This window comes from Psychrobacter immobilis (assembly GCF_904846225.1).
GTDB classification, from domain to species: Bacteria; Pseudomonadota; Gammaproteobacteria; order Pseudomonadales; family Moraxellaceae; genus Psychrobacter; species Psychrobacter immobilis_F.
This window is the reverse complement of the sequence record NZ_CAJGZJ010000009.1, coordinates 57,672-110,730: the sequence shown is the minus strand read 5'-3', so window position 1 is coordinate 110,730 and position 53,059 is coordinate 57,672. Positions and strand designations below refer to the sequence as shown.

43 protein-coding genes, 1 other RNA gene and 1 pseudogene (1 of these 45 running past the window's edge) are annotated in these 53,059 nt (G+C 42.4%); 18 read left to right on the top strand and 27 right to left on the bottom strand.

All coding sequences use genetic code 11. The features are described from left to right. Window positions 1-184 precede the first annotated feature (184 nt). Together JMX48_RS08195 and msrB are read right to left on the bottom strand one after the other, a co-directional pair. On the bottom strand, window positions 185-670 hold the full coding sequence (locus JMX48_RS08195) for a glutathione peroxidase (protein WP_201536504.1): 486 nt from the start codon (window positions 668-670) through the stop codon (window positions 185-187). Window positions 671-878: 208 nt separating this feature from the next. Then, complete coding sequence (msrB, locus tag JMX48_RS08190) at window positions 879-1,304, bottom strand: peptide-methionine (R)-S-oxide reductase MsrB (protein ID WP_201536502.1); 426 nt, start codon at window positions 1,302-1,304, stop codon at window positions 879-881. A gap of 480 nt (window positions 1,305-1,784) precedes the next feature. Here msrB and JMX48_RS08185 point away from each other — a divergent pair, with 480 nt between their 5' ends. Beyond that, window positions 1,785-3,437 (top strand): aminotransferase class I/II-fold pyridoxal phosphate-dependent enzyme, encoded by a 1,653-nt coding sequence (locus JMX48_RS08185; RefSeq protein WP_201536500.1) that lies wholly within the window; start codon window positions 1,785-1,787, stop codon window positions 3,435-3,437. 90 nt (window positions 3,438-3,527) lie between these two features. Here JMX48_RS08185 and JMX48_RS08180 read toward each other — a convergent pair whose 3' ends face one another. Continuing rightward, complete coding sequence (locus JMX48_RS08180) at window positions 3,528-5,135, bottom strand: inorganic phosphate transporter (protein WP_201536498.1); 1,608 nt, start codon at window positions 5,133-5,135, stop codon at window positions 3,528-3,530. A gap of 644 nt (window positions 5,136-5,779) precedes the next feature. Further along, window positions 5,780-7,468, bottom strand: coding sequence for an ATPase (locus tag JMX48_RS08175; protein WP_201536496.1), 1,689 nt, complete (start codon window positions 7,466-7,468; stop codon window positions 5,780-5,782). A gap of 238 nt (window positions 7,469-7,706) precedes the next feature. On the opposite strand from JMX48_RS08175, the gene JMX48_RS08170 reads away from it, so the two are divergent. From JMX48_RS08170 to JMX48_RS08150, 5 genes are all read left to right on the top strand, one after another. Beyond that, window positions 7,707-8,420: an FFLEELY motif protein gene (locus JMX48_RS08170; protein ID WP_201536493.1), complete on the top strand. Its 714-nt coding sequence runs from the start codon at window positions 7,707-7,709 to the stop codon at window positions 8,418-8,420. A gap of 105 nt (window positions 8,421-8,525) precedes the next feature. Continuing rightward, window positions 8,526-9,647, top strand: coding sequence for a bifunctional demethylmenaquinone methyltransferase/2-methoxy-6-polyprenyl-1,4-benzoquinol methylase UbiE (gene ubiE / locus JMX48_RS08165; protein WP_201536490.1), 1,122 nt, complete (start codon window positions 8,526-8,528; stop codon window positions 9,645-9,647). Between the two features lie 237 nt (window positions 9,648-9,884). Next, window positions 9,885-10,589 carry an SCP2 domain-containing protein gene (locus JMX48_RS08160; protein ID WP_201536487.1) on the top strand — a complete coding sequence of 235 codons (705 nt, stop codon included), beginning with the start codon at window positions 9,885-9,887 and terminating at the stop codon, window positions 10,587-10,589. Window positions 10,590-10,691: 102 nt separating this feature from the next. Then, window positions 10,692-12,350: an ABC1 kinase family protein gene (locus tag JMX48_RS08155; protein WP_201536484.1), complete on the top strand. Its 1,659-nt coding sequence runs from the start codon at window positions 10,692-10,694 to the stop codon at window positions 12,348-12,350. Window positions 12,351-12,502: 152 nt separating this feature from the next. Further along, the gene (locus tag JMX48_RS08150; protein WP_201536482.1) at window positions 12,503-13,930 is read left to right on the top strand and encodes an FAD-binding oxidoreductase; all 1,428 of its coding nucleotides are present in this window, start codon (window positions 12,503-12,505) and stop codon (window positions 13,928-13,930) included. A 218-nt stretch (window positions 13,931-14,148) separates the two neighbouring features. Here JMX48_RS08150 and ruvB read toward each other — a convergent pair whose 3' ends face one another. The 5 genes from ruvB to JMX48_RS08125 all read right to left on the bottom strand — a co-directional run bounded on the left by ruvB (window position 14,149) and on the right by JMX48_RS08125 (window position 19,685). Next, the gene (gene ruvB / locus JMX48_RS08145) at window positions 14,149-15,129 is read right to left on the bottom strand and encodes a Holliday junction branch migration DNA helicase RuvB (protein ID WP_201536510.1); all 981 of its coding nucleotides are present in this window, start codon (window positions 15,127-15,129) and stop codon (window positions 14,149-14,151) included. A 278-nt stretch (window positions 15,130-15,407) separates the two neighbouring features. Continuing rightward, window positions 15,408-16,031: a Holliday junction branch migration protein RuvA gene (ruvA, locus tag JMX48_RS08140; protein WP_201536479.1), complete on the bottom strand. Its 624-nt coding sequence runs from the start codon at window positions 16,029-16,031 to the stop codon at window positions 15,408-15,410. A gap of 110 nt (window positions 16,032-16,141) precedes the next feature. After that, window positions 16,142-17,179, bottom strand: coding sequence for a class II fructose-bisphosphate aldolase (gene fba / locus JMX48_RS08135; RefSeq protein ID WP_201536477.1), 1,038 nt, complete (start codon window positions 17,177-17,179; stop codon window positions 16,142-16,144). 634 nt (window positions 17,180-17,813) lie between these two features. Then, a complete protein-coding gene (locus JMX48_RS08130; protein ID WP_201536474.1) occupies window positions 17,814-18,200 on the bottom strand; it encodes a hypothetical protein in 387 nt (128 codons plus the stop codon). Between the two features lie 270 nt (window positions 18,201-18,470). Then, window positions 18,471-19,685 carry a phosphoglycerate kinase gene (locus tag JMX48_RS08125; protein ID WP_201536471.1) on the bottom strand — a complete coding sequence of 405 codons (1,215 nt, stop codon included), beginning with the start codon at window positions 19,683-19,685 and terminating at the stop codon, window positions 18,471-18,473. A gap of 632 nt (window positions 19,686-20,317) precedes the next feature. Between JMX48_RS08125 and JMX48_RS08120 the strand changes: the two genes are divergently transcribed. After that, window positions 20,318-20,647, top strand: coding sequence for a TraR/DksA family transcriptional regulator (locus tag JMX48_RS08120; protein ID WP_201536468.1), 330 nt, complete (start codon window positions 20,318-20,320; stop codon window positions 20,645-20,647). Window positions 20,648-20,671: 24 nt separating this feature from the next. Here JMX48_RS08120 and JMX48_RS08115 read toward each other — a convergent pair whose 3' ends face one another. Together JMX48_RS08115 and JMX48_RS08110 are read right to left on the bottom strand one after the other, a co-directional pair. Then, a complete protein-coding gene (locus JMX48_RS08115) occupies window positions 20,672-21,340 on the bottom strand; it encodes a thiamine phosphate synthase (protein ID WP_201536465.1) in 669 nt (222 codons plus the stop codon). Window positions 21,341-21,436: 96 nt separating this feature from the next. After that, window positions 21,437-22,555 carry a serine hydrolase gene (locus JMX48_RS08110; RefSeq protein WP_201536462.1) on the bottom strand — a complete coding sequence of 373 codons (1,119 nt, stop codon included), beginning with the start codon at window positions 22,553-22,555 and terminating at the stop codon, window positions 21,437-21,439. Window positions 22,556-22,957: 402 nt separating this feature from the next. Between JMX48_RS08110 and JMX48_RS08105 the strand changes: the two genes are divergently transcribed. The 3 genes from JMX48_RS08105 (at window position 22,958) to JMX48_RS08095 (ending at window position 27,233) form a co-directional block, all read left to right on the top strand. Further along, the gene (locus tag JMX48_RS08105) at window positions 22,958-23,593 is read left to right on the top strand and encodes a response regulator (protein WP_201536458.1); all 636 of its coding nucleotides are present in this window, start codon (window positions 22,958-22,960) and stop codon (window positions 23,591-23,593) included. Between the two features lie 36 nt (window positions 23,594-23,629). After that, on the top strand, window positions 23,630-25,393 hold the full coding sequence (locus tag JMX48_RS08100; protein ID WP_201536455.1) for a sensor histidine kinase: 1,764 nt from the start codon (window positions 23,630-23,632) through the stop codon (window positions 25,391-25,393). 121 nt (window positions 25,394-25,514) lie between these two features. After that, on the top strand, window positions 25,515-27,233 hold the full coding sequence (locus JMX48_RS08095) for a sigma 54-interacting transcriptional regulator (RefSeq protein ID WP_201536452.1): 1,719 nt from the start codon (window positions 25,515-25,517) through the stop codon (window positions 27,231-27,233). Window positions 27,234-27,254: 21 nt separating this feature from the next. Here JMX48_RS08095 and JMX48_RS08090 read toward each other — a convergent pair whose 3' ends face one another. After that, the gene (locus tag JMX48_RS08090) at window positions 27,255-28,805 is read right to left on the bottom strand and encodes a S41 family peptidase (protein ID WP_201536449.1); all 1,551 of its coding nucleotides are present in this window, start codon (window positions 28,803-28,805) and stop codon (window positions 27,255-27,257) included. Window positions 28,806-29,336: 531 nt separating this feature from the next. Beyond that, window positions 29,337-30,995 carry a 2,3-bisphosphoglycerate-independent phosphoglycerate mutase gene (gene gpmI, locus JMX48_RS08085; protein ID WP_201536446.1) on the bottom strand — a complete coding sequence of 553 codons (1,659 nt, stop codon included), beginning with the start codon at window positions 30,993-30,995 and terminating at the stop codon, window positions 29,337-29,339. A gap of 260 nt (window positions 30,996-31,255) precedes the next feature. Between gpmI and ssrS the strand changes: the two genes are divergently transcribed. Beyond that, a non-coding RNA gene (ssrS, locus tag JMX48_RS08080) (6S RNA) lies at window positions 31,256-31,451 on the top strand. Window positions 31,452-31,602: 151 nt separating this feature from the next. Here the strand turns inward: ssrS and JMX48_RS08075 are convergent. Next, window positions 31,603-32,235 carry an FxsA family protein gene (locus tag JMX48_RS08075; protein ID WP_201536443.1) on the bottom strand — a complete coding sequence of 211 codons (633 nt, stop codon included), beginning with the start codon at window positions 32,233-32,235 and terminating at the stop codon, window positions 31,603-31,605. A 153-nt stretch (window positions 32,236-32,388) separates the two neighbouring features. Here JMX48_RS08075 and ruvC point away from each other — a divergent pair, with 153 nt between their 5' ends. Then, the gene (ruvC, locus tag JMX48_RS08070) at window positions 32,389-32,973 is read left to right on the top strand and encodes a crossover junction endodeoxyribonuclease RuvC (RefSeq protein WP_201536440.1); all 585 of its coding nucleotides are present in this window, start codon (window positions 32,389-32,391) and stop codon (window positions 32,971-32,973) included. 232 nt (window positions 32,974-33,205) lie between these two features. On the opposite strand, the gene JMX48_RS08065 is transcribed toward ruvC, so the two are convergent. The 6 genes and pseudogenes from JMX48_RS08065 to JMX48_RS08040 form a co-directional block, all read right to left on the bottom strand. Beyond that, complete coding sequence (locus JMX48_RS08065; RefSeq protein ID WP_201536437.1) at window positions 33,206-34,153, bottom strand: META domain-containing protein; 948 nt, start codon at window positions 34,151-34,153, stop codon at window positions 33,206-33,208. Between the two features lie 464 nt (window positions 34,154-34,617). Next, window positions 34,618-35,280, bottom strand: coding sequence for a glutathione S-transferase family protein (locus JMX48_RS08060; RefSeq protein ID WP_201536434.1), 663 nt, complete (start codon window positions 35,278-35,280; stop codon window positions 34,618-34,620). Window positions 35,281-35,534: 254 nt separating this feature from the next. After that, window positions 35,535-36,173: a peroxiredoxin gene (locus JMX48_RS08055; protein WP_201536431.1), complete on the bottom strand. Its 639-nt coding sequence runs from the start codon at window positions 36,171-36,173 to the stop codon at window positions 35,535-35,537. 446 nt (window positions 36,174-36,619) lie between these two features. Next, on the bottom strand, window positions 36,620-37,864 hold the full coding sequence (locus JMX48_RS08050) for a TerD family protein (RefSeq protein ID WP_201536428.1): 1,245 nt from the start codon (window positions 37,862-37,864) through the stop codon (window positions 36,620-36,622). Window positions 37,865-38,138: 274 nt separating this feature from the next. Beyond that, a pseudogene (locus JMX48_RS08045) lies at window positions 38,139-38,884 on the bottom strand (phospholipase D family protein). A gap of 132 nt (window positions 38,885-39,016) precedes the next feature. Continuing rightward, window positions 39,017-40,756, bottom strand: coding sequence for a glutamine--tRNA ligase/YqeY domain fusion protein (locus tag JMX48_RS08040; protein ID WP_201536425.1), 1,740 nt, complete (start codon window positions 40,754-40,756; stop codon window positions 39,017-39,019). 638 nt (window positions 40,757-41,394) lie between these two features. Here JMX48_RS08040 and JMX48_RS08035 point away from each other — a divergent pair. Continuing rightward, on the top strand, window positions 41,395-41,910 hold the full coding sequence (locus JMX48_RS08035) for a peptidylprolyl isomerase (RefSeq protein WP_201536422.1): 516 nt from the start codon (window positions 41,395-41,397) through the stop codon (window positions 41,908-41,910). Window positions 41,911-42,013: 103 nt separating this feature from the next. Next, on the top strand, window positions 42,014-42,859 hold the full coding sequence (locus JMX48_RS08030; RefSeq protein ID WP_201536420.1) for a UDP-2,3-diacylglucosamine diphosphatase: 846 nt from the start codon (window positions 42,014-42,016) through the stop codon (window positions 42,857-42,859). Between the two features lie 239 nt (window positions 42,860-43,098). Here the strand turns inward: JMX48_RS08030 and orn are convergent, their stop codons facing one another. After that, complete coding sequence (gene orn, locus JMX48_RS08025) at window positions 43,099-43,686, bottom strand: oligoribonuclease (protein WP_201536418.1); 588 nt, start codon at window positions 43,684-43,686, stop codon at window positions 43,099-43,101. Window positions 43,687-43,914: 228 nt separating this feature from the next. Between orn and rsgA the strand changes: the two genes are divergently transcribed. From rsgA to secB, 4 genes are all read left to right on the top strand, one after another. Further along, entirely contained in the window at window positions 43,915-45,018 is a 1,104-nt protein-coding gene (gene rsgA, locus JMX48_RS08020) for a ribosome small subunit-dependent GTPase A (RefSeq protein WP_201536416.1), read from the top strand. A 142-nt stretch (window positions 45,019-45,160) separates the two neighbouring features. Continuing rightward, the gene (locus tag JMX48_RS08015; protein WP_201536414.1) at window positions 45,161-45,616 is read left to right on the top strand and encodes a rhodanese-like domain-containing protein; all 456 of its coding nucleotides are present in this window, start codon (window positions 45,161-45,163) and stop codon (window positions 45,614-45,616) included. A 291-nt stretch (window positions 45,617-45,907) separates the two neighbouring features. After that, window positions 45,908-46,171, top strand: a complete 264-nt coding sequence (gene grxC / locus JMX48_RS08010) for a glutaredoxin 3 (RefSeq protein WP_201536412.1) — start codon at window positions 45,908-45,910, stop codon at window positions 46,169-46,171. A 162-nt stretch (window positions 46,172-46,333) separates the two neighbouring features. Then, the gene (secB, locus tag JMX48_RS08005; protein WP_201536411.1) at window positions 46,334-46,786 is read left to right on the top strand and encodes a protein-export chaperone SecB; all 453 of its coding nucleotides are present in this window, start codon (window positions 46,334-46,336) and stop codon (window positions 46,784-46,786) included. Between the two features lie 264 nt (window positions 46,787-47,050). Here the strand turns inward: secB and adk are convergent, their stop codons facing one another. From adk to JMX48_RS07975, 6 genes are all read right to left on the bottom strand, one after another. After that, window positions 47,051-47,707, bottom strand: a complete 657-nt coding sequence (gene adk / locus JMX48_RS08000; protein ID WP_201536409.1) for an adenylate kinase — start codon at window positions 47,705-47,707, stop codon at window positions 47,051-47,053. 253 nt (window positions 47,708-47,960) lie between these two features. After that, window positions 47,961-49,241 (bottom strand): c-type cytochrome biogenesis protein CcmI, encoded by a 1,281-nt coding sequence (ccmI, locus tag JMX48_RS07995; RefSeq protein WP_201536407.1) that lies wholly within the window; start codon window positions 49,239-49,241, stop codon window positions 47,961-47,963. Then, on the bottom strand, window positions 49,238-49,801 hold the full coding sequence (locus JMX48_RS07990) for a cytochrome c-type biogenesis protein (protein WP_201536405.1): 564 nt from the start codon (window positions 49,799-49,801) through the stop codon (window positions 49,238-49,240). Before JMX48_RS07990 ends, ccmI begins: the two co-directional genes overlap by 4 nt. Next, window positions 49,798-50,457 carry a DsbE family thiol:disulfide interchange protein gene (locus JMX48_RS07985; RefSeq protein ID WP_201536404.1) on the bottom strand — a complete coding sequence of 220 codons (660 nt, stop codon included), beginning with the start codon at window positions 50,455-50,457 and terminating at the stop codon, window positions 49,798-49,800. Before JMX48_RS07985 ends, JMX48_RS07990 begins: the two co-directional genes overlap by 4 nt. A gap of 1 nt (window position 50,458) precedes the next feature. After that, a complete protein-coding gene (locus JMX48_RS07980) occupies window positions 50,459-52,483 on the bottom strand; it encodes a heme lyase CcmF/NrfE family subunit (protein ID WP_201536403.1) in 2,025 nt (674 codons plus the stop codon). A gap of 242 nt (window positions 52,484-52,725) precedes the next feature. Next, on the bottom strand, window positions 52,726-53,059 hold the end of the coding sequence (locus tag JMX48_RS07975; protein WP_201536402.1) for a hypothetical protein. 1,001 nt of this gene lie beyond the right edge of the window; 334 of the gene's 1,335 nt are visible here — the last part of the coding sequence; its start codon lies off the right edge, out of view; its stop codon occupies window positions 52,726-52,728.

Sequence of the window (53,059 nt, the reverse complement as noted above, 5' to 3'; positions counted from 1 at the left end):
CAACACAGAACTTAATTAAGTCCCCTTGCTGTGGGTGTGTATTATATAGATTTACACATGGCTGTCAAATAGTATTTGCCCTTTTTTTACATATTTTAGATGTTTTTATTGCTCATGGTGACAAGCATATGTTTTTATTGGTTTTATATTTTTATACAAAACCAATAATTTGCGACTTAAACGATTACTTACTGGCTAACGCTTGTTCGATATCAGATCTAATTGCTTCTGGCTTGGTGGTGGGCGCATAACGATCAATGACCTGCCCCTTACTATCAACTAAGAATTTCGTAAAATTCCACTTAATACCGTCTGTCAGTAAGCCGCCCTTTTGATCTTTAAGCCATTTATAGATTGGATGAGCCTCTGCGCCATTTACATCAACTTTTGCCATCATTGGGAAACTGACGCCATAGTTCTTTTGACAAAACGCACCAATCTCGTCATTGCTGCCTGGGTCTTGGCTGCCAAACTGATTACAAGGGAAACCGACGACGACCAAACCTTGTTCTTCATATTGCTTATACAGTGCTTCTAATCCCTCAAACTGCGGCGTAAAGCCACATTTGCTCGCGGTATTGACGATCAGCACTACCTTATCTTTATAGTCAGAAAAAGCTTGCGGACTGCCATCCATGCGCTCAGCGGTAAAATCATAAACAGTGCTCATCATTTATCCTTAAATTGATTGGTTATTTTTAATATTTTTAATATCTTTGGGTGCTTTTAAACAATAGTGCTTTTGAATAATACTACTTTTCAATCTACGTGATAATTTTCAATCTGCGTAGTAGATAGTGCTAATCATTAAAAAGGAAGCCTCACGTGCTTCCTTTATATACTTTTTGAGTAATGTAATCTACTAGTTATATTCGAAACTACTTTTCAGATTTGTCTAGATCGATAGACACTGAGTTGATGCAATAGCGCATACCCGTGGTCTCTTGCGGTCCGTCTGGGAAAACATGGCCCAAATGTGCACCGCAGTTGCTGCAGGTGACTTCTGTTCGAGTCATGCCCAGTGAATTATCGACGTGCTCTTCGATCGCACTGTTATCGATTCCTTGATCAAAACTTGGCCAACCACAGCTGGCATTAAACTTGCTGGTTGAGTCAAATAAGCTAGCACCACAGCCTTTGCAGCGATAGATACCATCATCAGTAGCATCGTTGTAAACGCCTGTGAATGGTCGCTCTGTACCCTTCTCACGCATTACATGATACTCGTCAGCACTTAAGCGCTCTTTCCAATCTGCTTCGGTCAATTGGGTAATTTCTTCTTTGCTAAGTTGATTGTCTTGCATAACTTATCCTTATTGAGGTATTTATTATCTACTCTGCTGCGTTTAATCTACTATTAAAGCTTCATCGCTATATTTTTATAAAAACGATGTGTTTTATCTTTTGGTTATCTACTCAATATTCAAGTCTTATCTCAAAAAATGACATTCGGATTGGAACGCGGGGCTTTGAAAGCATACAGATGAGTAAAATATAACAAATTATCTTAGAGTATCAATGAGTAAAAAGGTAACGCCATCATAATTTTAGTAAAATTACTTGTGTAAAGTATCAAAAATAAGAGAAGAGCAGTATTCTTCCTTATAAATGCAAGATATTCTTACATTCGTAATTGATTTTAAAATAACTTATATACAAGCTTGTATTGAAAGGATATATGCAATAATATCTTGCATTAGTCCTAGATTAACGCTAGATAATTTTTATATTTTGTCTCTCGTATTTTAGCTATTACAAATCTATTGATTAAGAACATTGAGATAATGATGGTCGATGCCAAAGATAAAGACACACAAGCTGAACGGCTAGTAAAGTTGCGCCGTGACAAAGGTCTTACTGCTGAGCAATTGGCGCAAGCAATGACAGCCGCAGGTGCAAAGGTTAGCCGCGGCGCAATCTCTAATTGGGAGCGAGGCACCAATGGCATTGTCTCATCCAAGTTACCAACGCTGGCGCGCCTTTTAGGCTGTAGCGAAGGCTATCTATTGCGTGGTGAGCTTCAAAATGAAGCTCATGATAATACAAATTCAATAAACGGTATTTCACAAGAGAGTAAAAATCCGAATGGCGCTATGGGCGCACATGTACAGCCTGAGGATAAAAATAATACTCAAATAAATACATCAATCCCATCCTCTGATACTCGCAAGCATTCACAAAACAACCCGATGAGTGGTCACTCTATGAACACGATTAAAAAATCTGATAAACTACAAAACGTTTGCTACGATATTCGCGGCCCCCTATTACAGACTGCCAATAAAATGGAGGCAGAGGGCAAACGTATATTAAAGCTAAATGTGGGCAACCCTGCCCCCTTTGGCTTAGAAGCTCCTCATGAGATTTTGCGTGATGTGGCGATGAATTTATCTGAGGCAACCGGTTACTCGGATTCGCAAGGGATTTTTTCAGCACGTAAGGCGGTATTGCAGTATTACCAATCAAAAGGATTGTTATCAGCAGTCGATGTTCGTGATGTTTATCTCGGTAATGGGGTCTCTGAGCTGATTGTGATGACCATGCAAGCGTTGATGAACGACGGTGATGAGGTCTTGATTCCGATGCCAGACTACCCGCTTTGGACGGCAGCGGCCAATCTATCTGGTGGTACAGCCGTACATTATCGCTGTAATGAAGAGGATAACTGGCACCCTGATATTGAGGACATAAAGTCTAAAATCACCTCTAAAACAAAGGGTATTGTGGTGATTAATCCCAATAATCCGACAGGCGCACTATATAGCGATGAATTATTGCGACAAATTATTGCAATCGCTAAAGCGCATGACTTAATCATTATGGCCGATGAGATTTACGATCGTATTCTTTATGACGATACAGTACATACGCCGATGAGCACCTTGACTGACGATGTGCTTGTCCTCTCCTACAATGGCTTGTCAAAATCGCACCGTATTGCTGGTTTTCGAGCTGGTTGGATGATGGTATCGGGTAAGAAGCATCACGCGACAGACTTTATCGAAGGCCTAGATATGCTGGCCTCTATGCGCTTGTGCTCAAATGTCCAAGGACAGTATGCGATCCAAACCGCGATGGGCGGTCATCAAAGCATGAAGGATTTGACCTCACAAAAAGGTCGTCTATACAAGCAACGTGAAATGGCGGTGTCGCGGCTCAATGCCATCAAAGGGATTTCTTGCACTATGCCACAAGGCGCGTTTTATTGCTTCCCAAAAATTGATCCCAAGATTTATCCTATCGAAGACGATATGGCATTTATGATGGATCTGCTGATTGAGGAGAACGTCTTAATGGTGCAAGGCACAGGGTTTAATTGGGACAAGCCCGATCATTTTCGCTTGGTATTTTTGCCAAACTTGAATGACTTAGAAGATGCGATGGATCGCTTAGATCGCTTCTTTGCTAAAAAACGTCAGCAATTTGGAACGGACTAGACGTTGAATTAATATAAAAAACGCTTATCGGCATCATGCCGATAAGCGTTTTTTATTATATTTACTGAATTAATAAATTTTAGATCGATATTAAAAGATGTTGCTTAATATAACATAACTGAGTGCTGACATCGCCGCCGCCGCAGGAAGGGTTATAATCCATGCCAAGCCAATCGGTTTCATTAACGCCCAGTTAGTGTCTTTATTAACCATACCGATGCCAAGTACCGCACCAACTAATGTATGTGTACTCGATACGGGCAGACCCATCGTAGATGCACCCATAACCACAGCAGCAGCAGCCAGTTCAGCCGAGAAGCCAGAAGCAGGATGCATTTTTGCCAAATTGGTACCGACTGTTTGAATGACTTCTTTACCAATGAACCAAAGACCCACGATAAGTGCCACACCAAAAGTCAGCATGACAGCAGGTGGTACAGCGGCTTCTGTCGCAACGCTATTGGTACGAATAACGTCCATAATCGCTGCAAAAGGACCAACCGCGTTGGCGATATCATTTGAGCCGTGACTAAAAGCAAAGGCCGATGCGGTAAAGACTTGCATCCAGCTAAACATAATAAATGTCGCTTTGGTCAAATCTTCTTTGTGTTTCCCGCGAATACTTTTGGTATAAATAAAGGTCGCAAGCCACACAAGCGCCGCTATCATGCCCATGATTAAAAAGCCTTGTAGCGTCGTCAAACCACTATTGACGTTTTGAAGACCCTTAAATACAACCAAGGAAGTCATAACCGCACCACCTGCAGCAGCAATAATAGGAACCCATTGCTTAAGTGCTTTTAAGGTATCAAGATTACCGCGCTCGTTCTCAATTTCATAAAGCTTTTTGTAGTAGTCAGTTTCTAAATCTTCAACGACACAATCATCATCTTTATAGATCTCTTGATCACGTAACATCGCTGACGTATAAGCCAGCTGCTCTGACTCCGTCAAACCATCTAAAAACTCTTTATGGTTATGCTTTAGCGTTTTTTTATTGCCCTTCAGAACCGCAATGTGCGCCTCTGTTTTATCATTATATTCAATGATGTTTTTCTTAATCTGGCCATATAAAAGGTAAGAAAAGACCCCGCCTAGCAGTGGTGATATAACCCAAGAAATTGCAATCGTTCCAATCGTGCCCCAATTCACAGTAGATAGTGCCATTTCGGTACCGCCTAATGTGATACCTAACACAATGGAGCTACCAACAACGCCGCCGATAATGGCGTGAGTGGTCGAAACGGGCAAACCTTTTTTGGTCGCGAACAACAGCCAAAATGCGGCTGCGATGAGTGCTGAGAGCATGACATAAATAAACTGGTTGGGCGTCACTGATAGACCATCTAAATCGACAATGCCACTTCGAATCGTATCTGTCACTTCACCGCCTGCCAGCACGGCTCCCGACACTTCAAATATCGCTGCGATACCCAACGCTTGCGGAATCGTTAAAGTCCCCGCCCCTACTGACGTACCAAAAGAGTTGGCGACATCGTTACCACCGATATTGAATGCCATAAACACACCAAAAGCAGTCGCTACAATAAATAGCGTCGTCTGCTGATGCATAGTGTAATCTAGACCCCACCACAAAAAGTAAGTGGTCATCGCAATCAGTAAAATGGCAAAAAATAGATTGATTCTCATAGAACCGACTGCTTTGGTTGGTTCTGTAGAACTGTTGCTAATACCCATACGTTAATACGTCCTGCGTAAGCTGATTGAAATTATATGTGATTGATGACATTGCATAGATAAAGTGAACAATGTGCTTTTTAAATGACGAACTTTGTTACGACTGTTTTGATAAACCATGCTAGCGTTTTCACTGAATTTTTTATGTTTAATCTTACTTAAATCAATTCATTAAGGTAAAAACACATCGCTCAATACGTCACAAAGCCGCAAGTAATATTGCTCAATCGTCTGATTACAGCATCTTGCGGCTTAGATATTTCATAGTGACATTATTGAATTAATATTTTAACTTTCGTAATGGTGCTTTTGATCTTAATACTTTTAATATCGGTGACTGGTACTGTAACGATCTTTGTTGGCATTATTAACGTACTTATATCAATAACATAACTCATGTCAACAATAAAGCCACTCTGTTTAATAAAGTAGTTTAATGCATAACAGGTGCAATTACGCGCCTATTATATTAAATATAATCACATAATGCATGATGATATTACAAGATTTGTAACTATCAGTGTGAGACTCAAATAACACTGTCATTTGAGTCTCAATGATGTGCTCTTTACATAGACGATCTGAGGTGTAAATACCTGTTTATGAAGCCTTATAAATAGGCATATTTTATTATAAAAAAAGCATTATCTTACGTCTGCTTCTGATAGCTGCTTGATTGCATGATCTAACACATCTAACCGTGCTTGGCGCTTCTCATTGGTTGCTATCACACACCATGGCGCGTCTGCTGTGTCAGTACGTGCGAGCATGTCAGCGGCAGATTGCACATATTCTGACCATTTATCACGGTTACGCCAATCATCATCTGTTAATTTAAATTGCTTATGCGGTGTCTCTTTACGATCCTCAAAACGTTTAAGCTGTTCCTTTTTGTCGATAGCCAACCAGTATTTTATGACGATTGTCCCTGCTTCGATCAAATCCGACTCAAACCGATTAATTTCATCATAAGCACGCTGCCACTCGTCATCACTTGCAAATCCTTCAATCCGCTCAACCAACACGCGCCCATACCAAGTGCGATCAAAAATGGCGATACGACTGATGCGTTCTGTTTGCTCGTTTGGTAGCCTTGTCCAAAACCGCCATAGATAAGGATGCTGTGCTTCGTATAACATTGGCGCACTGATATTATAAATTTGATACTCACGTGGGTCGAGTGGCGCCACCAATCTTTTGATTGCACCGCCCTTGCCAGCAGCATCCATCCCCTCAAAAGCAAAAACGATATGACGACCGTCGCGCGCGCGTAGCAGCTCAGCGAGACGAGCTTGCTTTGCAGCAAGCGCATCATGATAGTCAGACTTATCTATCCTTGAGCCCTCGATATCTTTTAAGTATTTTGGTATTTTTACAGGTTCGAATGTTTTTGGCTGACGTTTTTGTTTAGAACTTTTATCGGCGTTTGATTTATGAGAGGTCTTTTTATTAAACGGTTTATTAGACAGTGACTTATTGGGTTTACTACTCAATAGCGCAGTTTGCATGGCATGCAACACCTCATGACAGAAATGATTGGCGGCTTGAGATTTATCGTCACCATCTATAATAATCCAATCATCCTGCTGTCGTAACAAAATCGCTGCTACTTCATTGAATGTTTCGATCACTTTTTTATCATTCCAGTCAATCTGATACAAAAATTGTGGATCTGCTTCGTCATCATTTAGCCGTGTTTGTAATGTTCCGATGTCAACATGAAACCAGCACTTCAATAGTTTGGTTTGATTGGCGGCAAGGTCTTTTTCGAATGTTTGTAATTCAATCAATTGCTGCTGTAGATATGCTTGCCATTTCGCAATAGGAAGCGGGCTTTCATCATTTTTATTTTTTGACGGTTTATCATCGCTTTTACTGTCTGACATTGCCATACGCATGACGTTATAGAGAAGGTCAGCATACCAGTTGCCAAAATAAACCATCACATCACCATAACGCGGCATCGTCTTGGTATGCGCTTGCCAAATCGGTTGATGCACTAATGGACAGTAACCAATGGTAGCCTCAACCTTAAGCAGCCTCGGGTCTACCCACTCCCTCAGCTGCTTAACGGCGGTACCTTTGCCTGCCTGCTCCATGCCATTAACTAATACCAACAGCCCTGTTGGTTTATTAATGGTGGTTGGCTCTGCTTGCCGCGTTGCTCGCAAGGCATATTGAGCCGTGACCAGTGCCAATCTAAGCGAATCTTCATCCATAGAAAACGGATTTAACGGGTTGGGAGTTAAATATTGCTTGATAACCTGCGGGCTAAATTGTGCACTGACTGCTTGTGCTGCTGGTTCAGTCTTATTATTTTTATTTTTGCTCATAACGGTCATCATCCTATGATTGAAAGTGCATCAGCTTAATAATAGCACTCGACTCATTCAGTAAATAACACTGCTATGTAACAGTTTGACATTTGTATTCTGCTTTATTTTCTTTTAAGGTGAACAAAATCTTGAGAGCGTGTTTTAATAGCGACTCATAAGCATAAAAACTCAAAACCATTACGACCTATTTATAACCAATTTGATTAATATTTCTACTTTTATGGGATTACCTGCCATGTCTGCTTTAACCGATCTACAACAGCACTTAAGCCGTTTTTGGGCGCTGCCACATCATAACAATGCCGCATTAAATATCAAACTCAATGAGGTGCAATCGTGGCAACAAGCGCGCCTTAAGCATACGCATAGCGCGTTATTTGAACAACCAAAAAATAAACCAATGGCAGATTATTTCTTAACACAGTTATACGGTGGCGATGAATTCAAAATATTGGCAGAGCAATTAGAACGTATCCTTCCTAAAGCCAAAAAACTTGAACGCCTTGCCAAAGAGTCTTCTTTAGAAGCTGGCAGCATGGGTATTCAAGCGGCTATCTTAGCTATTGAGCTTGATTTACATTTAGCGCAGTGGTTGCTTGCTCAAGATTTAGCGGTTAATGAAGAAAACATGATTGCCGCCTATCGTGCTGTCGATGAAGCAAATGAGCGCCGCATGCAGATTAACAGTCTAAAAGAGGTCTGCTATCGTACCGATAAACATCTCAATTCATTTATGTTAAAAAAAGCCTTTGCCTTAGCCAAAGGCACGGCTTATCGCCATAACTTCCAACCACTTTATGACTTTATTGATGCAGGCTTTAAAGCCATGAAACCACTCAGTAGTGTGAGTAGCTTTATTGAACCATTTTGTGAGCGCGAGCTTGAGATTATTGACCAAGTTCATGATACGGATAATGGCGGTAAGCCAGTGTCGTTTGGTGTATCATAGGATTTATAATTCGCTTAGCCAATAGCTACTTTACATCTCTTCAAAAAATAATGACGAAAAGATAGCCAAAAAAACAGTCACAGAAATGAACAATAGGATAATGTTATGACCGATAATGCAAATAATAACAACGCTGACCTCGACCAAAACGCTACAAGCAACGGCCACTTACAAGATAAATTGGTCAGAGACAGTATCACCCACAATCAAAGTATTACTGCCCAAGTACAAGCGCGTCAAAGCCCTGTCCCTAATGCGACGCTTAATACTAGTGTAGACAGCAGTAAAAATAATAGTTTTACGCAAGTCCAAGACCTACCAATGGGAACGCCACAAGGCCAACAAACCACTATGCCAAATAATAATAGCAGCAACAACGTCAATAACAATACGGACCATTCATCTGCCCAAGCACAGACAGCCAAACAAACCCTTTTTAACCAACGTGATGACATCAATAACCCACATACTTCTGATACTGATGGTAATGAAGAAACGCATTTTGGCTATAAAACTGTCAATAAAGCTGAAAAACAGGCGCGCGTGGCCGATGTTTTCACCTCAGTTGCCAAAAAATACGACATCATGAATGACTTGATGTCATTTGGTATTCATCGTCTATGGAAGCGTTATGCGATTAGCTTATCGGGCGTTCGTGCAGGTCAGCATGTGCTTGATATCGCTGGCGGTACGGGTGATTTGGCCAAAGTATTTAGTCGTGAAGTCGGTCGCAACGGTAAAGTAGTACTCTCGGATATCAACGCTGCGATGCTAGAGGTGGGCCGTGAGCGCTTGATTAACGCTGGCTGCAATAACGTTGATTTCGTCTTGGCTAATGCTGAAACACTCGCACCATTCGATGACAATAGCTTTGATTTGTTAACCATTAGTTTTGGCTTACGTAATGTCACAGACAAAGATGCGGCTTTAAAATCCATGTATCGTGTGTTAAAGCCGGGCGGTCGTTTATTGATTTTGGAATTCTCAAAACCTGTATTTGAGCCATTGTCTAAAGCGTATGATTTATACTCATTTACTGCTTTGCCAATTATGGGTAAGTTGATTGCCAATGATTCTGAAAGTTATCAATACTTGGCTGAATCGATTCGTATGCATCCTGACCAACAAACGCTAAAACAAATGATGCAACAAGCTGGTTTTGAAAATTGTGATTATCACAACCTAACGGCTGGTATCGTCGCCGTGCATCGTGGTTTTAAAGCGTAAGAGTAATCGTTTATAGTTTAAAAACTGTCACAGCGCTACTGGGATGAATTTTCGAAGCCTCTGGCGTGCGAAGCGCACAGCAAGCGAGGAAAATTTATACCAGTAGTGCATGACTATTCGTTTATCAATTCTGCTTCTCTATCAATATATCGTAGCGATAATATATCTTAGTAATAATGGACACTGATAAACCCTGCGCCTGCCTCAAAGGCGCTTAATTGAATATGCGAGAGCCTTATGCTGACTGTCTTACTTTTGGCTGGTGCCGAAAAGCTGATTAATTTTGCTATTGCTAGTGATGAAATTACCAAAGCTGGGCTTGCACCACTTGCAGGCAAAGTATTGCGACTGAATATGGCTATGCCTGAAATTAGTTTGGATATTTTATTCACCCATGAGCGTTTGCGTTTTGAGCCAGTAACGATGGATAGCGTGTTTGAACCAAGTGGCCACATGGATGAGCGGCAAAAAGCTAATATGGAACGCGCACGTATCGGGCATAGTCGTCCAGACTGTACCATTACCGTCGACAATCCAGCCCAGCTGCTGAATCTGATGCGCGGTACCGAGGGCAACTTGCCTATCGCTGGTGATTACAAAGTGCTGATCCAGCTTAAACAGCTGGTAGCAGGTTTTGATCCCGATGTCGCAGGTCAGCTTGAACCATTTATTGGTAGAGCGATGGCCAGCCAGTTACATCTGCTCATATCACAGCTCAAAGGCGGCTGGCGTCATAATGCCAAACGTGCTTTTGATGATGTGAGTGACTGGGCCAATGATGTGGCAGGCAATAGTCCCGCGGATCCAGTAGAGCTGGCAGAAGTAAATAACCTTAAGCAACAACTATTAAAGCTGCGTTCTGATGTCGAGCGTGAAGAAGCCAAACTTGCCGCCCTCAAAGATGAGCAGGCACGTTTTCTTAATAACTCGTTTCATCAATAGCTTATGCCGTCGATGATAGCTAAATCTTATTATTGACAGTATTATCTGTAGATAAGTACAGCGTCCACCCTATTTTTGACTTTTTTTAGAGTAATTTTGCCCATGCTATTATCTCATCGCGCCCGTTTACTTGAGCTTTGGCGTATCGCCGCAACTTATCGCATTGATACTCATTTTTCTATCGAGGACGCGCCACAGCTGCAACCTTTAGCGCGCTTAATTCGGCTGCATCCAGCTGCTTGGGGTAAAAAACACCAACCAAACGCGATTAAGTATGCACTTGAGGACATGGGCACGCTGTTTTTGAAACTCGGCCAACTGCTGTCAACGCGCCGTGATTTAGTGCCACCTGAGATTATTGAGCAATTGGTTCAGCTACAAGACAAAGTCAAACCTTTTGCTTCTGAGATCGCCATTGACCAAATTCAAGACCCCAAACACGGTCTTGGTCAGTCGATTGGTACTTTATTTGCCCGGTTTGATGTCAAACCGCTAGCGGCGGCTTCTATTGCCCAAGTGCATACTGCTGCGCTGCATGATGGGCGTGAAGTGGTAATAAAGGTAGTGCGTCCCGATATTCGTACGACTATCATCGCTGACTTTGAGCTACTACGCGAGCTATCCAATTGGGCATCCGCTCGTATTGAGGCCGCGCGTGCGATACATATTATCGATATTGTCGAAGATTATCGCCAAGTGATGTTAAATGAGCTGGATTTAACGTTAGAGGCAGACAATACTACGCAAATGCGCAATAATTTTTTGGGTTCAGCTTTAATGTATGTGCCTGAGGTCTATGACGCGTCCAAAAACGTGATGGTGATGGAGCGCATTCAAGGCGTTCCCATCTCACAAGTAGAGGTATTTGATCAGCTTGGTTATGACCGAGCAGCACTAGCAAAAAAAGGCTTAACGATATTTTTTACTCAAGTCTTTCGCGATAACTTCTTTCATGCCGATATGCATCCGGGCAATGTATTCGTAGAAACACCGCCTGTTAAAGCACTAAACGCTGGTGTAACAACTGCTGAATTGGGTCATGAGCCACGCTACATCGGCCTTGATTGTGCCATTATGGGTACTTTATCGAAAGATGATCAGCTTATCGTCGCACGTATGCTATTGGCAGTGATGAATAATAACTTCACCGCGATGGTAGATATTGTCAGCCGTGCTGGCTGGATACCACCCAATACCGACAAACATGCATTGATGCGTGATATGAAACGCACGGTCGGTCCGATGCTGAATAAATCCATTAACGATATCGATTTTGCTGGTGTATTAATGCAGATTTTAGACATTGCTCGCCGCCATCATATGAGTATTCCGCCGCAACTCATGCTACTGCTAAAAACCTTGGTACACGTCGAAGGGCTCGGTCGCGATTTGTATCCTGACCTTGATATTTGGTCACTTGCCAAGCCCATCTTAAGCAGTTGGATCAAAGAGCAGCTAGACCCAATGCGTAACTTACAACAATTACGCCAGCAGCTACCAGAGATTTTACTATCAACCACTGACATTCCCAAACTTTTAGATCAAGGGTTACAAAGCCTTGCCTCACAAGGCTCTCGTCAAGACAGTCAACTGCGCGAGATACAGCAGATTCGAGCAGATATGCTCAATGACCGTCGCCGTGATTGGCTAGCACTTGCCGGATTTGTCATCAGTATCGCAATTGCAATGCAGATCGGATGGTTTGCTCCTATCTTTTATTTGTTAGCAATTTTGGTGGTCATTTGGCGTATTTTGGCTTAATCCTTTGGGGCGGGCGTATTCAATGCGCCCTAATGAGCGCTCACTAACTTTGATTATCTTTTGAATATCCTCTACAGTAAGTCAGTGCTTAGCTTGGTTACATATACCATTTTCTTACCGTTAGAAATTTAATTTTTAAGTAGGAGTTACTCATGTCATCTCTACCCGCCTCTTCCTTTAATAGCAATTTGATACCAGATCATAGTGTCGCTATTGCCGCCCTCAAAACCCATTTTGGTAAACAGCTAAGTACCAATATAACGGTGCGCGAGCAGCATGGGCATACCATGACTTGGCTTACTAACCAGCCACCTGATGCCGTACTATCCGTACACGATAAGCACGAGGTTGCTGCCGCGGTTGAGATTTGCAATCAGTATCAAATGCCAGTGATTGCTTTCGGTATTGGCTCTTCTTTGGAAGGTCAATTAAACGCTCCCTATGGCGGATTGTGTATTGATATGCATGCCATGGATGCGATTTTGCAGGTTCATAATGAAGATCTGACGGTGACCGTACAACCTGGGGTAACACGTGAGCAGCTGAATCATTATTTGCGCGACACAGGGTTGTTTTTTCCGATAGATCCGGGGGCCAATGCCAGTATCGGAGGGATGGTGGCAACACGCGCCTCAGGTACCAATGCGGTACGTTATGGCACGATGAAAGATGTGGTACTCGCGCTTGAAGTAGTCACTGCAAGTGGAGAGATTGTTCGAACGGGAACACGCGCCAAAAAATCTGCGGCGGGTTATGACTTAACAAGATTAATGATCGGCTCAGAGGGCACACTTGGTATCGTCACTGAAGTCACGCTTAAACTATTTGGTATCAGCGAGTGTATTGGGAGTGGCATTTGCCATTTCCCAACGATCGAAGATGCTTGTCAGGCAGTGATGCTGACTATTCAAATGTGCTTGCCGATTGCTCGGATCGAGTTACTCGATGCAATGCAAATCAAAGCTTGTAATCTATATGACAATCTTGACTTGACCGAGACGCCAACGTTATTTGTAGAGTTCCATGGCACAGAAGCCAGCGTCGCTGAACAAGCGCAAATATTTACTGATATCATCGAAGAATTTGGCGGTACAGATTTTGCTTGGGATACCAACGAAGCGGAGCGTAAACGTCTGTGGAAAGCGAGGCATAACGCTTATCATGCCAGCTCTGCGCTGCGACCTGAAGCCAGTGCATTATCGACCGATGCCTGCGTGCCCATTTCACGCTTGGCAGAGTGCGTCAGTGAAACGGCAAAAGACATTGAAGCGTCTGGCATGATTGGGCCTATCGTCGGTCACGTAGGTGATGGCAACTTTCATGTGCTATTACTAGTCGATACCGATAATCCTGAAGAAGTCGCTAACGCTGACGGCATTATCAGCCGCCTAGCCACCCGTGCTATCGAGATGGATGGTACTTGTACAGGCGAGCACGGTATCGGACAAGGTAAGCAAAAATATATGCAGCAAGAGCATGGCAATGCCTTAGTACTTATGCAAGCGATCAAATCAGCACTTGACCCCAACAATATCTTAAATCCCGGTAAAATATGGCCTGAGGCTTTACCCACTGCTTGAAAGTTATACAGCAATTGAATAATATAATTAAAATTGAAGTAAAAAATGCACCTGCCTTTAATTGAAAGATTAAAAGTAGGCGCATTTTTTTGTTTAATAGTTTAAGTTTAATATTATATAGTTGATTGAATGTGAAAGCGGTACAAGGCAACCGAGCGTAGATGTATATATCATACTTCAAGCGAGGTTAACGCTGTCACTCTTTTATAGTGGATTAACTATAACATTTGATCAATGGCCATTTGGGTCAATACGCGTCCTCGTGCCGTACGCAGAACATAACCTTGTTGAATAAGATAAGGCTCAATCACATCCTCAAGCGTACCGCGATCCTCAGCCATTGCTGCGGCGACCGCTTCAACTCCAGCAGGACCACCATCAAAACGCTCTTGCAAAATCTCAATATAGCGTCTGTCCAAATGATCAAGACCACGTCTATCAACGGCCAGCATATCAAGCGCACTACCAGCAATCGCGCCATTGATACTACCGTCGCCTCTCACTTCAGCATAATCGCGCACACGGCGTAATAGTCGATTGGCAATCCTTGGCGTACCACGGGCACGGCGGGCAATCTCAACCGCGCCGTCTTCGCTCATCGGTACGCGCATCAAACGTGCGGCACGGCTAACAATCGTGGTCAGATCAGCAATATTATAAAACTCTAGCCGCTGAACGATACCAAAACGATCACGCAGTGGCGACGTTAATAACCCTGCTCTAGTGGTTGCCGCGACCAAAGTAAATGGCGGCAAATCAAGCTTAATTGACCTTGCAGCAGGCCCTTCCCCAATCATAATATCGAGCTGAAAATCTTCCATGGCTGGATAAAGAATTTCTTCAATGACAGAACTCAAGCGGTGGATTTCATCGATAAAGAGTACATCGCCCTCTTCTAAGTTGGTCAACATGGCGGCCAAATCGCCTGGACGCTCAAGCACAGGCCCTGAGGTTGAACGCAGATTGCCGCCCATTTCACGCGCAATAATATTGGCAAGTGTTGTTTTACCTAAGCCTGGCGGACCAAAAATAAGCGTATGATCCAACGGCTCATTACGACCTCGTGCAGCGCCAATAAATACTTCCATCTGCTCACGCACCACTGGCTGACCGATATATTCTGCCAGTAATGCTGGTCGAATATTGGCATCGGGAGCATCGCTTGCCCCTTCGAGTGGATTAATCAAACGATCTTGCATCATAGGTTTTATCATTATATTAAAAAATTAGGTAATCATACCATTTCCAAAAATTTGAGTAGCAAGGGTAATCAGTGCAAGTACTACATTTAGTAGACTAAGCCAGTTTGACACAGCGAATCATATTTCTTGGGATTGGTATAAATAGCATAACCAAACATTACGCATAAGTCATGCAAAACATCATTAAGCACAAGCTAAAACGAAAATAAGCGACATCTAATGTCGCTTATTTTTCAAACTCAGGACACGCCTTAGTTTGTACATAAAAAATAGTATTATTTAAAACTTTGAAACTGTTGCAGCGTGGCCTTTAATAAGCTTTGTGTATCTGTAAATATCTCGCCATCACTTTTCGCCGCTTTAATCGCTTGCTGAGCTTCTCTTTCTTTATAACCCAAGCTAATCAACGCGCCTTCTACCTCAGCAATGATACTGCCCTCATGTGATACTGGCACAGGTTGAAGCGCAAATTCTAAATGACTATTATCGACTTCGATATTTTTGAGCTTATCTTTTAGCTCAATCAATAAACGTTGTGCTGTTTTTTTGCCAATGCCTGGTATACGAGTCAATGCAGTTTCTGACTCTTGCTCAACATGCATCTTCAGCTCAGCAGCTGACATCGCAGACAACATTGCTAATGCCATTTTTGCGCCAACGCCATTAATTTTAATGAGCTGGCGAAAGACATCACGCTCTTTACGATCAATAAAGCCATAAAGCAGCTGCGCATCTTCACGAACATGAAAATGCGTCCAAATGCTCGCTTGCTCATTGAGATGCAATTGGCAAAATGATGGTAACGGTAGCTCAATATCATAACCCACACCAGAGGTTGTCATGATGCAGGCCGTTGGCGCCATTAAGTATTGCACCTGTCCGGTAATCAATCCAATCATCACTTACTACCTCTTATAAGGGTTACTATGAAAATACAATTAGCTGTCATCGCAGGATTACTGATCGTTAAGTAACAACTTTTACCAGCACTGCTTATATAAACACAGTCTTACTGATAAAAATCAACCATACCTTCAAGGCTAAGTGGGCGAATCTTATGCGCCTGACCAGCAGAACCAAACGCTTCAAAACGATTGGTACAGATATCTGACATCGCTACCATAGACGCTTTAAAGTATTTACGTGGATCAAATTCACTTGGATTTTTTACCAAAAACTCACGGATAGCCCCTGTTGAGGCTAGACGCAAATCGGTATCGATATTGACTTTACGGACGCCATGCTTAATCGCTTCAACGATTTGCTCAACGGGTACACCATAAGTTTCACCAATATTACCGCCATTTTCATTGATGACTTTTAGCCATTTTTGCGGTACTGATGAAGAACCATGCATGACCAGATGCGTGTTCGGAATACGCGCATGAATCTCTTTTACCCGCTCAATAGATAAGATATCGCCTGTCGGTGGACGCGTGAACTTATAAGCGCCATGGCTGGTGCCGATAGCGATGGCAAGCGCATCAACATTAGTGTCTTTTACGAACTGCTCGGCTTCATCAGCACTGGTTAGTAACTGCTCATGATCTAGTACGCCTTCTGCACCAGAGCCGTCTTCTTCGCCTGCCATACCAGTCTCAAGGCTACCCAAGCAACCAATTTCACCTTCGACAGAAACACCGCAAGCGTGCGCCATCTTAACCACTTCTCGCGTGACGCTGGCATTATAATCATAATCCATTGGCGTTTTTCCGTCTTCACCAAGCGAGCCATCCATCATCACTGATGAGAAACCAAGTTGGATTGAACGCTGGCAAATAGCGGGTGACATACCATGATCTTGATGCATGACCACTGGAATATGTGGCCATTCTTCGATAGCCGCAATAATCAAATGACGTAAAAATGACGATCCTGCATAACTACGCGCGCCAGCACTGGCTTGAACAATAACAGGTGAATCACAGGCATCCGCCGCCATCATGATTGCACGCATCTGCTCTAAGTTATTGACGTTAAAGGCAGGAACACCGTAGCTGTGTTCAGCGGCGTGATCTAGAAGTTGACGTAAGGATATTAAGGCCATAAGACGCTCTCTGATTAGGTTTTGAATAGTATTTTAAAAATAACTTTTGGAACAACCGCTTTTGAGGTAAAACTTTAGAATAATCATCCCAAAAATTTGCTGGATTATAGCTAAAACACTATAAGACAGCCTCTTGCTTCAGATTTTTGAAATAATTAATACGCGGTGATTATCAATAGGCGATGATTATAGCAAAAATTGCTCTGTCTTCGTAGCCGTTGCCTGACTATTTATTTATCTTTTTATCTGTCCGTTTACCGTGATATATAATCCAAAAGCAGTAAAAGCGCTATAGTACTGCTGGAACGAATTTTTCGAAGCCGCTATCTGCAATGGCACAGTAAGCGAGGAAAATTTATACCCGTAGTATCTGATTATTAATGTATCGATTGAAATTTTCACCGACTATATCTGTTTATCATTTTAGAAAAACGCTTGATCTGATCTTTGCAGACTATCTAACAAATCAATCTTTTCAGACCATCTAAAAAAATAGTAGAAAACGCAAAAAGCCTTGGCGATTACCAAGGCTTTTCTAGTATTTCGAGGGCTTATAACGCAATGAGCACTTTCGACGACCAGTCTAATAAATTATCTATCGACAAACGATCAATAAATTGCTCAGTTAAATCACTTAGTACTGTTGCTCTGCGTCAACAGCGACATTGTCTGCGCCATCAGCAACAGCAGCAGCGCCGTCAGCAACGGCTGAAGCAGTACCTGCAACGGCTTTATTAGTACCTTCAGTGATTGCTTCACCAGTGTTTTCTAACGCATCTGTTGCAGCAGCACCAGCAGTGTCAGCGCCTTCAGCAACTTCAGTGCCAGCGTTTTGTGCAGCAACTTCAGCTTCAGCAGCAGTGGCTTGTGTTTCAGCAGCAGCAGTGTCAGTATTGGCAGCAGCATCATCGCCTGCAGACTCAACAGCAGCTTCAGCATTATCTTCAGTTTGTTGGCTACATGCAGTAACTGCAAAAGTACCAGCAAGTACGCTAGCAAGTAACAAATGACGTTTTAACATAATAAACCTCTCGTAAATAAGACATGTCAAAATACATGGTGGCGCTATTTTATAGAGCGCAAATAGGACATGCAATAACAATTTTGATTATAGAAACAAATAATTACTACTCAATGATAATTAACGACTATTCATCTTTATTGCTCTAATAAAGTACTGTTATAGAAATAAAAGGATAAATAGTCGCCACATTATTTTTATAGCCTAACTTAGATACTTATTATTTATTGTACATCTAATGTTAATAAACTATTGAGTATCGTTAAATTATTAACCAGCAATTTGTAGTGCCGCGACAGCGGGAAGTACCTTGCCTTCTACGAACTCTAGGAATGCGCCACCCCCTGTTGACATATAACTAACGCCATCAGCCACTTGATATTTATCAATTGCCGCTAGCGTGTCACCACCACCAGCGATTGAAAAAGCCGCGCTGTCTTTTACGGCAGAGGCCAATATTTGTGTGCCATTGCCAAACGCATCTACTTCGAAAACACCGACTGGGCCATTCCATAAGATAGTTTTCGAATTGGTGATAGCATCAGCAAGCTGCTTTGCACTTTCTGGCGCGATGTCCAAGATCATGTCATTTTCGCCAATGGCATCGACCGACTTGATAGTGGCAGTCGCTTGTTGTAATGAGCCAATGAAATCATCAAAATTGACCTCGTTTTTGTCTGCTACGACGACATACTCAGGCAATAAAATCTCAGTTTTGCTCATAATCTCACGAGCGGTATCAACCAAATCTGCTTCATATAACGAAGCACCAATGCCATGACCTTGGGCAGCCAAGAAAGTATTGGCAATACCGCCACCAACAATGATTTGGCTGCATACTTCCGCCAAACTGTGTAGCACTTCTAGCTTCGTCGATACTTTCGATCCGCCTACGATAGCTAACATGGGCTGAGCGGGGGTTTCAAGCGCTAGGCTAAGCGCATCAAGCTCAGCGGCTAACAATGGTCCTGCACACACGGTCTTATCTACTCGACGCATGGCTTGAGTGACGCCTTCAGTTGACGCTTGCGCACGGTGTGCAGTGCCAAAAGCATCCATGACGAACACATCACACAAATCTGCATATTTTTTTGCTAAAGTGGCATCGTTCTTCTTTTCACCTTCGTTGAAGCGCACGTTTTCTAGCAGTACGACTTCACCGGCTTTGATAGCGACACCTTGCGTCAAATAATCACGATTGAGACTGACTGGTGTGGATATTTGTGATCCGAGCTTACCAGTCAAATAATCTGCAACAGGTGCCAATGAGTATATTGCCTCAGGATTACCTTCAATTGGACGTCCTAAGTGTGAGCAAACAATAACAGCAGCGCCCTTTTCTAGTGCCAGTTTGATGGTAGGCAGACTTGCTTGCAGGCGGGCATCACTCGTGACCTTACCGTTTTTGATAGGTACGTTTAAATCTTCTCGAATCAATACGATCTTATCTTGTAAATCCAGCTCACTCATACGCAAAAAATTCATTACCTGCTCCTATGCATCTGTCTGTCTATTAATCTATAGTTTTCTAAGGCGTGTCTTCATTTCAAAAATGGTCATAAAAATGAGATAAATTGCCGTCAAACAAGGGAAATAGCGCAAACAATATCGGGATATTAATGAGCTATTTGACGATGTTTGGCAAAATTTAGCCATTTTTAGCTCATTTAGTTCAACTCATTTAGTTCAATTCATTTAGATAGTATCGTTTGAATTGAAGACACGCCTTAGCGTTTATACAATATTTTTTGAAAAAAGGTTATTGTTTCTGTTTTATAGTGGATCAACTCTATTTTTTATAATCGTTTCTCTTCTATCAGTTGGGTTTGTACATGCCAATTGATAGCATTTGTCTACCAACCCTCAAAGGCGATGTATTCTAGCAGTTTTCTAACGACAGCTCATAAAGAACTGCGATAAATTTTGGCGACTGTAGCGACATAAAAATTAATATGATGCCTATCTTGACTGAATACTGAGACAAATATATCGCTTACTTTATGGTTTAGTTGTTTTTTAAGCGCTTTAGATGTCAGTAACATTTTGTGGTGGTACTCACCAGTTACCCTCTTTATGATAGGTCAGTAAACAATAAAAAACTTTATTAGGAGCATACAATGAGTATCGATTTAAACAGTGCAAAACAGAACTTATTAAATCTAAAAGAAGAATATGAAACTCGCATTGATAAAATCGAAAATCATATTCAGAATCCACAGGATGATCTCAATGAGCATTGGGAAGACCAGGCGATTTCTTATCGTCAAAATGACATGCGTAAAAACCTGATGGGTGAAGCACGTCAAAACTTAATTTATGTCGAAAATGCCTTAAGCCGTATTGAAAACGGTACTTATGGTGAATGCGAAGTATGTGGCAAAAAAATTGAGGAGCAACGATTAGAAGCGTTACCTTACGCCACTTTATGTATGGATCATGCAGTATAATTATTCATATTCTAAAAACATCCGTTATAAGGCGGATGTTTTCCAGTTAGCAAATGCCTGTTGCCATTGTTCACAACGCTGAGCAATTTGTGCTACTGGCAAACCCATAATATCGCCTACTACCGCCACATAAGCAATAGGTAGACTTGTTAGCTCCGAGACATTCTCTGCTGTTAGACCACCTATCACGCATATCTTGATGTCTTGCTGACACCCTTCTATAAGCTGCTGGCGAGAAATAATATCCGCGTTTGGTTTGGTCGTAGAAGCAAAGACAGCACCCATTGCTGCGTAATTTGCGCCATCTTCTTGCGCTTCTTTGACCAAATTTACATCTCCATGACAGGTGCGACCAATAATCTGATTCGGCGCTAATTGCTGTTTGGCATCACTAATATTGCCATCTTCTTGACCAAGATGTACACCAACGCCAAGCTGCGCTGCCAAATCGATATCATCATTGATGACGACTGCCACGTTGTGACTTTTGGCCAAATCCACTATTTTTAACGCTTCTTCATAGAGCTTTGATTTGCCATTCGGCAGTGCCAATGTTCGTTTACGCCGAATTTGTAATAGCGCGATTAATCCTGTTGCCAGTGCGGCCTCTAGCTTTTGATAAAGAAGCGCAAACTCATCATCATTGGTGAGCAAGTACAGCTGCGGCATAGAAGAGATTGATGATTGAATCATATGATATATCCTTAATTTCAACCCAATAAAAAGGCTGTTATTTAGCATAACAGCCTTTTTATCAATGCATTTTTTATAAATACTTAGACAGTAAGCTTACACCGTACGGCGAGTTGCTAGGCTGTTTAAGATATTTTTGGCATCACCCCAGCGCGTGGCTGAGCTGTTAGCGCCCAAAATAACAATGATTGCTGGACGATTATTCACGCGAGTTTCCATGACAACGCAACGGCCAGCCTCATTAATAAAACCTGTTTTTGAAATACCAATTGGATAGTCGCCTGAACGCACTAAAGAGCTGGTATTATTGGCCTTATAAGTACGGTTACCACTTGAGTAATTTGACACAAAAAAGTCATAGCTTTTGGTCGTAGAGAAACGACGAATCACATCGTAATTACCAGCAGCACGTACCATTTTGACAAGGTCATTTGATGAGGCAACATTACGCTTATCCAGACCCGTTGGATCACCAAAGAAAGCCGTGGTCATACCTAAATCTTTAGCTTTGCGGTTCATCGCACGTATAAATGCGGTGTCACCCCCTGGATAGTGACGTGACAGGGTTTTTGCTGCTGGATTTTCTGATTTCATTAGTGCCATTAGCAAGATCTCAGCGCGATTCATACGATCGCCCGACTTGAGGTTAGTGCTTGCTCGTTTAGGGCCGATGAAATCTTCAGGCTCAAAGGTAATTTCTTCACGCATATCGAGACCCGCATCTAATACCACCATAGCAGTCATTAATTTGCTAATACTAGCTATAGGACGTGCAATATCAGCATCTTTTTCATAAATAGATTCGCCCGTTTCCGCATCAATTACCGCCACGCTACGGGAGTCAGTACTGATCGGGATCATGTTACTACTACCGAAGGCACCTCGGTAAGTTGTATTGTAGCGATTACTAGTATTGTTGCTGTTATTGTAACTATTGTTGCTACTACCAAAGCTATTGGCGGTAGTGGTGGTCGTAGTATTCGTGATATTGGTTGTACCAAAACCACTGTCGACTTTCTTGATAGCAGCGCCGCTAGGTTTGTACATAATGTTGCGGGCTTCTGACAAACTATCCGCCCCGCCCCAACTCATGCGAGCACTAGAACTATTGTCAGTGCTACCATTAATCGTAAGTGCGGCTTGTGCAACACTGCCCAAACCCAATGAAATCATAGCAGCGATTAATTGCTGTTTGGTTAATGGTAGTCGTTTCATTATGTCTCCTGCTTCCGTTACCATGTCAGTTACAAAATGTCTGACGGCACGAACGTACGTAGCGTTTATGGATGTGTTTGTAAGTACTCGTATAGAGTTCTTGTATTTTTAGTGTATCATGGTTTGAATTCAAATCTAATTTATCCCGCCAATTTAATAGGTTATTTTGACCTTATTCAAATTTTGCTACAACCACTTTATATTACAGAAACATTGACTCACATTTCAGCAATATAAATTAACTTTTGCGGTGTTAATTATCCGTCTTTTGCTATATTAGGCAGCAATATTTATATAAGATACTTGCCTCATTTTACTTTTTCAAAAATTAAAAACGGCTCAAACAACTTGGATTTTGCTGTAGTAAAACCTTCATTGTGACAAATAACAAAGAGTATAGTTATGATTAAAGTATTGGTAGTAGATGATCATGATTTAGTAAGAATGGGTATCAGTCGCATGTTGTCAGATAGTGTCGACATCGAAGTGGTGGGCGAAGCAGACAGCGGCGACATGGCCATTAAGCTTGCCAAGCAATTGCATCCTGATGTGATTTTACTGGATGTCAACATGCCTAATATTGGTGGACTTGAGGCAACCAAACGCTTAGTCCAGCTCAACATAGGCAGCAAGATATTAGCCGTCAGCAGTATATCGGCACAGCCTTATCCTTCAATGCTTATCAAAGCTGGCGTCAATGGTTATATTACGAAAGGCACGCCACTTGATGAGATGATAAGAGCCGTTAAAAAGGTCTATCAAGGTGGGCGTTACTTTAGTCAAGATGTCGCTGAACAGTTGGCTGATGTTCTACTATCAGATAATGCAAATTCACCTTTTGATTTATTAAGTGATCGCGAAAAACAAGTAGCCATGATGGTTGTCAATTGTCAAAGCCCGCAGCAAATCGCTGATCAATTATTTGTCAGTGTCAAAACCATCAACACTTATCGCTATCGTATTTATGAAAAAGTTGGTGTGGATAGTGATGTGAAATTGACTCATCTAGCGATTCGCCATGGTCTGATTCAACCGTAAATCTTTTAGCGATTACCTCTATATTACGGTCAATTTATGAAGCTTGCTACTAACATCGTTTCTACTCTTACGCACTATCTGCATCGCGATGATACGTTACCTTTACCGCAGTTGCGCAGATTGGGGCTTATCTATAGCAGTTATCGCTTCATTGTCAGTTTGTTTTTTATGCTGATGGTGTATGTTAATGCCCACTCTGCCAACAGTACATTGTTACCAAGCTTTTTGCAGCAAACCGTCCTTAGTTTTTATGTATTGCTGAGCTTGATCTTACTCGGATTGTTTTACGTCGTTCTCAAGAATATGCGACGGCAGCTGGCTTTTGGTTTAGCATTAGATGTAATCATCTTAAGCTTGCTTTTGTATACCGCGGGCGCTCCTGATTTGCAGTTGACCATGCTGTATATGGTCGTAGTGGCAGCGAGCTTTATGCTTTTGCAGAGCTCACAGGCATTAATCATTACCTTATTGGCTATTATTTTTGTTATTTACCAGCAGTTTTTTTATGCTATTGCCAATAGCATGAGTTTGTCCAATTTAGGCGATGCTTTACTGATGTCAGCCAGCTTTTTAGCCGTAGGTGGTTTGAGCTGGTCTATCTCACAGCGTTTAGTGCAACTTGAAAAAGTTGCCGCGAGTCATGTCAAAGAAGTAGAGCGACTGAATGTCATCAATCAAGAAGTCATCACGCAAATGGTCAATGGTGTCATTGTTATTGATAAACAACGCATTGTCTTAGCGAACCTAGCCGCTCATCAATTACTTAGCGTGTCCTATAACCCAGCAGTATCGCTGCAACACACCTCTACTGATATAAAAGAGGCGCAGAATCTCAAGCGCAGTGAGCTCTTATTTGACTTTCAGCAACAAATTAGCACACAGCATACGCAGTTATTTAAAGCCTGTTTATCGATAGCGGAAGGCAAATCACGTACCTTTACTTATGCTCTGCCTGCCGTAGCAAATGCTTCTGTATTCGAAAAGTTACGCGTACAAATCATTCCGTTAAAAGGTGACAGCAAGTTAGTCATTTTAGAAGATTTACGCCGTGAACAAGCCAGTGCTCAACAATTAAAACTGGCCTCTTTAGGACAATTAACTGCCAGTATCGCCCATGAAATCAGAAATCCTTTGGCCGCAATATCACAAGCCAGCCAGCTATTGATAGAAGATGCCATAGAAATTGAGGCAAAAAACGCAGCCGATGCCGATGGTAATATAGTGACTGGCGCATCTCATGGCGATATTGCTGGCAATCATGAGCTTTATAAAATGATATTTTCGCAAACCAAACGTGTGAATCGTATTATTGAAGACGTGCTAAAACTGTCCCGCCAGCAGCCAGCAAATCAACAACCAATCATACTAGCTAAATGGATGCCCTTATTTTTGGAAAATTACTTTCAAGGACATGATGTTTTTCTACGAGTAAAAACTCAGCATACCATCTCATTTGACACTCACCAATTAGAACAAGTTTTAATTAACTTGATCAATAATGGCTTGCGTTATAGTAGCTATGCTCATCCGCACGCTTATGTAGAAGTCGAGATTTATTGTATAGATAACGATGTTATAATTGATATCTTAGATGGTGGCACTGGCATTAATGATGAGAATTTAAGCCATTTGTTCAATCCATTTTTTACCACAGATCAAGCAGGAACAGGTTTGGGTTTGTATTTGTCACAAGCATTTTGTGAAGCCAATCAAGCTCGTCTGCTTTATGTCCCTGAGCACGAAAAAACCTGCTTTCGCTTAATAGCACCTGCTATAAACGCTGGTACTAACGCGCAATGATTGTATGTAACATTGACAGAAGTGTTGTATAACTAAAAATGCCAATTATATCGAACCTATTGCCATCAACGCCTGTTGGTTTTTTACTCTTTTATAGCTATTGAATACGATGAGATAATGTATGACAACTACCGTGCTAGTCGTTGATGATGAAGTGGATTTGTGCCGATTAATGCAAATTACTTTAACTAAAATGGGCATCAAAAGTGATGTGGCTTATACGTTGTCGCAAGCAAGATCGTATTGGCAAGAGAATACTTATGACTTTTGCCTGACGGATTTAAAGCTGCCTGATGGATCAGGACTGGAGTTGGTGAAAGAAATTAGCAATAGCTCTAACACTCCAATAGCCGTTATCACGGCTTATGGGAGTATGGATCTCGCCATTGAAGCGCTAAAACTTGGTGCTTTTGACTTTGTTAATAAACCGCTTGAGCTGCCACGTCTACGTCAGTTGGTAGAAAGTGCGCTAAAAGTCATTCATCAAGATAACGCGGCAAAAGCCACACCTGAGTGCTCGCCTGAGCAAAAAATGTTAGACAGTCGGCTGATCGGTGACTCTGCTGTGATGCATCCTCTAAAAAATACTATTTTAAAATTGGCACGCTCTCAAGCGCCCGTGTTTTTGTCTGGTGCATCAGGTACTGGTAAAGAGGTGGTTGCTAGATTGATCCACGATTTAAGCCCACGCAGAGATGGCAGTTTTGTGCCAGTGAACTGCGGTGCAATACCGTCTGAGCTAATGGAGTCAGAGTTTTTTGGTCACAAAAAAGGCAGCTTTACGGGTGCTGTCGCTGACAAACAAGGACTGTTCCAACAGGCCAATGGTGGGACATTATTTTTAGATGAAGTGGCAGACTTGCCATTGGCAATGCAGGTTAAATTATTGCGCGCTATTCAAGAAAAAACCGTGAGAGCCATTGGTGATACAAAAGAGATGCCAGTCGATATTCGTATCTTATCTGCCACCCATAAGAACTTGAGTCAATTGGTACAAGATGGCGCGTTTCGGCAAGATTTGTATTATCGTATCAATGTGATTGAATTAAAGCTGCCGACGCTCAATGAGCGCCGTGATGATATACCCGTTTTAGCCGAGCATTTTTTGGCCATGATTGCTCACGAATGGCAATTAGAGACGCCGCCTTCATTAACCATAGAGGCCTATGAGCGTTTGCAAAATCATAACTTTGCTGGGAACGTCCGTGAACTACGTAATGTACTGGAACGTGCAGTAACCCTATCTGAAACAACACTGATTGATGTCAGCCACCTAGGTTTGCCAGATATCGAAGATGATATTACTAATACAGTTGCCACTTCCCAAGCGCGTAGCAACGATAGTGATGTTAATAATACCGAACGATCTAACGATAAAACGAACGCAGAAGATCACATTGCAACTCACTCAATAGGAAATCAACAAGACACTATTACCCAATCTGCGGATAGAGTTACCGCGCCAAAGTCTGAACAAGTGACAACAAACTTGCACCCATATCGTACGAATACTCAGCATTATCCTTCGATGGTACAGCGCCCAGCAAATAATCAGGCAGAAGCGTCGAACCATGCAGCCCATCATAGCGATACAAAAGCGGACTTTAATACTCAAGAAGTAAGCGAAAAGGTTAACCTAAATAAGTTAATCGACGGTGAATTGCCACTGCAAGGGTTAGAACATTACCTACAAGAGCAAGAAAAACAGCTCATTATTACCGCACTGAAACAAGCTGGTTGGAATAAAACTCAAGCCGCCAAATTGCTAGGAACGACTTTTCGCTCTTTACGCTATCGCATGAAAAAGCTAGAAATCGATGAAGATGAGTCAGAAGAATAACGTTAAAAAACCATGATGCCGTTATGATTTATCGTTAAGAGGCGACTGCTTAATCACGTTTCCTACTGCTGCCTTAGCTTTTATTTTATTGTCTTCTTCGGCAGGCTTTCGGATAAAACGAATGCCTGAAGCAAGCGCCCGCTTTTTGAGTAAGTCCATTGCCTGCTCATCCCATGTACTCTCACTACCTGATAATGTCACATCCGGCTTTACACCGATTCCATCAATTTTTTTGCCTGATGCCGTCACATAATTGGCGACAGTTAGCTTGACTGCCTGCTCATCATTAAGTGGGATGACTGATTGTACTGAGCCTTTACCATAGCTGACTTCACCAACGATAATAGCGCGCTTTTGCGCTTGTAAACTGCTGGCCAATACCTCTGCTGCGGATGCCGAATAGCGGTTTTGTAGCACAACCATCGGTAAATCTTTGAGTATCGCGTCACCTTGGGTTTTTAATACACTCGATTCATTTTGACGCGCTTGCACTTGTACCACATCGGTGTCGCTCATGAACAAACTGGCGAGGCTCACCGCTGAGGTTAATACACCGCCTGGATTGTCACGCATGTCTAATAGAATGCCTGAAATGGGTGCGTCTAGATTAATTAAGCTTTCTAACAACTTCTCGCGGCTGTTGTTTTGAAATGCAGGTAATTTCACAAAGGCAATGCCATTCACAAGCTTTGCCTCAATCATTTGAGGATGACTATTATTACGCTGTAAAGTAGTGGTGTGTTTGCGGCGACCCGCTTTAGAGGTGACGATGTCTATTTGTGTACCAGCAATCCCAGTCAAAAGTTGCTCAACATCGTTATTTTCTTTATCTTCATCAAGTTTGGAATCGCCAACTTGATGGAGATAATCACCAATCGCGATACCCTTTTTATCAGCTGGCGAATCATTGATAACCTCTGTGATGACCCAATAGCCGACTTCTGGCTGATAAGCGACCTTGATACCAATATCGCCCACATCGCCTTCCGTAAAAGCACGTAGATTTTCGTAAGCTTCAGCATCTAAAAACTCAGCATGGCTATCGAGTTTAGTCAGCATCCCACTCATCGCATTGTTAAATAACTCTTCATCATTAACGGCATCCACATATTCACGGCGGACCAAATCTACTACGGCGACAAATGTTTTGAGCGTCTCTGGAGAAATGGCATTTAAGGATACTTGAGCAACCTCAGGCGGAATACTGGTATCGATATCGTTGGCATCGTCCGTTAAGGCGGTCTCATCTGCAACATTATCTATCGAGTCATCATAGTCATCATAGTCATCAGCAGCGTCTAACATGTCAGCGATATCTGATAGATTATCCACGTTATTTTTAGCGGCTATTTCATCATCATTTAGGCTGATAAGTTGTAGGCTGGCAGTGGGACTATTGTTGGCACCAGAAGCAGCTATGGTTGCAGCTTGCGTGGACATACTGGCAGCACTTAATCCAAATAAACCAATAATGAATGTAAGCTTAAAAACAGTAGGGCCTGTAGATGCCCTCATAGCTTGTTTACCCAATCGCTTAGACACCGATGAGCGAATAAAATAGATAGGATGCATAAGAGGACTCATTTAAATAGTAGAATGTGCAAAATTATTGTTATAGATATAATTATCAATATTAACTTATAAGGTAGCATTAAAGGTGTATTTAAGACTAGAACAGTCTTGCAAGTAATATCAATTACCAAAATGCTGATGCGCTGAGTCAAAATTATTTAGGTTATAAGATAGTTAACCCTAAAGAAAATAAGGTCAAATATTATCACGCACTACTGGGGTAAATTTTACTTGCTTGCTGTGCCTGCGCAGACAGAGGCGACGCAAAACTTATCCCAGTAGCACTGCGTTTTTTTATAGTGGATCGACTGTGCATAGTGAGTTAACCCATTTATCTTGATGCTCACCTTTTTTAAAAATTCATCAGTTAAGCAATAAATCAAGCAAAACGTATCGAAAAAAGGGAGCGATAATAAATACCCTCCCTTTTTCTAAGTGCCTTTTAAGCTTTTTACAACGTTCATTGCTAGCAACGTTCATGCTCAGTTACATTAACACATTGTCATAGCAAAAAATATTGGCCTGACTGACTTAAGAGGCTGAAACCAATAAACTCTCACCTGTCATTTCAGTTGGTGCTTCAATGTTCATCAATGACAAAATAGTCGGCGCGACATCACTAAGCCTACCGCCACTGCGTACTTGTAGATTTTTTTCGCCAACATAAATCAGTGGTACGTGTTCAGTGGTATGCTGAGTATGTACTTGCCCACTTTCATAGTCTTGCATCTGCTCACAATTACCATGATCGGCTGTAATGAGCATATCACCACCGGCTGCTTGTACTGCTGCCTCTATGCGCCCAACGCAAACGTCTAACGCCTCTACCGCTTGTACGGCAGCGTCAAATATACCTGTATGTCCGACCATGTCACCATTGGCATAGTTAACGATCAGTACATCATATTTGCCGGATTCAATAGCAGCGACCAATTTATCAGTCACTTCAGGTGCACTCATTTCAGGCTGTAAATCATAAGTAGCGACATCTGGAGATGGCACTAGAATGCGCGTCTCACCTTTATACTCTTCTTCACGTCCTCCACTAAAGAAAAATGTCACATGGGCATATTTCTCAGTTTCAGCGATACGCAGTTGCGTTTTTCCTTTCTCCTGCAAATATTCGCCAAGTGTATTGGTCAAAGAAGTGGGATAATACGCAATACTGGTTTTGGGGTTGTTGGCCAAAACATCAGAATATTTAGTTAGCATAACGAAAGCGGCAAGTTTGGGCTGCTTACGACGGGCAAAGCCAGAAAATTCATGATCGGGTAACACGAAGGCTTGTGCAAGCTCACGCGCACGATCCGCACGAAAGTTCATAAAAATTAGCGCGTCATTATCATCAACCGTATAGGGCACCTCATCACGTCCAATGACCGTCGTAGGATTAATAAATTCATCCGTTTCGCGTGCTTTGTAAGCGGCCTGCACCGCACCATCAGCACGGGTTGATAAACGATCAGCCTTGCCTTCAGTGAGAAGCTCATATGCTTTTTGTACCCGATCCCAGCGATTGTCACGATCCATTGCATAATAGCGCCCGATAATGCTAGCAATCTGTACTCGGCCACCTTCATAATGTGCATTCAGCTTACCAATATATGTGCGTAGACGATTGACATATTTATCAGCAGACTTTGGCGGTGTGTCTCGTCCATCTAGAAAGCAATGGACAAAGACGTTTTTGGCACCGTGTACCAATGCTGAATGACACATGGCTTCAATATGGTCTTGATGCGAATGCACGCCGCCATCCGATAGCAAGCCCATAATATGCACGTTGCCACCAAGCTCGTTAGCCGCTTTTACCGCATTAACCAACGCGTCGTTTTTATAGAAATCACGATTGGCCAATTCACTAGATATACGGGTTGAATCTTGATAAAGGACGCGACCCGCACCCAAGTTCATGTGTCCAACTTCGGAATTACCAAATTGACCATCTGGCAATCCAACGTCTTCTCCTGAAGCAGAGATCAATCCATGCGGATATTGTTGATAAATCTTATCCAAATTCGGCATATTGGCCGCAGCAATGGCGTTATCCTTGTCTTCTTCACGATGACCAAAGCCGTCCAAAATCATTAAGACATGCGGTGTTTTTTTATTCTGTGCGCTATTTTGCTCGGTATTAAGCTGCGCTTGATTATCATCAATAGATTCAGATTGTTGCTGGTTACTGGTCATGGATTACCGCTCCTCAAGTGAATGAACGCCTATAATGCTATATTAGGATGTTTAAAGGCCCTTATCTTAACACACATCTCAAAATAGCTGAAAAATCGACCTTCAAGCCATTAAATTAAGTCACTAAATACTCGTTTTTTGTATACCTACACTTTACTGAAAATGTAGTAAAAGATTAGTGCCAATCATACTCATTATTGAAGTCACGTATCAATCTGTAAATCATACTTGCAATCATTCAATCCATTGGTTAAGATAATTATATTCTGAAGTGTTGGCTAGTAGATGTTTATTCCCTGAGCCGATAATGCTTTACCAGGATGTGGTACCTATTACCTCATTGTGTATGCCTGCACCGCTTGCGGTGTATCAGGAAACCTGCCGAGGTAGTGACGCATCCGCCCTGAACTTCACGGTTCATGGGTCACCATCTTACGGCGGCACTTCGGTTGTTATATTCGGTTAGTAATTGCTTTATTTATATTCACTAGGTTTATTTATAACCAATAATTTATAAAAATTCATTACGACCACCAAAAAGCCCCTTTCGTCATAGACGTAAGGGGCTTTTTTTATGCCTGATTTTAACTAATCAACTCTCTGATAATTACTCATCATTAGCAGATTTGGTAATTTTTTTGACATCTTTGGGAATGTTTTTGGCGGTACCATCAACGGTTGTATGCTGTTTAAAAACATCACCAAACGGGTTTTGTTGTTGCTGACCGAAAGGGTTTTGGCTATTCATGCCGCCTGCCCCGCCAAATGGGTTTTGACCACCCATACCACCAGCACCGCCAAATGGGTTTTGACCGCCGCCCATTTTTCCACCCATTTGCTTCGCCATCATCTCCATCATTTTTTGCTGGTTATTCATGACGTAATTATTAGCCACATCTTTTAGTTTCTTTTGTACAGGTGGCAACACAACCAATAAGGCAAGCAAGTCGCTCAGCACACCAGGAATGAGCAGCAAAATACCAGCTGCCGCCATCGCCACACTTTTCATCATGGTCGATTCTGGTGGACGCATGGCAGGATTCATCATGCCACCCGCTTTCATTTGCTGCGCCATTGGATTGAGAGAGGCCATACCTTTACGAATGAGTGAGATACCGATAACAGCGGCGATAATAAACCAAATAAATACCCACCAGCCGCTTATAAACTGAGCAAGTAAATACCACAGCAGCATCTCGATAATAAACCAAACGATGGCAATACCAACTATCTGACCCATAAAGTGTCGTCCTATAAAGTAAAAGCTAAAAAGTGAAGCGCCATACAAATTAAAATGGCTAACATATGATGTATATGGGGATTGATTGCTATACTATCAAACTTACGGCTCATTTTTAAGCCATAAAACAAAATGAAAGCAAGACGGAACACTATGGCAATTATTATCGGGATTGATCCAGGCTCACGTATGACGGGTTATGGTATCGTTCGACAAACGGGCGATAAACTGACTTATATTGATGCAGGTACCATTCGTACGGATACCAAAGAGATGCCTGAACGCCTTAAACGGATTTTCAATGGCTTGACGCGCATCACTCAGCATCATCTAAAATATGCCGATGAGCCCATTTATACGGCGATTGAGCAAGTATTTATGGCAGAAAACCCTGACTCTGCACTTAAGCTTGGGCAAGCACGAGGCGCGGCTATTGCAGCCTTGGTGGCATTGGATTTGGAAGTATCAGAATATACGGCGCGCCAGATTAAACAGGCGGTTTGCGGTTATGGCGCAGCGGCAAAAGAGCAAGTGCAAGAAATGGTGTGTCGGATATTGTCACTAGATTTTGTACCACAACAAGATGCTGCCGATGGTCTTGCCTGCGCCATTTGTCATGCGCACTCAAGTCATTCTATGAATAAGCTACTGCTAAATAGTGCCATGCGTGGACGCGGTGCTTCTAAGAAAAAAGGCCGTTGGCGTTTGACTGAGGAAGATCTTGGTAATTTGCGTTAAAGGAACAGTCTCATAAAAAAACGCACATAATAGTGCGTTTTTGAGTAATATATAGTCGGTGAAAAGTTAAATCGATACATCACGCACTGCTACTATCAATTTTTCTTGCTTGCTGTGCCTGCGCAGACAGAGGCTGTAAAAAATTGATATCAGCAGTATCGTAGCGTTTTTAGAATGTTTTGACTATAGATGTATATTTGATACGTCAAGCGAGGTTAACGCTGTGGTTCTTTTATAGTGGATTGACTATAGAGCTTTCAATCACGGCGTCTAATACATAAGCATAGGATTCATCTGATGTACTTGGCGCTTTGTCATCTGCCTTTTCGCTAGTATCTAACTGATAACGCTGTAAACGCAATATTTCGTCATTTTTGCCATCATGTTGATAGCCATCAATGTCACCTGCAAATGGCGTCCATTTACCTTCGCTATTTTTAATACCTTGATCATCATAAGTAATCGGTTTAACTTGTAGACACAGCTGGGAGCTGTTGTCTTCGCAAGGTATCATTTGAGCATTTACCGCCCAAAATACGGTTTCACCTTTACTATTATACTTAGCTTGCGCCGTGAGCCTACCTTCCCAAACTAAAGTAGTGGCTTCGCTCGTTACTTGCGTTACTATCGGCTGATCATCTTTAGAATCGTCATCTCTATTTAATACTAACTGGCTATTACCTTGCATCAGTTTGATCAAATTATTTTCAACCATATTAAGATCACCACATGACATTTTAGTACTCATGCTATCTCCAATGGTTAAAACTGAACCTTGCAATTGATAGGCAGCGCTTACCGTGTTACAGCCAACACTATAGTTTAAGGTATTTTTTCCTTGGTACTGACCAAAGGACAATCTCACCTTGTCTTTAATGTCCATCAGCTTACTTAGGGACTGAGCATTATTGTCTGCCGCTGACATTAGTGTCCAACGATAATTCGCAAGATTGACAATCATTTTTTGTTCAGCGCTCACCTTGTCTGGCGTAAAATCGTCTATTATCGGATCTACATTAGAGGCTGTATCTGATTTATTATTAATAGTGTTAGCGCCTTTCTTTGACTCTTGCTCATGTGACGAAAAGGATTCTTGACACGCGCTTAACGCCAAACTTGCTGACACCATAATTGATAGCACACCCAATTTAAAGGACAACGATTTAAAAGATAGTGTCATAATAGTTATGCCTCGTTGTTGCTCTTTTCGCAAAAAAGCTTTTTTACAGCGCAGAAAATAGTTATGTGTATAGTTATCAAAACCAATAACTTAATTACTATAGCGCTGCTGTCTATCGTATCCGTAACAAAATGTTTTATTTTACATGTCTATAGTAACTGTATTCAAAACTCTTTAAAAACGCTACGGTACTGCGGATGTATTGATTTAACTTTTCACCGACTATGTAGTCTTTTCTCAATCCAACAACATAAAAAAACTGCCTTAGTTATTTGAAAATCATACCAAATAATTAAGACAGCACATTATAGATAATTTTGAGATATGGAAAAGTAACTAGAGCGTGTCATCATTTAGATTGTGAGGCTTAAAATGAGATAAATTGCAGGCAAACATTGTCAAAATTTAGCCATTTTAAGACCACTAAATGATTAAGTGTGCTAATTGATGACATGCCCTAACTTTTAATTACTTTCATTGGCAGTTTTAGCTTTTGCCATTTTTTTAATGCTAAACCGTTCATGCATTCTTTCATAAAACTGCGCAAGATTCGAACCGTGGGCAGTAGGATCTACTTTTAACGCTTTACCAAAATCCAATCCCAAGTACAGCACGATGTCAGCAAAGCTCAGCTGATTGCCAACCAAATACTCATGACCTTCTAAATTTGTTTCGAAATATGCCAAAGCTTTGATAGCACGGGCAATGGATGGCGCTACAAATTCTGGTACTTGTTCAACACGTTGCGCTTTTGACGGATGGCTGTGTTGAAAAGCCAACATCAAGTTATATAACACTTCAAACTCGGCAATACGGCGCATTGAACAAACCTGCGCACGCTGAACCACATCATTGCCCATCACCGAACGTTCACCATAAACGCGGTCAAGATATTCACACACTGCCTGCGAATCATTGAGCACCGTGCCATCATCTAGGGTTAATACTGGCACTGTCTGCATGGGATTAATCTTAGTAAATTCTTCTGAAAACTGCTCTCTGGCAGCAAAATCAATATCTATCACATCGAGATCATCCATATCATCGACATCGATACCTTTTGAGGCAAGCAAAATGAGGACTTTGCGAGGATTGGGCGCGGTACGAGTTATATATAATTTTTTCATAGTAAATTCCTTTTAATGGGGTCTCAAAGCGATTCAACACTGATTGGCTTTATTATGGTTATTGCATAATAACGTATGGATAATACGTTATATAACAGTTATAGCCTACTCTGCTCATCATAGCAAAACCTTATCGAGCTTACGGCTCTAATAAAAGCTGACTAATAAAAGTTGGATAGTAAAAACCCCACAACAGTAAGTCATAGGGCTTTTTATTTTAAGCAATTAAACACATGCTTCCTTTATTTATTTATTTATTTGTTAGGTGCAGGTGTGGTGCGCAAATAAGGCTTAATTTCTGTATGGCCTTTAGGATAATTGGCGGCGATGTCTTCATTTTTTACACTTGGCGGAATAATAACGTCATCGCCGTCTTTCCAATCCACTGGCGTAGCGATATTGTATTTATCAGACAACTGCATCGCGTCGATGACTCGTACAATCTCGTCAAAATTACGGCCACAGCTGGCTGGATACGTTAAAGTCAGGCGTACTTTTTTGTTCGGATCAATGATAAAGACACTTCTGACCGTCGCTGTATTATCCGCATTAGGATGAATCATGTCATAAAGATTGGCCACGGTGCGCTCAGAATCAGCAATAATAGGAAAGTTGACCGCAGTCCCTTGAGTTTCTTCAATATCGCTAACCCAGCCTTTATGATCTTCTAATCCATCAACTGATAAAGCGATTGGCTTCACATTGCGCTTTTGGAACTCGCCGCCTAATGCCGCAGTACGACCAAGCTCAGTGGTACAAACTGGCGTATAGTCGGCAGGATGAGAAAAGAAAACCACCCAACTGTCGCCTGCCCAATCATAAAAGTTGATATCGCCTTCTGTGGTAGTGGCGTCAAAATTTGGTGCGCTATCGCCTAAACGTAAATGTGCCATGCTTAATTCCTTAGCTATTGTTAGTGATGAGCGCTAGCATCTAAAGTCTAATATTTAAAATATATATAAGGATTAACATTTCAAGGTTAATACCCAAAGATCTAAAGAAAGTCGTGCGCTCTATTATTATCATTGACGTGTACTGCTATCATAAGCAACTTAGTACCCGTCAGGAAAAACCTATTTCATCTTAACAAACTGGTTATAAATGTCTTGTGACGGATTGTAATGCAGTTATTCCGTTTGCAAATAAGATCACAATGGATGATGACGACTCATTAGCCTATAGTCAGCTCTAAATAAAATAAGTACAAACCTGATCATGCGCTACTGGTATAAATTTCCCTTGCTTGCTGTGCCTGCGCAGACAGAGGCGGCGAAAAAATTATCCCAGTAGCACTGTGTTTGTTTTATAGTGGATCGACTATATCAGCGTATACTCAACGCTAGCCAGATTTAAACATAGGTGCACCATCAATTTTTAACTCAATCTTATCGCCCTTCCATGCCAACTGCGGCGTTGCCTCACTCATACGCTTACTGGTCTCCCCTGAATGTTGCAAGGTAATACCCTGCTCATCAATAATGGCGATGCCGATGACGTAGGTATATACGAGATTGCTTTTGGCTTTAGGTGACGCTTTTATGTTAAAGACACATTCTATGATTTGATCTTTATATTGCATCCGCATTTTGGGCTGCAAGGAGGCGATGGAGACTGCGCCATTGGATACAGCGGAATAGACTGAAAATACCAGCGCGACTTTACCACCATAATGTTTAGCAATGTCTGAGCTGACCAAAACGGTTTCTTTTCCCGGCTCATTGGCACTAGCAACCTTAATATCGCCTTGATGCTCAATATAAGGCATACGGCTCAAACTACCGCTTTGCTCTGGTGCATGGACATAGCTCATCGCTTTACCATTCTGTGCCAATATGCCAACGCGCAAATCCAAGTCATCATTATTGGCGCTGGCATCACCATTATCTATCCATATCGCTTCTACTATTAAATGATCACTACTTCCTTTGGTAAGATTAATTCGATGCTCACTACCAGGTTTGTCTAATGTGACTTTCTTTAAATTAAAGGGTTTTGACTGACTGTCGGGAATATCAGTAGACGGCGTTCTTTCTGAATTAGGGTGTGTCGAGCTACTATTATCATCCGCCACTTCACCACCGAAATGAGTGACTAACGCACTCAAACCACCACTAAAACCTTGGCCAATCGCGTTAATGCGCCAAACCTCATTTTTGCGATAGACTTGTAGTAGCATGATGGCGCGTTCACTATCAAAGCCGCTGCCATCGAAATTGTAAGTGGCTAACGTTTGCCCTGCTTGCTCTAATGTTACTTTACTAGCACCAAGCTCTCGCATGGTGGCTTGCCCATCAATGGTCGCAGTCAATACTAGATAATCTATCGTATTAGGCAGTTTATTGAGATCGATATCGAAGCGCTGCTGCTGATTTGTCGCTTGCCAACTGACTGCCCCACATGGCGTCTTTGGCTGATTATAAAAAGTCATATAATCATCACTTGCCAGCTTTTGCTGACCATCCAGCCCAAAGCACGCTACGTCTATAACCGCGCTATTGGTCATCAATTCCACCACCAAAGTAAACTGCTGCGCGATACCTGCATCAGTAAACTTAGCTTTTTGACCCGTAATGAGATTTAGCATTATATTCATCCTAAAAATGAGGGTAAGCCCGTTTTGATATCTAGAGCGTGTCCTCAATTCAAGCGACTGTATCTAAATGGGCTAAAAATGGCTAAATTTTGCCAAACATCGTCAAATAGCTGATTAATATCCCGATATTATTTGCGCTATTTTCCTTGTTTGACGGCAATTTATCTCATTTTTGTGACCATTTTTAAAATGAGGACACGCCCTACTCTTAGCTAATTAATATTACGCCATTGAATCGACTGATTTGTACTAATTTTTTAAAGATTTAAACCACCATTCCAGAATCCCACAAACAAAAATCACCGAATTTACCTTTTTTATTTATGCCGCCCGCCGCACTACCCGCATCGGTCAAGACTAACTCGCCTTCTTGCTCCACTAAATATCCTGCGGCAAGAAGCTTATCGTTTAACTCCTGCGTCTTAAAACCCAACTCTTTGGCAAGTTTAGCCGTTGTTAGCTTAGAGTAATTGGGCGTTGCTGCTTCTGTAGCAGGAGTAACCGCCGTATTCGAATTACTGTTAGCGGTGCTATTATTGAAAGTGGCTTTATTATCAGTTTCGGTGACTTTTTCAAGGGACATTCTCACCTCATCACTAATTCGGATGATACGCTGCGCTTCTTCATAAGTATCAGCATACAATTTGGCGTCTTCATTACGGTAAATCAGTACGCCCATCTCATTATTATTCACCTGACTAAACTCATAAAGGTTCAAACTGGTAATGATGCATTCATTTTCATTCAGGTAGCATTTGGCATGCAAGTTTTTGCAAAAGCTGGTACGGATAAAGGTCAGGTTTTTAGCCAATTAATCTCTTCTGGATGTAAGTCGTTTTTGCCATAAACAATACGAATGTCAATTTTGAGACGATTACGGTCTTCTAGCAGCTCTTTAATGCGCTCATTGAGCTTGAGATATGGACTAATGATAATCAATCTATCAGACGCATTTTTAATCAATTCCTCTAGATGATAAGTCGTACCACTACTGTTCAAAAACTTTGCCATTCGTTTAACCCTCAACCTATATTGTTAAAATTTATACTTATTCACAAAAAAGCCCATCCCTAGCGTACTAGAAATGGGCGGGCTTGCAAACTACTATTGTCAGGTAATAGCCCAACATTATTAATTTATAGATTAAGCAGGTTTATAGCTATCACGCAAGCTCACAATTTGGTTAAATACTGGCTTGTCGCTGGTATGCTCTACTGCGTCAGAGATGAAATAACCTTCACGCTCAAACTGGAAGCGCGTGCCAGCATCTGCATTGACTAAAGAGGGCTCAACCACTGCCGCAACCTCAGTCAATGAGTTTGGATTTAGCACTTGATGCACGTCACTTGCGCTACTTGGGTCTTCAACACTAAATAGCTGCTCATACATACGTACCGTCGCAGGCACACCTTGGCTCGCCGATACCCAATGAATCACTCCTTTGACCTTGCGACCTTCAGGGTTTTGACCCAATGTCGTCGGATCAATGGTCGCTTTTAGCTCAACGACATTGCCTGCGTCATCTAGGACATGCTCAGTCACTGCCAATATATAGGTATTACGCAAGCGAATCTCTGGTTTTTCGGGTGAAAGACGCTTATAGCCAGCTGGCGGCTCAATCTCATAATCCCCTTGATCGATATACAAAGTCTCGGTGAAAGGAATTTCACGTTCGCCCATATCGACATTAGGATGGTTCGGCTGAGTCAGCCATAAGGTTTGCGACGCCTCATCAAAGCGGGCATTGACGCTCTCCGCTTTTAGCACTTCCCACTGACTGACCGCTTCTGCAAAGTTCGTAATCGTCACTTTTAGTGGTTTGAGCACTGCCATGCCACGCGCAGTCGTCGTCTCTAATGACTGACGAATACTAAATTCTAATAGACGAAAATCAACGACACTGTCTACTTTGGTCACGCCGACACGCTCACAAAAGTCACGCAGGCCCTCTGCTGTATAACCACGGCGACGCATACCAGCGATAGTTGGCATACGCGGATCATCCCAACCACTGACGATATTTTCATCGACCAATTGCTTGAGCTTGCGCTTACTGGTCAACGTATGGTCAACATTTAAGCGGCTAAACTCATACTGATGCGGCGGTACTTCAAAGCCGATTTTTTCAATAATCCAATCATAAAATGGACGATGATCTTCAAACTCTAACGTACACAATGAATGGGTGATACCTTCAATGGCATCAGAGAGCGGATGAGCAAAATCATACATGGGATAGATACACCATTTATCACCCGTTTGATGATGCGTTTGATGCATGACACGGTAGATAACAGGATCGCGCAGGTTCATGTTAGGGCTTGCCATATCGATTTTGGCACGCAGAACCGCTTTACCCTCAGCATACTTGCCTGCTTTCATCTCATTAAAAAGTGCTAGATTGTCATCAACGCTAGCATCACGTTGCGGCGAGGCCGTTCCTGCCTCATTAAACGAGCCACGATTGTCTTTCATCTGTTCAGGTGACTGCAAGTCTACATAAGCATTGCCTTGCTCAATCAACTGCACGGCCCAAGCATACAGCTGATCGAAGTAGCCTGAGGCATGATGCGCGTCTCCTGCCCACTCAAAGCCCAACCATTTCACATCGCTTTCTATATTATCGATAAAGTCTTGCTTTTCTGCGGTTGGGTTGGTGTCATCAAAACGCAGATTGCAAACACCACCAAACTCTTTGGCAACCCCAAAGTTTAGACAAATAGATTTTACGTGACCAAGATGCAAGTAGCCATTTGGCTCAGGTGGAAACCGTGTCACAATTTGCTGGTATTTTTGCGCATTGACATCGTCACGAATAATATTGCGAATAAAGTCATTTTTTTGTTCATCTTTCTGTGCATTGTTGCTTGAGTGCTCACTCATTGGGCATTGCTCCTAACGCAAATTATCAGTTCATGGTGCGTGCCATCACGCATCATGGAAAATACAGACTAAACTATAGTCATTCATAAATAAAATAAGGTCAAATATGACCATGCGCTACAGGAATAAATTTTCCTTGCTTGCTGTGCCATTGCAGACAGAGGCGGCGCAAAACTTATCCCAGTAGTACTGTGCTCTTTTATAGTGGATCGACTATATTAAAATAAAACGGGGTTATAAAATGTGGGTCATAAAAACAGTGGATTAAGTAAACCAAGCTGCTAGGGCGTATCATCTATTTAGATTGTGAGGCTTAAAATGAGATAAATTGCAGTCAAACAAGGAAAGTAACGCAGATAATATCGAGATATTAACCAGCTATTTGACGATGTTTGGCAAAATTTAGACATTTTAGGACCACTAAATGATTAAGTGTGCTAATTGATGACATGCCCTAGACCCTTATTATCAAAAGTGCTTAAAAGCGTGTAAAGTTGCGTCATTCTATCAGTTTTTGCAAACGCATTAACAGCCTGATACATGACACAGGCTAAAAAAGCCGTTAGACTACTCATGACTTTTTATCAACCACTCTCGACAGTGCCATTAAAGGTGCTGCAATTAAAAAGGAATATCCCATGGTAGACATGCCACCAGTAGTAGAACTTGAAACCAGTATGGGTGCGATCGTTATCGAACTCAATGAAGAAAAAGCACCAAAAACAGTAGAAAACTTTTTAAACTATGTAAAATCAGGTCATTATGACGGTACGATTTTTCATCGCATCATTGATGGCTTTATGATTCAAGGCGGCGGAATGGACGCTGAGATGAATGAAAAACCAACCAATGCCCCTGTCGAAAACGAAGCAGACAACGGTCTAAAAAACGACAAAGGTACGATTGCGATGGCGCGTACGCAAGATCCGCATTCAGCCACCAGCCAGTTTTTTGTTAACGTAAAAGACAATGATTTCTTAAATCATTCTGGCAAAAACATGCAAGGTTGGGGTTATACCGTATTTGGTAAAGTCACAAGCGGTATGGACGTCATCGAAAAAATGCGCGGCGTACCAACAGGTCGTTTTGGCATGCATGCTGATGTACCAAAAGAGCCAGTAGTCATCAAATCTGCGACTATTATTACTCAGTAATTAATCATTAATAATTAGCAATCACTAAGTCACTGTGGATTGGTAAGCATTGTTCAATAGAATTCGTTGGGTAATGCTCACCATACGATAAGGATAAAGATAAATGCAGAGTTTTAATCACCTAATTACGACCCGCCCTCATCAAGTGCGGCAAGTATTGATTAGCGATTTGCATTTATCGTTAGATGAGCCTGCCTTAGTGCAGGCTTTTTTGACGCTGCTTGATGACTGCCTTGCTCTGCCCGCTCTCAAACGCTTGTTTATCTTAGGTGATTGGTTTGATGTGTGGTTGGGTGATGACGTTTACTTATCGCTATCAGAAGACGCGCGCACCCTGCATTGGCTAACACCGATTATCGTTAAATTAAAAAAGCTACGCATCAATGGTTGCGAGATATTGGTCATGCATGGCAACCGCGATTTTTTGTTGGGTCAACTTTTTTGTAATCTGTTCGGTGGTGAGCTGATTTTTGAGCCTTATACCTTAGCGGTCGGACAGCAGAAATATCGTTTAGAGCATGGCGACGCTTTATGCACCGATGATAAAAAGTATCAGTTTTTTCGCAGAGTCATGCGCAATCGTTTGACACAATGGTATCTGCTGCATAAGCCATTAGCGAAGCGTTTGGCGATTGCGAATAAAATGCGCCAAAAAAGCCAAAAAAACAATGCCAATAAAGCGGCTTACATCATGGATGTAAACGATGAGGCGGTAATAGAAGCAATGACCGATAGCGATGCCTTGCTACATGGGCACACCCATCGTCCAGACATCCATCAAACCACCAATGATAAAACGCGCTATGTGCTTGGTGATTGGCGATTATTGGATAAAGAAAAACGTCAGGCAAAGGTTGTCGCGGTGATCGGCGCAGTAACAGTAGATGACAGCGCAAATCATCATGATGATGAATTTGGACTGGTTGAATTTACAGCACGCGTTTCATAAAATCCATGTGAGCACGTTTCACATAAAATCAAAAAGGGTCTGTTGTATCATCAACAGACCCTTTTTTTATAGAAATTTTTAAATGAAATCGATACGTTAATAGCCACGTGCGACTGGTATGAGTTTTTCTTGCTGGCTGCTAATACAGAGGCAACGAAAAATTCACTCCAATCGCCCTGTACCGTCTTTGAAGTAAATAGACTATATGGCCTTTAAAGTAAATAGACTTTAAGGCAGCTTTAAGGCATCAATTGAAAGAAATGCTGGCGATAGTGCTTTAGCTCACGGATAGAATCACGAATATCATCCAATGCTAAATGGCTGCCACCTTTTTCAAAATTTCTCAAGATATCAGGACGCCAGCGGAAGCAAAGCTCCTTGATCGATGACACATCAAGATTGCGATAATGAAAGAATCTTTCTAATTCAGGCATTTGCCGCGCCATAAAACGGCGATCTTGACAGATTGAGTTGCCGCACATTGGCGACTTGCCACTATCTACCCATTTGTTTAAAAACTTAATCGTCTCAGCTTCTGCTTCTGCTAGCGTCACGGTACTACGGCGCACACGGTCTACCAATCCTGACTGTCCATGCTGTTTGGTATTCCAGTCATCCATTGCGTTTAAGACACGGTCAGAGACTTTGATCGCAAACACTGGGCCTTCAGCAAGGACATTTAAATCTTCATCAGTAACGACAGTAGCGATCTCGATAATTTCATCATTTAAGGTATCAAGTCCGGTCATTTCTAGGTCAATCCATACCAGCCCTTTTTTGCCTTGATTTCTAATTTTAATCTTATTGGGATGGTCATCGGTAGCCATAAAATATCCTATATTCAATAAAGTTTAAAACAACTTTGGCGTCATTTTCATCATATAAAGCAAATATATAAAGCAATATTTTGACAATATTACTATGCAGCTGTCCGCTTGTGATATTTGAAAAATCCAAATTATTACAAAACCACTGTCTGCCACAGACGCTTTAGGCTGTATGTTAGCAAATTTTCACGCTACACTTAGCAATATTTTTTAATAGGTCAAAAACCCATGGCATTAATCCGGCAACGCAAGCTGACTAAACAACAGATTCGTCGCATCGACAAACAGCAGCTGGCAAGCCAAGACAGCGTCGATGACAGTTTGATGGATGGCGTGGTCATGGCGCATTATGGCAAGCAACTAGAAGTGCAAGTCACCAGCCTGCCTACCGTGATACCAGTACAACCAGAAATTGCGCCTGATGATCCTGAGCCATTTTGGCAGACGCTCGCATTGGGCGATATCTGGCGTTGTCATGTACGTACTAACCTGCCGATGCTGGCAGCGGGCGACCAAGTTCGCTGGAATGCTGACTCTAACACAGGGTTTGGACGTATTGAATCGGTCAAACCGCGCACTTCTCTTGTGTCACGTCCTGACCGTTATCACAAACTCAAGCCGGTCGCAGCCAATGTCGATATTCTGGCCATCGTTTTTGCACCGCTGCCTGCCGCTGCTCCCACGTTAATTGATCGCTACTTAGTCGTTTGCCATCATGCTGGCGTAAAGCCGCTATTGGTGCTGAATAAATCCGATTTACTGGCACAAGAGAACGGTGTCGATACCAATGAATTATTGGCACAATATGCCGCGCTTGGTTATGAAAATGTCTTGACCTCAGTTGATTGTCCTGAAAACATTGCGGACAGTGACGAGCAAGAAGGCCTTGATGAGCTAAAACGCTATATCGATAAAAAACTGGTTATTTTTGCAGGTCAGTCTGGTGTCGGTAAAAGCAGTTTAATCAATGCGCTATTGCCAGCCTCTGGTCAAATCGTCAATATCATCTCGGAAAACTCGAAGCTTGGTCAACACACCACGACCACTAGCCGCTTGCTGCCATTCAATCCAAACGACTTAACCCAAGGTGGTATCGTCGATACACCCGGTATTCGTGAATATGGTATTTGGCATTTGACGCCTGATGATATCATCTCAGGCTTCGTTGAGCTGGCACCGCTTGCGGGTGACTGTCAATTCCGTGACTGTCGCCACACCCATAACAGTAAAGGCTGCGCGCTATGGAAAGCGGTGGCTAACGGTGATGTGTTGCAGCGCCGCGTAGAAAACCTGATTACACTAAGAGAAGAGGCAGATACTAAGCCTTATTAATAGCTGTCTTATTAATCGTTAAACGCTAGGTTGGTCATCACACGTTTACTATGGGCGGTCTAATCGGTATAATAGCGCCTTGTTCAATTCGTTAGGCTGCATTCTCAGCTTAATAGAACACTTATTTTTTTGGAGGTATGGTTTGGATCGTGCGCTGGAATTTGTGGGCAACCACCCGTTTTTATTTGGTATATTAGCCGTACTTGCTGTGCTATTTTTTGCCCTTGAAAACAAACGTAGCGGCAGAAAAATATCGCCCAACACCCTTGGTATGATGGTTAACTCCCAAAATGCGCAGCTTATTGATATCCGCGACAAAAAGAAGTTTGCCTTAGGATATATTCAAGGCAGCCGCAACATACCTTTCGCTGAGTTAAAAGACCGCATTGAAGAAATCCGTGCGATTGAGCATCCAGTAATTATTATCTGCGATATGGGCGCACAAGCAGGCGCCGCTATTCAAATGATTGGTAAAGACGATGTTTATCGATTAGAAGGCGGTGTTGGCGGCTGGCAAGGCGCTGGCATGCCATTGGTTGGTGTAAAAGGCGCTGTACCTAAGAATAAAGGCAAAGCAAAACCAAGTTTGCATAAGTAGCTCAAGACAACTTTAAGGCAATATTGATTTAATTTCTGCTTATATCGGCGACAAAAAGACACCTATTCACAAGGTGTCTTTTTTTATGTGGCATTTGTGAAACTGTTGCGCCTTTTATAGTGAGGTAGCTTGAATTTGCAACGCTTATCCCCACTTTAATAATAAGTATCACCAAATATGTTTTTAATTTACTTGTTGGTAACGGATTATAATAATTTTTATTAATGGATTGTTTATAATACTCTTTATAATAAAACGGTTACCGACGACACCTATCAATAAGGATTTATCATGACTGTATCTGTTAAAGTCTATACGACCCCTATCTGCCCATATTGCTCAAACGCCAAACAACTACTAAAAACCAAAGGCGTTGATTATGAAGAAATTGGTATGCATGACATGAGTAGCGAAGAACGCCAAGCATTAATGAAAAAAACTCATAACTATCGCACCGTGCCACAAATCTTCGTCGGCGAAACCTTTGTCGGTGGTTTTGATGAGCTCAACCAAATGAACCAACAAGGCAAACTTGACGAGCTATTAGCGGGTTAATATGCTAATTTCTTTGCTGTCTGTCTTTACCTATCGTAAGGATAGACAGCGGCAGAGATATTGATAAAAAATGTCGAGATATAATCTCGATTTATATTACAATGCTATTTTATGACAATGACAGTTTGTCCAATCATTTGATTTAATTTTAGAGGAATTATCATGGCTGAAGAACAAGCACAACCACAATTAGCATTAGAACGCATTTATGTCAAAGACATGTCACTTGAAGTCCCAGGTGCTGGCGTATTCACCAAAGAGTGGAATCCAGAGCTTGATATCAATTTATCAAGTAATGCCGAAAAACTTGATGACGATCATTATCAAATCATTTTGACGGTGAGCGTTACGGCTAAAAATGCTGATGAAGCGGCATTTATCGCAGAAGTTCATCAAGCCGGTATCTTCTTGCTAAAAGACATTCCAGAAGATCAAATTGGTCAGATTTTAGGCGCTTATTGCCCTAACGTATTATTCCCATATGCTCGTGAAGTGATCAGCGACATCGTTACCCGTGGTAGCTTTCCGCAGTTATTGCTTGCACCAGTGAACTTCGATCAAGCATACGCTCAGAGCCAGCAGCAAACGCAAGTTGATGCTCAAGGCAACGCATAGTTTTGACTTGATAGCGCATTAGTACAATTGTATTTGCAAGCCGTTTACTTATTATAAGTAAGCGGCTTTTTTGTGTGAACAATCTATAGTCAAAATATCCTAAAAACGCTACGGTACTGCATGATATATCGATATTACTTTTCACTGACTATATTCAATTGATTGAAAAATAGATATTTCATTTGTAGTCAGATATAAAAAAACCCTGCCAATAAGCAGGGTCTTAAACAGTACTATTAATTATCTAAAATACGCGATAAACGATTAACCTTTTAGCGCAGATAAGATTTGTTGCTTAACGTCATCAATACCTTGCGTACCATCAAACTTATCATAATTAGGCGCATCAGCACCTTCTTTGGCTTTGTCTTGGTAAAAGCCAACCAGCGTTGAGGTTTGCTCATGATAAGTGGCTAAGCGATCACGAATGGTAGACTCTTTGTCATCTTCACGCTGAATCAGCGCTTCGCCAGTCACGTCGTCAATACCTTCTTGCTTTGGTGGATTGTAATCGACATGATAAACGCGGCCTGAATTTGGGTGCTGACGACGACCCGACAAGCGGCTGACGATTTCATCATCAGGAACGCTAATTTCAACCACATGATTGATAGCAACATCGGCATCTGCAAGCGCTTGAGCTTGTGGAATAGTACGCGGAAAACCGTCGAAAATACAACCATTGGCACAATCAGGCTTAGCGATACGCTCTTTCACTAGGTTAATAATGAGGTCATCAGAAACCAAACCACCAGCATTCATGATGTCTTTGGCCTTTTTGCCAAGCTCGCTGCCTTCTTTGATTGCTGCACGCAGCATATCGCCAGTTGATATCTGCGGAATATCATATTCTTTAGAAATGAACTGAGCTTGGGTGCCTTTACCAGCGCCTGGTGGACCTAGCAAAATAATACGCATCATTACACGACTCTCCTTAATAGATAGGATTTTGGGACTAATAAAACCTAGGGATTGGTTGATTGCAAAGCTACCTTACCTTGTGGCATGGCAAAGCTCAAGTATTTTCCTTACTGCTGTGTTAAGTTGCCATGACTTATGTGTTCATACAAGGCTGTTGCACGCTGCTATATCGGACAACAGCGCTTAAAGCTTAAGGTGCGTCCTCAATTAGAACGATAATAGCTAAATAGCTAAAAATAGCTAAATAACCATTCTATGGAATTTGCTGATTAATTTCTACACTGGCCTGATCCTGTGCAGCGCTAATAACCACTGGATTGCCTGACAGATCTCCTGACTCTGCGCTGGCAGTGCCACTATGGCTGATACGTGCAATGACTGCTAGCTGCACTTTATCCGCTCGAGCAGATTTCAGAGTACGCTCTGGCATCATGGCATCAAGATCACTTAGGCTAATGACAGCCTCGCCTTGTTTGATGATGCTGATCGGTAAGCGCTTGGCGGCAAATGGCGGACCGCCTTTCACATCACGTATCGCCACAAATAATACATCATCTGCTTTTACTAATGGCAACAGGCTAGCATCAATTTTTACGGTTACCTCAATGCCTTCAGATGCCTGTTGTTCTTGAGTAGTCACATTGGCACTTAACTCGTCTAAACTTGCCAGCGCTTGGGTATGGTCGCCCGGTTTAGCAGCGATATTGTCACGTAGACGCTTGATCCAGCCTTGTGCTTGTGCGAAGTTACTACTACGTGCCTCACCCATTGCCATGAGCATTTGCGCGCCTTCATGATCTGGATTTTTGGCCAATACGTCTTGTAGCACTCGGCGACTATTGGCATCTAACTGGCCTTTATTGGCAAAGAAACTAATCTGTGCGTAAGTGGTCGCAATTTCTTCGTTGTCTGGTGATAAGCGATAAGCACGAGATAAAGATTCAATCGCCGAATCAGTGGCTTCTAACGATAAAAATAGCTCCGATAACCGCATCCAGCGATTAGGATCATCGGCGTGACGATAGACGTTGGTTTGCATCGCGCTAATCAGCTGCGTACCATCTTCAATCGCCCAAGCCGGTGGCTGATCGATCTTGCCAGTCAATAAGTCATCGGCCACTTGACCCACTTTGTCCTCGCTTGCCCAAAGCTTAAATACAGGGGTACGATCACCGATCATCAGATAAGCCATTGCCGCCAACACAAGCACCCAAACTACGATGATTAATCGACTCTTAATGCCAGGCGTGACCATTGGCGTGACTTCGCGCTGTGCATCTAAAAGCTGGCGCTCAAGCTCAAGCTTTTGGTTTTGATAATGACTATCATCAATAACGCCACTGTCTTTATCGGTTTGCAGCTCAGCTAAGCGTTCACGGAACACAGCGACATTGATATCTAGTAGCTGATTGTCTACGGGTTTCTTTTGCGTACGAGAAGCTCTTAACCACGGTACGATAGCAATGACAGCAAGTATTAAGGCGATAAGCAAGCTTAGAGCAATAAACAAGCCAACAGTAGAGAATAGGGTCATTTTTTGTCCTCAAGGCTTGTGATGTCATGATCTGTTTTTGCCTCGTTATCAGCACGTGATAAAAGGCGATCAAGTTCGGCTTTTTCAGCAGCAGACAGTGCCGTAGCAGTATTTTCTATTTTCACACCACTCTTGCCACTGGCAACAAGCTGCCGCCGTTTGCTTTGCCAAAACCAACCTACCAATAGCAAGATTAGCAGTAATGGCGGGAAAAACCACAAGATCCACGTTGATGGACGTACGGGCGGCTTATAACTGATAAAGTCGCCATATCGATCCTGCATATAAGCGCGAATCTCACTATCACTACGACCGTCTTTTATCATGTCATAGGTTTTTTGCTTTAAGTCTTGCGCAATCGGCGCATCAGATCCTGCAAGGTTTTGGTTTTGGCATTTTGGGCAACGCAGCTCTTCGATGAGGCCGCGATACTGGGCTTCTTGTTGCACAGAATCGAAGTCGTAGACGTCAATTGCAGCATAGCTTGCCACACTTAATAGACAAGCTATTAGTAAGCTCGCTAACTTTATCGTGACTGATTTCACCTGATTGGCTATCATTTACACGCCTCCGCAACCTGATTAGGATTTGGACTGACGCTTTTATTACTGGCTTCATTGAGCACCATCAAGCAAGGGGTAATACGACTTTGCCAATTACTTTCAGTGATCTCACCAATAATATGCTGACGAATCACACCGTCACCATCGACGACGAAAGTCTCAGGCGCACCTGTCAAACCCAAGTCTAAAGCAAACTGACCAGATAAATCCTGAATGGACATCGAGAATGGATCACCACCTCGGTTCAAATATCCCAAGGCATTGCCAATATCATCTTTATAGTTAACGCCTACCAAATTGACACCACGCTCCTCCAACTGCATTAAAAAAGGATGTTCGATAATACAAGTGGGACACCAAGAACCCCAGATATTCATCAAAAAAGGCTTATCAGGCAAATTCTCATTGGTCATGATACGACTGGTGTCTGACAATAATGGTAACTCAAAAGCAGGCACAGGACGCTCAAGCGCCGTATTGGTTACGATATCGGTAGGCTTACCCAAACGTAGATATAGCATGACGATCAAACCGATGAAAACAATCAGCGGAATTAAAAACCATAACTTAAGCTGCTTTTTATTCATGGTTTTGACGCCGCTTATCTTATCTTGTTTAGCATTTGGATCAGAGGAATTATTTGATGCGCTCATATTAATGACCTCCCAACTTGGTTGCTGGCTTATCCAAATCAGTAACCGTGGTAAATCCTGGTTCATTGTCAGTGATTTGTGTTTTCGTTTTTTTGATACGATAACGGTTATCGAGAATACTCAGGAGTGCACCGAACGCCATTATGAGCGCGCCAAGCCATATCCAACGAATAAGTGGTTTGACATAAATACGAAACGCCCATTGATTACTGTTCTCAGCGATAGGCTCACCTAGCGCTACGTACACATCACGCATGAGACTGGCATCAATAGCCGCTTCTGTAATCGGCATCATACTGATAATATAATTACGTTTTTCGGGATAAACAGTAGTCACAACTTGACCGTCTTTACTAATCTCAACTTCAGCTTGTGTGGCATCAAAGTTACTGCCTTTGACTTCATGAAAGTCTTTCACAGTAAAGTCATAGCCTTGGACATGGATAGTGTCATTTGGTCCCAGTGCCACATCACGCTCTATGCTCAGGGTGCTGGTGAATGCGACGCCAATGACCGCAACGATTACACCGATATGAGCTGTCTGTTGACCCCAATAACTTAGGCGCAGCTGCCGTAAGCCCTTAAGACGGCTTGGGGCATTTTTAGTTTTGTCTCTGAAATCGACAATCATCCATAGCAGCACCCAAAAACTGACTGCCAAAGTCACCCCAATATTGAGCATGGCAGACGGACTCACAAAGTACGTGATAATCGCTGCTAATATTAGGCTACTTACCGCAATCACCATCCCGACGCCCAAAAGCGGTCGACTGTCTTTTTTCCAGCGAATATTAGAGCCCATGCCCATCGCTATTAATAACAGCCATGTTAGAGGAACAAATAGCGCATTAAAGTAAGGAGGGCCAACTGATACCTGACCTAAATTAAAGGAATCGGCAATAATGGGATATAGCGTACCCAGTAGTACGACTAAGGTCGAAATCAAAATAATCACGTTATTAATGACCAAAAAAGACTCGCGTGATATGAGCTGATACTGACTTTCAACGGTCAAACGCCAACCGCGTATGGCAAACATAAACAAACCGCCCCCGATGATCACACCAAGAATCATGAGGATGACAAGACCACGCGTTGGATCAGCGGCAAACGAGTGTACGGAAGTAATAACGCCTGAACGAACTAAGAACGTACCTAGTAGACTGAGCGCAAAAGCAAAAATTGCCAGCATAATCGTCCACGCTTTAAAGACACCTCGTTTTTCGGTGACCCCAAGCGAATGTAATAACGCCGTGCCAGCCAGCCATGGCATCAATGAGGCGTTCTCTACTGGATCCCAAAACCACCAACCGCCCCAGCCAAGTTCATAATAAGCCCACCACGAGCCAAGCGCGATACCCACGGTCAAGAATCCCCAAGCAGCCAGCGCCCACGGCCGTGACCAGCGGGTCCATACCGCATCCAAGCGCCCTTCCCACAATGCCGCCATACAAAAAGCAAACGGCACAACCATCCCTACATAACCCATGTAAAGCATGGGCGGATGAATGATCAAACCAAAATCTTGCAATACAGGGTTTAAATCCGCGCCATCGACAGGCAAATTGGGCAATGTGCGATCAAACGGCGATGATGTAAAGATAAGCATCGCTAGCATCATCATCTGCACGCCCGCTAAAATCACCAATACTCGCGCGCGCATAGACAGAGGTAGACCACGGCTGAAATAAGAAACCAGCGCACACCAAGTGGCCATAATCGTCATCCAAAGCAGCAATGACCCTTCATGACCGCCCCAAGTCGCCGATAACTTATAGTACCAAGGCAACAAAGTATTAGAGTGTTGAGTGACATAGACGAGACTAAAGTCATTATAATAAAAGCCTGCCATCAACGCAGAAAACGATATAATCATTGCGGCAAATTGTGCCCACGCAAGACTTGGTGCCAGACGCTGCCATGCAACATAGTCGCGCATGACGCCAACGGTTGGTAACACTACCTGCAAAATCGCCAATACAAAAGCAGCTAGCAAGGCAAAGTAACCCAATTCTGTGATTAACATACGGTCTAACCCTGTTTACCTTAATACGGTCATTGTTTATTTTACGGAGTCGAATGTTAGGGTACGCAAAACATCTAATATTTGTTACTGCTCACATTTTCACTACCATCATTATCGCTATCAGCACTTGCAGCTTAGGATCTTACAGCAGGATACATCAGCGTCACGTCGTCATATTCCTAATTGCCACATTCTTGTATAGCCCCGATAATCATGTGTATGAGGCGCTAAAAGTCTATTTATTATTGCATTGCTGGAAAGAATACCAAGATCAGATGCAACCACCCTGCTAAAAAGCCCGTTAAACCACCCAAAACAATTAAGGTCATCTCGTCTTCACGAAAAGCGGGGCGCAATAAGTTTTGGAACTCACTGGGCGTTAGCGCACGAATCCGATCACGAAACAGACCAAATATTTTACTGGCGCGGCTTTCGTTCAGTTCAGGATCACGCAATGGCACCATCGTGGCAACAATAGACTTATCGATAATGGTGTTTTTTAACTGACCATACTCGCGGCGGCCCAAACCGACACGCAATGTGGTACTAATAACAGGCGACTCTAGCACCTTATAC

Coding starts and splice junctions, on each gene's coding strand:
- JMX48_RS08100 (WP_201536455.1), top strand. CDS start 23,630: ATGAAGCTTGCTACTAACATCGTTTCTACTCTTACGCACTATCTGCAT.
- JMX48_RS08125 (WP_201536471.1), bottom strand. CDS start 19,685: ATGAATTTTTTGCGTATGAGTGAGCTGGATTTACAAGATAAGATCGTA.
- JMX48_RS08170 (WP_201536493.1), top strand. CDS start 7,707: ATGTCTGCTTTAACCGATCTACAACAGCACTTAAGCCGTTTTTGGGCG.
- JMX48_RS08075 (WP_201536443.1), bottom strand. CDS start 32,235: ATGGGTCAGATAGTTGGTATTGCCATCGTTTGGTTTATTATCGAGATG.
- ruvA (WP_201536479.1), bottom strand. CDS start 16,031: ATGATTGGATTGATTACCGGACAGGTGCAATACTTAATGGCGCCAACG.
- JMX48_RS08160 (WP_201536487.1), top strand. CDS start 9,885: ATGCTGACTGTCTTACTTTTGGCTGGTGCCGAAAAGCTGATTAATTTT.
- ccmI (WP_201536407.1), bottom strand. CDS start 49,241: ATGACCCTATTCTCTACTGTTGGCTTGTTTATTGCTCTAAGCTTGCTT.
- JMX48_RS08155 (WP_201536484.1), top strand. CDS start 10,692: ATGCTATTATCTCATCGCGCCCGTTTACTTGAGCTTTGGCGTATCGCC.
- JMX48_RS08090 (WP_201536449.1), bottom strand. CDS start 28,805: ATGCATCCTATCTATTTTATTCGCTCATCGGTGTCTAAGCGATTGGGT.
- JMX48_RS08185 (WP_201536500.1), top strand. CDS start 1,785: ATGATGGTCGATGCCAAAGATAAAGACACACAAGCTGAACGGCTAGTA.
- ruvB (WP_201536510.1), bottom strand. CDS start 15,129: ATGCAAGATCGTTTGATTAATCCACTCGAAGGGGCAAGCGATGCTCCC.
- JMX48_RS08060 (WP_201536434.1), bottom strand. CDS start 35,280: ATGAAAAAATTATATATAACTCGTACCGCGCCCAATCCTCGCAAAGTC.
- JMX48_RS08030 (WP_201536420.1), top strand. CDS start 42,014: ATGCAGAGTTTTAATCACCTAATTACGACCCGCCCTCATCAAGTGCGG.
- JMX48_RS08095 (WP_201536452.1), top strand. CDS start 25,515: ATGACAACTACCGTGCTAGTCGTTGATGATGAAGTGGATTTGTGCCGA.
- JMX48_RS08175 (WP_201536496.1), bottom strand. CDS start 7,468: ATGAGCAAAAATAAAAATAATAAGACTGAACCAGCAGCACAAGCAGTC.
- JMX48_RS08130 (WP_201536474.1), bottom strand. CDS start 18,200: ATGTTAAAACGTCATTTGTTACTTGCTAGCGTACTTGCTGGTACTTTT.
- JMX48_RS08105 (WP_201536458.1), top strand. CDS start 22,958: ATGATTAAAGTATTGGTAGTAGATGATCATGATTTAGTAAGAATGGGT.
- JMX48_RS07990 (WP_201536405.1), bottom strand. CDS start 49,801: ATGATAGCCAATCAGGTGAAATCAGTCACGATAAAGTTAGCGAGCTTA.
- rsgA (WP_201536416.1), top strand. CDS start 43,915: ATGGCATTAATCCGGCAACGCAAGCTGACTAAACAACAGATTCGTCGC.
- JMX48_RS08035 (WP_201536422.1), top strand. CDS start 41,395: ATGGTAGACATGCCACCAGTAGTAGAACTTGAAACCAGTATGGGTGCG.
- JMX48_RS08065 (WP_201536437.1), bottom strand. CDS start 34,153: ATGACACTATCTTTTAAATCGTTGTCCTTTAAATTGGGTGTGCTATCA.
- adk (WP_201536409.1), bottom strand. CDS start 47,707: ATGATGCGTATTATTTTGCTAGGTCCACCAGGCGCTGGTAAAGGCACC.
- JMX48_RS08050 (WP_201536428.1), bottom strand. CDS start 37,864: ATGCTAAATCTCATTACGGGTCAAAAAGCTAAGTTTACTGATGCAGGT.
- JMX48_RS08110 (WP_201536462.1), bottom strand. CDS start 22,555: ATGAAACGACTACCATTAACCAAACAGCAATTAATCGCTGCTATGATT.
- JMX48_RS07980 (WP_201536403.1), bottom strand. CDS start 52,483: ATGTTAATCACAGAATTGGGTTACTTTGCCTTGCTAGCTGCTTTTGTA.
- JMX48_RS08180 (WP_201536498.1), bottom strand. CDS start 5,135: ATGGGTATTAGCAACAGTTCTACAGAACCAACCAAAGCAGTCGGTTCT.
- grxC (WP_201536412.1), top strand. CDS start 45,908: ATGACTGTATCTGTTAAAGTCTATACGACCCCTATCTGCCCATATTGC.
- JMX48_RS08040 (WP_201536425.1), bottom strand. CDS start 40,756: ATGAGTGAGCACTCAAGCAACAATGCACAGAAAGATGAACAAAAAAAT.
- fba (WP_201536477.1), bottom strand. CDS start 17,179: ATGGCCTTAATATCCTTACGTCAACTTCTAGATCACGCCGCTGAACAC.
- ruvC (WP_201536440.1), top strand. CDS start 32,389: ATGGCAATTATTATCGGGATTGATCCAGGCTCACGTATGACGGGTTAT.
- gpmI (WP_201536446.1), bottom strand. CDS start 30,995: ATGACCAGTAACCAGCAACAATCTGAATCTATTGATGATAATCAAGCG.
- JMX48_RS08195 (WP_201536504.1), bottom strand. CDS start 670: ATGAGCACTGTTTATGATTTTACCGCTGAGCGCATGGATGGCAGTCCG.
- secB (WP_201536411.1), top strand. CDS start 46,334: ATGGCTGAAGAACAAGCACAACCACAATTAGCATTAGAACGCATTTAT.
- ubiE (WP_201536490.1), top strand. CDS start 8,526: ATGACCGATAATGCAAATAATAACAACGCTGACCTCGACCAAAACGCT.
- JMX48_RS08120 (WP_201536468.1), top strand. CDS start 20,318: ATGAGTATCGATTTAAACAGTGCAAAACAGAACTTATTAAATCTAAAA.
- msrB (WP_201536502.1), bottom strand. CDS start 1,304: ATGCAAGACAATCAACTTAGCAAAGAAGAAATTACCCAATTGACCGAA.
- JMX48_RS08115 (WP_201536465.1), bottom strand. CDS start 21,340: ATGATTCAATCATCAATCTCTTCTATGCCGCAGCTGTACTTGCTCACC.
- orn (WP_201536418.1), bottom strand. CDS start 43,686: ATGGCTACCGATGACCATCCCAATAAGATTAAAATTAGAAATCAAGGC.
- JMX48_RS08055 (WP_201536431.1), bottom strand. CDS start 36,173: ATGGCACATTTACGTTTAGGCGATAGCGCACCAAATTTTGACGCCACT.
- JMX48_RS07985 (WP_201536404.1), bottom strand. CDS start 50,457: ATGAGCGCATCAAATAATTCCTCTGATCCAAATGCTAAACAAGATAAG.
- JMX48_RS08150 (WP_201536482.1), top strand. CDS start 12,503: ATGTCATCTCTACCCGCCTCTTCCTTTAATAGCAATTTGATACCAGAT.